This window comes from Micromonospora inaquosa, assembly GCF_003857055.1.
In the GTDB taxonomy this organism is placed as follows: Bacteria; Actinomycetota; Actinomycetes; order Mycobacteriales; family Micromonosporaceae; genus Micromonospora; species Micromonospora inaquosa.
In genome coordinates, this window is the sequence record NZ_QGSZ01000222.1 from 1 (window position 1) to 57,671 (window position 57,671).

At 72.1% G+C, this 57,671-nt stretch carries 50 protein-coding genes (1 of these 50 running past the window's edge); 31 read left to right on the forward strand and 19 right to left on the reverse strand.

What is annotated here, in order from left to right:
* Positions 1–3: 3 nt before the first annotated feature.
* Both DLJ59_RS17875 and DLJ59_RS17880 read right to left on the reverse strand, forming a co-directional pair.
* Positions 4–792: a class I SAM-dependent methyltransferase gene (locus DLJ59_RS17875; protein WP_124773783.1), complete on the reverse strand. Its 789-nt coding sequence runs from the start codon at positions 790–792 to the stop codon at positions 4–6.
* A gap of 1 nt (position 793) precedes the next feature.
* Positions 794–1,558: an SDR family oxidoreductase gene (locus DLJ59_RS17880; protein ID WP_124773784.1), complete on the reverse strand. Its 765-nt coding sequence runs from the start codon at positions 1,556–1,558 to the stop codon at positions 794–796.
* A 201-nt stretch (positions 1,559–1,759) separates the two neighbouring features.
* Between DLJ59_RS17880 and mshA the strand changes: the two genes are divergently transcribed.
* The 3 genes from mshA (at position 1,760) to DLJ59_RS38105 (ending at position 4,936) form a co-directional block, all read left to right on the forward strand.
* Positions 1,760–3,124, forward strand: coding sequence for a D-inositol-3-phosphate glycosyltransferase (mshA, locus tag DLJ59_RS17885; RefSeq protein ID WP_124773785.1), 1,365 nt, complete (start codon positions 1,760–1,762; stop codon positions 3,122–3,124).
* A gap of 57 nt (positions 3,125–3,181) precedes the next feature.
* Positions 3,182–3,697 (forward strand): type III secretion system chaperone family protein, encoded by a 516-nt coding sequence (locus tag DLJ59_RS17890; RefSeq protein ID WP_124773786.1) that lies wholly within the window; start codon positions 3,182–3,184, stop codon positions 3,695–3,697.
* 390 nt (positions 3,698–4,087) lie between these two features.
* Positions 4,088–4,936 (forward strand): hypothetical protein, encoded by an 849-nt coding sequence (locus DLJ59_RS38105; protein ID WP_482805358.1) that lies wholly within the window; start codon positions 4,088–4,090, stop codon positions 4,934–4,936.
* 372 nt (positions 4,937–5,308) lie between these two features.
* On the opposite strand, the gene DLJ59_RS17900 is transcribed toward DLJ59_RS38105, so the two are convergent.
* A complete protein-coding gene (locus DLJ59_RS17900) occupies positions 5,309–6,598 on the reverse strand; it encodes an MFS transporter (protein WP_124773788.1) in 1,290 nt (429 codons plus the stop codon).
* Between the two features lie 74 nt (positions 6,599–6,672).
* Positions 6,673–7,953, reverse strand: a complete 1,281-nt coding sequence (locus tag DLJ59_RS17905; RefSeq protein WP_124773789.1) for an MDR family MFS transporter — start codon at positions 7,951–7,953, stop codon at positions 6,673–6,675.
* A 152-nt stretch (positions 7,954–8,105) separates the two neighbouring features.
* Here DLJ59_RS17905 and DLJ59_RS17910 point away from each other — a divergent pair, with 152 nt between their 5' ends.
* Positions 8,106–8,873 carry a phosphoglyceromutase gene (locus DLJ59_RS17910; protein ID WP_124773790.1) on the forward strand — a complete coding sequence of 256 codons (768 nt, stop codon included), beginning with the start codon at positions 8,106–8,108 and terminating at the stop codon, positions 8,871–8,873.
* 66 nt (positions 8,874–8,939) lie between these two features.
* Here the strand turns inward: DLJ59_RS17910 and phoU are convergent, their stop codons facing one another.
* Positions 8,940–9,593: a phosphate signaling complex protein PhoU gene (gene phoU, locus DLJ59_RS17915; protein WP_124773791.1), complete on the reverse strand. Its 654-nt coding sequence runs from the start codon at positions 9,591–9,593 to the stop codon at positions 8,940–8,942.
* A 253-nt stretch (positions 9,594–9,846) separates the two neighbouring features.
* Between phoU and DLJ59_RS17920 the strand changes: the two genes are divergently transcribed.
* Positions 9,847–11,082: a sensor histidine kinase gene (locus DLJ59_RS17920; RefSeq protein WP_208648743.1), complete on the forward strand. Its 1,236-nt coding sequence runs from the start codon at positions 9,847–9,849 to the stop codon at positions 11,080–11,082.
* Positions 11,083–11,106: 24 nt separating this feature from the next.
* On the forward strand, positions 11,107–11,790 hold the full coding sequence (locus tag DLJ59_RS17925) for a response regulator transcription factor (protein ID WP_030329696.1): 684 nt from the start codon (positions 11,107–11,109) through the stop codon (positions 11,788–11,790).
* A gap of 232 nt (positions 11,791–12,022) precedes the next feature.
* Here the strand turns inward: DLJ59_RS17925 and DLJ59_RS17930 are convergent, their stop codons facing one another.
* Positions 12,023–12,820 carry a DUF3109 family protein gene (locus tag DLJ59_RS17930; protein ID WP_124773819.1) on the reverse strand — a complete coding sequence of 266 codons (798 nt, stop codon included), beginning with the start codon at positions 12,818–12,820 and terminating at the stop codon, positions 12,023–12,025.
* A gap of 80 nt (positions 12,821–12,900) precedes the next feature.
* Between DLJ59_RS17930 and DLJ59_RS17935 the strand changes: the two genes are divergently transcribed.
* Both DLJ59_RS17935 and DLJ59_RS17940 read left to right on the forward strand, forming a co-directional pair.
* The gene (locus DLJ59_RS17935; RefSeq protein ID WP_124773792.1) at positions 12,901–13,845 is read left to right on the forward strand and encodes a Ppx/GppA phosphatase family protein; all 945 of its coding nucleotides are present in this window, start codon (positions 12,901–12,903) and stop codon (positions 13,843–13,845) included.
* 75 nt (positions 13,846–13,920) lie between these two features.
* Positions 13,921–14,727, forward strand: coding sequence for a sugar phosphate isomerase/epimerase family protein (locus DLJ59_RS17940; protein WP_124773793.1), 807 nt, complete (start codon positions 13,921–13,923; stop codon positions 14,725–14,727).
* Positions 14,728–14,758: 31 nt separating this feature from the next.
* Here the strand turns inward: DLJ59_RS17940 and DLJ59_RS17945 are convergent, their stop codons facing one another.
* The 3 genes from DLJ59_RS17945 to DLJ59_RS17955 are packed head-to-tail and all read right to left on the reverse strand — an operon-like array spanning position 14,759 to position 16,806.
* Complete coding sequence (locus DLJ59_RS17945; RefSeq protein ID WP_124773794.1) at positions 14,759–15,346, reverse strand: CGNR zinc finger domain-containing protein; 588 nt, start codon at positions 15,344–15,346, stop codon at positions 14,759–14,761.
* 19 nt (positions 15,347–15,365) lie between these two features.
* On the reverse strand, positions 15,366–16,532 hold the full coding sequence (locus DLJ59_RS17950; RefSeq protein WP_124773795.1) for a glutathionylspermidine synthase family protein: 1,167 nt from the start codon (positions 16,530–16,532) through the stop codon (positions 15,366–15,368).
* A 1-nt stretch (position 16,533) separates the two neighbouring features.
* Positions 16,534–16,806: a hypothetical protein gene (locus tag DLJ59_RS17955; RefSeq protein WP_244236090.1), complete on the reverse strand. Its 273-nt coding sequence runs from the start codon at positions 16,804–16,806 to the stop codon at positions 16,534–16,536.
* A 106-nt stretch (positions 16,807–16,912) separates the two neighbouring features.
* Here DLJ59_RS17955 and DLJ59_RS17960 point away from each other — a divergent pair, with 106 nt between their 5' ends.
* From DLJ59_RS17960 to DLJ59_RS18010, 11 genes are all read left to right on the forward strand, one after another.
* The gene (locus DLJ59_RS17960) at positions 16,913–17,833 is read left to right on the forward strand and encodes a proline dehydrogenase family protein (protein WP_124773796.1); all 921 of its coding nucleotides are present in this window, start codon (positions 16,913–16,915) and stop codon (positions 17,831–17,833) included.
* 104 nt (positions 17,834–17,937) lie between these two features.
* The gene (locus DLJ59_RS17965) at positions 17,938–18,738 is read left to right on the forward strand and encodes an alpha/beta fold hydrolase (RefSeq protein ID WP_124773797.1); all 801 of its coding nucleotides are present in this window, start codon (positions 17,938–17,940) and stop codon (positions 18,736–18,738) included.
* Positions 18,731–19,306, forward strand: coding sequence for a TetR/AcrR family transcriptional regulator (locus tag DLJ59_RS17970; RefSeq protein WP_124773798.1), 576 nt, complete (start codon positions 18,731–18,733; stop codon positions 19,304–19,306). Before DLJ59_RS17965 ends, DLJ59_RS17970 begins: the two co-directional genes overlap by 8 nt.
* 69 nt (positions 19,307–19,375) lie before the next feature.
* Positions 19,376–20,665, forward strand: a complete 1,290-nt coding sequence (locus tag DLJ59_RS17975) for a hypothetical protein (RefSeq protein ID WP_124773799.1) — start codon at positions 19,376–19,378, stop codon at positions 20,663–20,665.
* A gap of 43 nt (positions 20,666–20,708) precedes the next feature.
* Positions 20,709–22,097 (forward strand): efflux RND transporter periplasmic adaptor subunit, encoded by a 1,389-nt coding sequence (locus DLJ59_RS17980; protein ID WP_124773800.1) that lies wholly within the window; start codon positions 20,709–20,711, stop codon positions 22,095–22,097.
* On the forward strand, positions 22,094–23,020 hold the full coding sequence (locus tag DLJ59_RS17985; RefSeq protein WP_124773801.1) for an ABC transporter ATP-binding protein: 927 nt from the start codon (positions 22,094–22,096) through the stop codon (positions 23,018–23,020). Before DLJ59_RS17980 ends, DLJ59_RS17985 begins: the two co-directional genes overlap by 4 nt.
* On the forward strand, positions 23,017–24,201 hold the full coding sequence (locus tag DLJ59_RS17990; protein WP_091402733.1) for an ABC transporter permease: 1,185 nt from the start codon (positions 23,017–23,019) through the stop codon (positions 24,199–24,201). The genes DLJ59_RS17985 and DLJ59_RS17990 overlap by 4 nt, the downstream gene beginning before the upstream one ends.
* A 212-nt stretch (positions 24,202–24,413) precedes the next feature.
* A complete protein-coding gene (locus tag DLJ59_RS17995) occupies positions 24,414–24,623 on the forward strand; it encodes a helix-turn-helix domain-containing protein (RefSeq protein WP_007465625.1) in 210 nt (69 codons plus the stop codon).
* Positions 24,624–24,894: 271 nt separating this feature from the next.
* On the forward strand, positions 24,895–24,996 hold the full coding sequence (locus tag DLJ59_RS18000) for a 30S ribosomal protein bS22 (protein ID WP_007465623.1): 102 nt from the start codon (positions 24,895–24,897) through the stop codon (positions 24,994–24,996).
* Positions 24,997–25,118: 122 nt separating this feature from the next.
* Positions 25,119–26,195 (forward strand): NAD-dependent epimerase/dehydratase family protein, encoded by a 1,077-nt coding sequence (locus DLJ59_RS18005; RefSeq protein WP_124773802.1) that lies wholly within the window; start codon positions 25,119–25,121, stop codon positions 26,193–26,195.
* Positions 26,192–27,259 carry a lysophospholipid acyltransferase family protein gene (locus tag DLJ59_RS18010; RefSeq protein ID WP_244236091.1) on the forward strand — a complete coding sequence of 356 codons (1,068 nt, stop codon included), beginning with the start codon at positions 26,192–26,194 and terminating at the stop codon, positions 27,257–27,259. The genes DLJ59_RS18005 and DLJ59_RS18010 overlap by 4 nt, the downstream gene beginning before the upstream one ends.
* 59 nt (positions 27,260–27,318) lie before the next feature.
* On the opposite strand, the gene DLJ59_RS18015 is transcribed toward DLJ59_RS18010, so the two are convergent.
* The 3 genes from DLJ59_RS18015 to DLJ59_RS18025 all read right to left on the reverse strand — a co-directional run bounded on the left by DLJ59_RS18015 (position 27,319) and on the right by DLJ59_RS18025 (position 30,429).
* Complete coding sequence (locus DLJ59_RS18015) at positions 27,319–28,188, reverse strand: HAD family hydrolase (RefSeq protein WP_124773803.1); 870 nt, start codon at positions 28,186–28,188, stop codon at positions 27,319–27,321.
* A gap of 125 nt (positions 28,189–28,313) precedes the next feature.
* Positions 28,314–29,192 (reverse strand): DUF5667 domain-containing protein, encoded by an 879-nt coding sequence (locus DLJ59_RS18020; protein ID WP_425271436.1) that lies wholly within the window; start codon positions 29,190–29,192, stop codon positions 28,314–28,316.
* A gap of 280 nt (positions 29,193–29,472) precedes the next feature.
* On the reverse strand, positions 29,473–30,429 hold the full coding sequence (locus tag DLJ59_RS18025) for an ECF subfamily RNA polymerase sigma factor, BldN family (RefSeq protein ID WP_124773805.1): 957 nt from the start codon (positions 30,427–30,429) through the stop codon (positions 29,473–29,475).
* A gap of 586 nt (positions 30,430–31,015) precedes the next feature.
* Here DLJ59_RS18025 and DLJ59_RS18030 point away from each other — a divergent pair.
* From DLJ59_RS18030 to DLJ59_RS18040, 3 genes are read left to right on the forward strand one after another with little or no spacing between them, the layout of a single operon-like run.
* Positions 31,016–32,623, forward strand: a complete 1,608-nt coding sequence (locus DLJ59_RS18030; RefSeq protein ID WP_244236092.1) for an AMP-binding protein — start codon at positions 31,016–31,018, stop codon at positions 32,621–32,623.
* Positions 32,613–32,867: a glutaredoxin family protein gene (locus tag DLJ59_RS18035; RefSeq protein WP_030329740.1), complete on the forward strand. Its 255-nt coding sequence runs from the start codon at positions 32,613–32,615 to the stop codon at positions 32,865–32,867. The genes DLJ59_RS18030 and DLJ59_RS18035 overlap by 11 nt, the downstream gene beginning before the upstream one ends.
* Before the next feature lie 20 nt (positions 32,868–32,887).
* Positions 32,888–33,550 carry an HAD family hydrolase gene (locus tag DLJ59_RS18040; RefSeq protein WP_124773806.1) on the forward strand — a complete coding sequence of 221 codons (663 nt, stop codon included), beginning with the start codon at positions 32,888–32,890 and terminating at the stop codon, positions 33,548–33,550.
* Here the strand turns inward: DLJ59_RS18040 and DLJ59_RS18045 are convergent.
* The gene (locus DLJ59_RS18045) at positions 33,531–34,184 is read right to left on the reverse strand and encodes a response regulator transcription factor (protein WP_030329744.1); all 654 of its coding nucleotides are present in this window, start codon (positions 34,182–34,184) and stop codon (positions 33,531–33,533) included. The two genes, DLJ59_RS18040 and DLJ59_RS18045, sit on opposite strands and share 20 nt — an antisense overlap.
* Before the next feature lie 58 nt (positions 34,185–34,242).
* Positions 34,243–35,547 carry a sensor histidine kinase gene (locus tag DLJ59_RS18050; protein ID WP_124773807.1) on the reverse strand — a complete coding sequence of 435 codons (1,305 nt, stop codon included), beginning with the start codon at positions 35,545–35,547 and terminating at the stop codon, positions 34,243–34,245.
* A gap of 371 nt (positions 35,548–35,918) precedes the next feature.
* On the opposite strand from DLJ59_RS18050, the gene DLJ59_RS18055 reads away from it, so the two are divergent.
* The 6 genes from DLJ59_RS18055 (at position 35,919) to DLJ59_RS18080 (ending at position 42,649) form a co-directional block, all read left to right on the forward strand.
* Complete coding sequence (locus tag DLJ59_RS18055; RefSeq protein WP_030329747.1) at positions 35,919–36,689, forward strand: redox-sensing transcriptional repressor Rex; 771 nt, start codon at positions 35,919–35,921, stop codon at positions 36,687–36,689.
* Positions 36,686–38,083 (forward strand): glutamyl-tRNA reductase, encoded by a 1,398-nt coding sequence (locus DLJ59_RS18060; RefSeq protein ID WP_124773808.1) that lies wholly within the window; start codon positions 36,686–36,688, stop codon positions 38,081–38,083. Before DLJ59_RS18055 ends, DLJ59_RS18060 begins: the two co-directional genes overlap by 4 nt.
* On the forward strand, positions 38,080–39,048 hold the full coding sequence (gene hemC / locus DLJ59_RS18065) for a hydroxymethylbilane synthase (RefSeq protein ID WP_124773809.1): 969 nt from the start codon (positions 38,080–38,082) through the stop codon (positions 39,046–39,048). The genes DLJ59_RS18060 and hemC overlap by 4 nt, the downstream gene beginning before the upstream one ends.
* Entirely contained in the window at positions 39,045–40,625 is a 1,581-nt protein-coding gene (locus DLJ59_RS18070; protein WP_124773810.1) for a bifunctional uroporphyrinogen-III C-methyltransferase/uroporphyrinogen-III synthase, read from the forward strand. Before hemC ends, DLJ59_RS18070 begins: the two co-directional genes overlap by 4 nt.
* 20 nt (positions 40,626–40,645) lie before the next feature.
* On the forward strand, positions 40,646–41,629 hold the full coding sequence (gene hemB, locus DLJ59_RS18075; protein ID WP_124773811.1) for a porphobilinogen synthase: 984 nt from the start codon (positions 40,646–40,648) through the stop codon (positions 41,627–41,629).
* Positions 41,630–42,100: 471 nt separating this feature from the next.
* Positions 42,101–42,649, forward strand: a complete 549-nt coding sequence (locus DLJ59_RS18080; RefSeq protein ID WP_124773812.1) for a helix-turn-helix transcriptional regulator — start codon at positions 42,101–42,103, stop codon at positions 42,647–42,649.
* 69 nt (positions 42,650–42,718) lie between these two features.
* On the opposite strand, the gene DLJ59_RS18085 is transcribed toward DLJ59_RS18080, so the two are convergent.
* The 3 genes from DLJ59_RS18085 to DLJ59_RS18095 all read right to left on the reverse strand — a co-directional run bounded on the left by DLJ59_RS18085 (position 42,719) and on the right by DLJ59_RS18095 (position 48,551).
* The gene (locus tag DLJ59_RS18085; RefSeq protein ID WP_124773813.1) at positions 42,719–45,997 is read right to left on the reverse strand and encodes a lamin tail domain-containing protein; all 3,279 of its coding nucleotides are present in this window, start codon (positions 45,995–45,997) and stop codon (positions 42,719–42,721) included.
* A gap of 91 nt (positions 45,998–46,088) precedes the next feature.
* On the reverse strand, positions 46,089–47,105 hold the full coding sequence (locus tag DLJ59_RS18090; RefSeq protein ID WP_124773823.1) for a GNAT family N-acetyltransferase: 1,017 nt from the start codon (positions 47,103–47,105) through the stop codon (positions 46,089–46,091).
* A 72-nt stretch (positions 47,106–47,177) separates the two neighbouring features.
* A complete protein-coding gene (locus tag DLJ59_RS18095) occupies positions 47,178–48,551 on the reverse strand; it encodes a lytic transglycosylase domain-containing protein (protein ID WP_124773824.1) in 1,374 nt (457 codons plus the stop codon).
* Positions 48,552–48,606: 55 nt separating this feature from the next.
* On the opposite strand from DLJ59_RS18095, the gene DLJ59_RS18100 reads away from it, so the two are divergent.
* Positions 48,607–48,816 (forward strand): FmdB family zinc ribbon protein, encoded by a 210-nt coding sequence (locus tag DLJ59_RS18100; protein ID WP_124773814.1) that lies wholly within the window; start codon positions 48,607–48,609, stop codon positions 48,814–48,816.
* A 16-nt stretch (positions 48,817–48,832) separates the two neighbouring features.
* On the opposite strand, the gene DLJ59_RS18105 is transcribed toward DLJ59_RS18100, so the two are convergent.
* Entirely contained in the window at positions 48,833–49,816 is a 984-nt protein-coding gene (locus DLJ59_RS18105; protein ID WP_124773815.1) for a helix-turn-helix transcriptional regulator, read from the reverse strand.
* On the reverse strand, positions 49,813–50,808 hold the full coding sequence (locus DLJ59_RS18110) for a helix-turn-helix transcriptional regulator (RefSeq protein ID WP_158630858.1): 996 nt from the start codon (positions 50,806–50,808) through the stop codon (positions 49,813–49,815). The genes DLJ59_RS18105 and DLJ59_RS18110 overlap by 4 nt, the downstream gene beginning before the upstream one ends.
* Before the next feature lie 330 nt (positions 50,809–51,138).
* Between DLJ59_RS18110 and DLJ59_RS18115 the strand changes: the two genes are divergently transcribed.
* Entirely contained in the window at positions 51,139–55,626 is a 4,488-nt protein-coding gene (locus DLJ59_RS18115; protein ID WP_124773817.1) for a S8 family serine peptidase, read from the forward strand.
* A gap of 256 nt (positions 55,627–55,882) precedes the next feature.
* Positions 55,883–57,671 carry part of the coding region annotated (locus tag DLJ59_RS37505) for an ATP-binding protein (protein WP_148096957.1) on the forward strand (this coding region is incomplete at its 3' end). The annotated region continues 1,015 nt past the right edge of the window, so 1,789 of the 2,804 annotated nt are shown.

A 57,671-nucleotide genomic window follows, 5' to 3' on the forward strand; every position in this document is an offset into this window, starting at 1 on the left:
CGGTTAGGGGAGGGGCCAGGGGAGGGTTAATTCGCCTCGGCGCCAGCGGGTGGGGTTGTCGAGGACGGGCCAACCTGTTTCGCGGAGCTGGGCCACCGCCCGCAGCCAGCGTTGGCGGGGGCCGAAGGTGGCGTACGGGGCGGCGGCCTGCCAGGCGTCGTCCAGGGCGCGGATGAGAGCGTGCACCGGCTCACCGGGGACGTTGCGGTGGATCAGCGCCTTGGGTAGCCGCTCGGCCAGTTCGGCGGGGCTGCCCAGTGTGGTGAGCTTCGCGGCCAGGGTCAGCGTCCGGGGGCCTTCGGCGTCGATCAGCAGCCAGCTGGCGAGCCGCCCCAACTCGTCACACGTGCCCTCGACGAGCACTCCACCGGGGGCGAGCGCGGCGGTCATCGTGTGCCAGGCTCCGGCCACCTCGCTCTCGTCGTACTGTCGCAGCACGTTGAACGCGCGGACCAGCACCGGCCGGAGCCCGGCCAACTCGAACCCACCTCGGGCGAACGTCAGCCCGGGTGGGTCGGCGGCCGGCGCGGCGGCCGCCACCCGGGCCGCGTCGATCTCCAACCCGACCAGCCGTACGTCCGGGCGTACCCCGGCCGCGAGTCGAGCACGCAGTTCCACCGCGGTCACCGGGGTAGCGCCGTAACCGAGGTCGACAACCAGCGGGTCGTCCGCTGCCAACAGCCGGTCGGCACAGCTGGCGACGATCCAGTTGTCCACCCGGCGGAGTCGGTTCGGGTTCGTCGTGCCGCGGGTGACCACGCCGAACGGCCGCCGCCGTGCCGCAGGGCTCATGTCAAGAGACTCGGTGCACCTTGTGCTGGGCGGCCTGCGCCCGTGGCCGGACCACCAGCCGGTCGACGTTGACGTGCTCCGGTCGGGTGGCGCACCAGGCGATGCAGTCGGCGACGTCCTCGGCGACCAGTGGCCCCGGCACCCCGGCGTAGACGGCTGCCGCCCGTTCCGCGTCGCCCTCGAAGCGGACCAGCCCGAACTCGTCGGTCTTCACCATGCCCGGGTCGATCTCGATGACCCGCAGCGGCCGGCCGCACAGCTCCAGGCGGAGCGTGCCGGCGATGGCGGTCTGCGCGTGCTTCGCGGCCGTGTAGCCGCCCCCGCCCTCGTACACGGTCAGGCCGGCGGTGGAGGAGACCACCACGATGGTGCCGGAACCGGAGGCTTCCAGTGCCGGCAGCAGCGCCTGGGTGACCCGGAGGGTGCCGAGCACGTTCACGTCGTACATCCACTGCCAGTCGGCGACCGAGCCGGACTCCACCGGGTCCAGCCCTCGCGCTCCGCCAGCGTTGTTGACCAGGAGGGTGACCGGCCCGGGTGCCTGGGCGGCAGCCTCGGCCAGCCGGGCCACCGACTCGTCCGAGGTGATGTCGCAGGTCACCGCGGTCGCCTGCCCGCCGGCGGCGGTGATCTCAGCGACCAGGTCGGTGAGCCGTTCCGCGCGGCGGGCGGCGGCGAGCACGTGGAAGCCCTCGGCGGCGAGCCGGCGGGCGGTTGCCGCGCCGATCCCGCTGGACGCTCCGGTGACGATGGCGACTGAGGTCATCCCGACATTGTCACAGTGGGCGTGCCAGCCGCCCCGACGGGGCGTGGGCCAGCCATTCGCGTCGTTCCGTGATGAGGTCCGTCACCCCGGGGGGCCGCGCCGGGGAATTTCCGAAGCCCGATGGGGAAGATGGCACCTGGCGTACAGGTTGACCGAGAAGCGCCGGTCGTGCGCGGCATCAACCGTGACGAAGGAGCGGATGTGGCGGAAATGCACACCGGTGTCGGGCGTCAGCGAGGTGCCCAGCCGTGGCCCCGGCCTCGCCGCATCGCCACCCTGTCGGTGCACACCTCGCCTCTGCATCAGCCCGGCACGGGTGATGCCGGCGGCATGAACGTCTACATCCTCGAAGTGGCCCGGCGTCTCGCCGAGGCCAATGTGGAGGTGGAGATCTTCACCCGGGCGACCTCCGGTGACCTTCCCCCGGTGGTCGAGATGGCACCCGGCGTGCAGGTCCGACACATCACCTCCGGCCCCCTGGAGGGGCTCACCAAGGAGGAGCTGCCCGGTCAGCTCTGCGCCTTCACGGCGGGGGTGTTGCGCGCTGAGGCCTCCCGCCCGCCCGGCCACTACGACCTGATCCACTCGCACTACTGGCTCTCCGGCCAGGTCGGCTGGCTGGCCAAGGAGCGCTGGGGGGTGCCGCTGGTGCACACCGCGCACACCCTTGCCAAGGTCAAGAACGCCCAGCTCGCGGCCGGTGACCGGCCGGAGCCAAAGGCCCGGGTCATCGGCGAGGAGCAGGTCGTCGCCGAGGCGGACCGGCTGGTCGCCAACACCCGGTTCGAGGCCAGTGACCTACTCGACCGGTACGACGCCGACCCGACCCGGGTGTCCGTCGTGCAGCCCGGCGTCGACCTGGCCCGGTTCCGGCCCGCGTCGGGCGACCGGGCCGCGGCCGCCCGCCAGGCCCGTCGCCGACTGGGGCTTCCGGTCGACGGGTACGTGGTTGCCTTCGTCGGTCGGATCCAGCCGCTCAAGGCCCCCGACGTGCTGATCCGCGCGGTCGCCGCGTTGCGGGAGCGCGATCCGGCCCTGGCTGACCAGGTGACCGTGGTGATCTGTGGCGGGCCCAGCGGCAGTGGGCTGGACCGCCCGACCGCTCTGATCGAGTTGGCCGCCAAGCTCGGGGTCAGCGACGGGGTGCGGTTCCTGCCACCGCTCACCGGGGACGACCTTCCGGCCCTGTACCGGGCGGCGGATCTGGTCGCGGTGCCGTCGCACAACGAATCGTTCGGGCTGGTCGCCCTGGAGGCGCAGGCCTGCGGTACGCCGGTGCTGGCCGCCGCCGTCGGAGGGCTGGTCACCGCCGTACGGGATCAGGTCAGCGGGGTGCTGATCGACGGGCACGACCCGGTCGACTGGGCCCGCACGCTGGGCAGCCTGCTGCCGAACCGGGCCCTCCGGTCGGTGCTGGCCCGAGGTGCCGAGCAGCACGCCCGGCATTTCTCCTGGGACCGTACGGTCGCCGGTCTGCTCGGGGTGTACGGCGAGGCGATCGCCGGGCACCGTGCGCGGCTCGCGGCCGACCTGGCGGGCGACGCGGCACTCTCCTGTTCCTGGTGACCGGGGGCGTCGGTCGTCACCCGGTGCGCGAGCCGGGTCGGTCGTAGAGTGGGTCCGGTGAGCCCGAAGAGCGATCTTGCGACCCTGATCGAGTCGGTCTGCGCCGAGCGGGACCTGGCCTGCGAGTCGACCGGCCCTGGCTCGTACGCGGTGACGCTGCCGGGCACCCACAAGCTCAAGACGGTCTGCAACCTGATCGTCGGCGAGCACGCGCTGCGGATCGAGGCGTTCGTGATGCGCCAGCCGGACGAGCGCCGTGAGGAGCTGTGGGCCTGGCTGTTGCAGCGCAACGCCCGGATGTACGGCGTCTCCTTCTCCACCGACGCGGTCGGCGACGTGTACCTGACCGGTCGGGTCAATCCGGCTGGCGTGGACGCCGACGAGTTGGACCGGCTGTTCGGCGCTGTTCTCACGTACGCCGACGAGTCGTTCGACACGATGCTGGAGATCGGCTTCGGCAGTTCGATCCGGCGCGAGTACGAGTGGCGGGTCAAGCGGGGCGAGTCGACCGTCAACCTGGCCGCCTTCGCCCACCTTTTCGAGCCCTCCGGCTCGGGCCCCGACGCAACCTGACGCGACCGCCCGCGCTCGTGCCCCCGCAGCGTGATGGTGCTTGAACCAGGAAGTGCGTGCTGGATCCAGCACGGCGGACTGGCGGTGGTTCGGAGTGCTCCTGACGGGTATGCCGCACCGCGCGGTGCGGCAAGGGACCCCCGCGCGCCGATGACGGAGTGCCAAGGAGCGGAGCGTCCCATGGCTCAGCGGAACAGCTCAGGTCGCGGCGCGACTGCGACCAGGACGAAGCGACAGGCCGGCAACCAGACGCCGGGTACACCCGGAGTCTCCGAATCGGAGATCTCCCGGATGCGGGTGGACGACATCCGCGGGCAACTGCGCAAACGCGGGGTCTCCGGGATCTCCGCTCTGCGCAAGCCAGAACTGGTGAAACAGTTGGTGCGCTCGATGCGGGCTGGCGCGGGTCGGAGCAGCACCGGCCCGTCGGGCCGGGCCACCGGCACCCGGGCGTCGGCGGGTCGTGCTGCCGCCACCAAGAAGTCGGCGGCCAGGCCGGCAGCGAGCCGCGCGAAGGCCGCGCCGGCCAACAAGAGCGCGCCGGCGAAGCGGGCCGCCGGGAAGAAGACGACAGCCGCCCGTAAGTCGACGGCTGCCAAGCAGACGGCGGCGGCGAAGAAGACGACAGCCGCCAAGAAGACGGCGGCGAAGAAGACGACAGCGGCGACGTCGACTGCGGCGCGCAGGACAGCGACCGCCCGTACGGCGCCCGCCCGCAAGGCGCCGGCGAAGAAGGCGCCAGCGAAGAAGGCACCGGCGCGGACGGCGGCGAAGCGCGCGGCACCGGCCCGGAGCGCGGCGGCGAAGCGCGCGGCACCGGCTAGGCGCACGTTGACGGCGTCGACCGGGGGTGGGACCACGGCCGGTGGGATCCGGACCGGACGGGGCACCGGCCGGTCGGTCCGCAGTTCGCAGGTGATCTCGTCGACCATGGACCGACCGGAGCGGCCGGGGCGGAGTCTGATCACGGCGAACCACGAGGTGATCAAGCGCTGGGCCCGGGACCGCGGGGCGAAGCCGGCGACCATCGCCGGCACCGAGCGGGATGGCCGGGCGGGGGTGTTGACCTTCAACATTCCCGGATACCGGGAAAGCAGCCGGATCCGCGAGATCACCTGGGATGAGTGGTTCTACACCTTTGACCTGCGGCGGCTGAACCTGATTTATCAGGAACAGTTGCGCGACGGTCGGCAGAGCAACTTCTTCCGGACCGAGTCACCCGATCGGGAAGACGGTTGAGGTGTTTGCGGGAATGGGCGACGGGTAACCGGCTGTTGCCAACGGACGAGGCCGGAGCAGCGGATACTCGCCAGTTGTGACCGGCGAGACAGCGTTCTGGGTTGAATCCAGAATCCGGGCGAACTAGCTTTATTGCACCGCGCCACGTTTGGAAACGTTCGGGGGAGCGGCGGATCGATCAGATCCGCGCACCAGACGAGGCGCGAGGGGACGGGTGGATTAACCGTTGGGGGACGGTTCCCACCTGTTTGGACCGGCGGCGTGAGCGGGCGATGCTTACGGGGGTGAGTGTTGCCCGCCGCCGCCGGCCCCACCGGCGGGCGCCCACTATGACCTTCGGGTCATGGTGGGCGCTTTGCCGTGCAACGCCAATTACGCAGTCGGCACGCGGTCTGCGATTGTTGTCGGCTCCTGCCGGGCGGCCGCACGCAGTGCGGCGACGTGTCGTTCGCGGGGTGGCCCGGCCAGCAGATGCCCGAGCGCGGCCAGCAGACCCAACCCACCCACGATCAGCCAGTGCCGGTCGCCGAGGTGCTGGAGGCTCACCCCGCCGAGGGTGGGCGCGACGAACGCCGCGGCCGGGAAGGTCAGGTAGAAGACCGACTGGTAGCGCGCTCGTAGCTGTGGTGGTGCCAGGTCGGCGTTGATCTGCGCGTTGGGCGGGGCGGCGAGCATCGAGCCGACCGTCCAGACGACTGCGGCACCCAGGTAGATGGCCAGTTCGTCGGCGATGGCGAGCGCCCCGAAGCCGAGCGCCAGTAGCGCGGTGGAGGCGGCCAGCACGACGTCCTTGCGGTGCCGGTCGATCAGCCGGGGCACGAACAGTTGCCCGACCACGATCAGCGCGCCGCCGAGCGCCACCACCAGCCCGTACGCCGATGGGCCCAGGCCGTCCGCGCGCATGGCCAGCGGCATGATCGTCGACGTCTGCATGGTGAGTACGGCCAGCACGAAGGTGAGCCCGACGAAGATCAGGAAGGTGCGGTCGGTGAGCGCGGTGTGCAGTCCCGGCCGGCGGGCCCGAACGGGTGCCGCGCGGGTGGCGGGCGGCAGGTCGACCGCCGGCTGGGTCAGCCGCAGGGTTTCCGGCACCTTCCAGCCGATCACGGCGGCTGCGGTCAGGGTGGCACCCGCGTCGACCAGGAACAGCGCCGTGAAGCTCGCCTCGGCCAGGATGCCGGCGAGCAGCGAGGCGACCGCCATGCCCAGGTTGAACGCCCAGAACTGAAGGTTGAACGCGCGCGAGCGGCGCTCGGCGGGCACCACGTCGACGATCGCCGCCACGAAGGCCGGGCTGGGCATCGAGTGCACCACGCCGATCAGCGCGGAGAGCACCGCGATCAGCAGCAGCGGTCGAGTGAAGGCGAGCGCCACCATCAGGCCGACGGTGGCCAGGTGCGCGGCGAGCAGGGTGGCCCGGCGTCCCCACTGGTCGGCGAGCACCCCGCCGAGCAGTACGCCGGCCGCCCCACCGGCCCCGTACGCGCCGACCACGGTGCCGGCCAGGCCTTCGCTCGCGCCGCGTACGTCGGTGAGGTAGAGCGAGAGGAACAGCATGGCGAACGCGCCGGCCCGGTTGATCAACAGGCCGGCCCAGAGGTACCAGAAGGTGGCGGGGAGGCCGCCTGCGGTGTCGTGCCACCAGCGCCGCAGGGCGTACACCCGACCTCCCGACAGTTCAGATTGTTAACTGTTTCCACTGCACAGTAGAAACTCCCGCACCGTCGCGCCAGTCCTTACGCCTCGACGGGCTCCGGCGCACGAGAGGCGGTGGCCGGTGCCAGCGCTTCGCCTGCCCGGCGCAGCGCGACTGCCCGCCGCTCCCGGGCCGGCCCCGACACCAGGTGGGCGACCGCGGTCAGGAGGCCGAGCGCGGCGCAGCCGTACCAGAGCGCGTCATTGCCGACGTGCTCTCGCACCAGGCCACCGAGGATCGGCGCGCTGGCCCCGGCTATCTGCCACGAGAGGGAGAACACGCCCTGGTAGCGACCGCGTAGCTCGGCCGGCGAGAGCTCGGCGATCAGGGTGGAGTTGGAGGGCGAGTTGAGCATCTCGCCGACCGTCCAGATCAGCACGGTCAGCCCGTAGAACCAGGCGGTGCCGGCGAACGCGGTCAGCCCGAACCCCACGCCCATCACCACTGATGCCAGCGCGAGCACGTGCGAACGGCTGCGCCCCCGGATCAGTCGGGGTACGAAGAGTTGGCCGACCACGATGAGGATGCCGTTGAGCGCGATCACCGAGCCGTAGGTGGCCGGGCTCAGGCCGTCGTCTCCCATCGCGATCGGCAGCATCGAGATGTGCTGGAGGAACACCAGCGCGGCGAACAGGTTGAGGGCCACGAAGCCGAGGTAGACCCGGTCGGTGAGGATCGTGCGCAGGGCACCGCGCGGGGCGGTCTTCGTCGTGACGGCGGTGGTGGACCCGGCCTGTCGGGTCTCCGGCACCTTGATGAAGATGATCAGCGCGGTGATCAACATGGTGGCCGCGTCGACAACGAACAGCAGCAGGTAGTCGGCCTGTGCGGCGAGACCGGCGAGGACGGCGGCGCAGGCGAAGCCCAGGTTGATCGCCCAGTAGTTGAGCGAGAAGGCGCGCAGCCGGTCCTTCGCCGGCACCACGTCGATCATCATCGCCCCGAACGCCGGCCGGGCCGCCTCGGCGAACATGCCGAGCAGCAGCGCGCCCAGCGCCACCGCCCAGAGGTCCCGGGCCAGCCCGAGCGCGAGCATCATGGCCGCCGCGCCGACGTGCGCGGTCAGCAACGTCGGTCGGCGGCCCCACCGGTCCGCGAGGGTGCCGCCGGCGGTCGTGCCGAACGCCCCGCCGACGCCCCAGAGGCCGATCACCAGGCCGGCCTGCGAGGCCGAGAAGCCACGTTCCTGGGTCAGGTAGATGGCGAGGAAGACCAGGACGAACGAGCCGAGCCGGTTGATCAGGGTGCCCGACCACAGGTACCAGAAGGTGGTCGGTAGGCCGCCGGTGGTGTCCCGGAACCAACTCCGCATCGTCCGCATATGGCGCCCCGCTTGCAAGTAATGACCGATGTGACTGACGTGCCTTACAACCCTAGTGTTGGGCGGATCCGCTGGTCACCAGCTTTTTCACGTGGTGGTCGTCACGACGGCTGCCCGCGTGTCCCCGCAGCGGTTGAGGCAGGATGATCCGCATGACTGCGAGCGAAGGGCCCACCGTCGGGACGCTGGTCCTGCTGCGGCACGGTGAGAGCGACTGGAATGCCAAGAACCTCTTCACCGGCTGGGTGGACGTCGACCTGACCGAGAAGGGCGAGGGCGAGGCGCGACGCGGTGGCGAACTGCTGCGCGAGCACAGCCTGCTGCCGGACGTCGTGCACACCAGCGTGATGCGCCGTGCGATCCGCACCGCCGAGCTGGCGCTCAACGCCGCCGACCGGCACTGGATCGCGGTGCGCCGGTCGTGGCGGCTCAACGAGCGGCACTACGGCGCCCTGCAGGGCAAGAACAAGAAGCAGACCCTCGACGAGTACGGCGAGGAGCAGTTCATGCTCTGGCGCCGGTCGTACGACACGCCACCGCCGCCGATCGACGACAACGACGAGTGGTCGCAGGTGGGTGACCCGCGCTACGCGCTGTTGCCGACCGAGCTGATGCCGCGCACCGAGTGCCTCAAGGACGTCGTCGACCGGATGCTGCCCTACTGGTACGACTCGATCGTCCCGGACATCCTGGCCGGCCGGACGGTGCTGGTGGCCGCGCACGGCAACTCGCTGCGCGCCCTCGTCAAGCACCTCGACCAGATCTCCGACGAGGCGATCGCGAAGCTGAACATCCCGACCGGCATTCCGCTGCGCTACGACCTCGACCCGCAGCTGCGCCCGCTCACCCTGGGCGGCACCTACCTCGACCCGACCGCTGCGAAGGCAGCCGCCGCGGCGGTAGCCAACCAGGGGCGCTGAGCCACCAAGGAGAGGGCCCCTCGTTCATCGCGAAGAGCGGTGAACGAGGGGCCCTCTTTTCGTGGGTCAGTTGCTGCCGGGCGCGTTCTCCCCGGTGATCAGGTAGATCACGTGCTCACCCGCGTTGACCGCGTGGTCGGCGAAGCGCTCGTAGAAGCGCCCCAGCAGGGTGGCGTCGATCGCCGTCTCCACCCCGTACGGCCAGTCGTCGCCGAGCAGCACCGCGAACAGGTTCTTGTGCAGCTCGTCCATGGCGTCGTCGTCGCGGTCCAGTTCGCCCGCGAGGTCGGCGTCGGGCTTCGCCAGCACCGAACCGATCTTCACAGCCATCCGGTCGGCGATCTCGGACATCTCGGTGAAGACGGTCCGCAGCTCGGCTGGGACGGCCGGCGAGGGGTGCCGGCGCAGCGCGGTCTTCGCCACGTGCTCGGCCAGGTCGCCCATCCGTTCCAGATCAGCGGCCACGTGCAGCGCGGTGATCATCGCCCGGAGGTCGGAGGCGACCGGCGCCTGTCGGGCGAGCAGGTCACAGACCCGCTCCTCGACGTGCCGGTAGAGGTCGTCGATCTCGGCGTCCCGCTCGATGACCGTCTCGGCGGCCTGCCGGTCGGCGGTGAGCAGGGCCCGGGTGGCCTGGCGCATGGCGGCGCGGACGCCCTCCGCCATGTCCACCAGCAGTTGGCTGACGATCTGGAGGTCGGCCCGGAACTCGTCGCGCATCATCACGTCCTGTGGTCGGTCGCCGCCGACGGGTGCCGGCGCAGGGGGATTGAGCAGGTGCGACGCCAACGGTAGGGCGCGCGGACGGACCCCGGATGAACCACGGTGAACGACGCCAGACGTAGGGGTGAACACTTCCGTAAGTGAGGGTAGTTCGTCCCGGTCTGTGTGGTAGCCAGGTTAACAATGACCCTACGATCGCCGGGTGGAGCGGGCGGTGGCGGTCGTGGTGGCCCTGGCGTTGGTGGCCGGGATGGCCGCCGGTCTCGTGCTGCCCCGGTTCCTGCGAAGGCGGGACGGTCGCGCCACGTCGACGGGGAGCGTCAGCTTCCGCTGGAGCAAGGGGAGGCCCGCGATAGCCGACGAGCAGCAGGCCGGGCTCGGCCGCCGGACGATCAACTCGCTCCGGGCCGGTGTCGTGGTACTGGACAACGACGACGTTCCCATGTTGATCAATCCGGCCGCCCGCGCGATGGGGCTGCTGCGTACCGGGAGCACCCCCGGCTCAATCGCCGCGCACCCACTGATCCGCACCCTTGCCGGCCAGGTGCGCCGCACCGGAGTGCGGCGCGAGATCGAGCTGGACCTGCCGCGCGGCCGCGACAGCGCGGGCGAGAATCCGCTCGGCGTGCACCTGCGGGCGATGGGTCTCGGCAACGGCTTCATCGCGGTCGAGGCGGTCGACGTGACCGAGTCGCACCGGCTGACCCGGGTACGACGCGACTTCGTGGCCAACGTGAGCCACGAGCTCAAGACCCCGATCGGCGCCCTGCAACTGCTCGCCGAGGCGTTGCTGGACGCGACCGAGCCGGCCGACCCGGCAGCCCCCGACCTCTCCGAGGACCTGGTGGCCGCCCGCCGGTTCGCCGAACGGATCCAGCACGAGTCGACCCGGCTCGGCCGGCTCGTGCAGGAGTTGCTGGAGCTGACCCGGTTGCAGGGGGCTGAGCCGCAGCCGCCACCGGAGCCGGTCGCGCTGGACTGGGTGATCGCCGAGGTGGTCGACCGGACCCGCACCACGGCCTCCGCTCGGGGCGTCTCGGTGGCCGTGGACGGTGAGCGTGGTCTCACCGCGTACGGCAGCGACTCCCAACTCGCCACGGCGGTGGCGAACCTGGTGGAGAACGCCATCAACTACTCGGGCGAGGACACCACGGTCCGGGTCACCCTGCGGGGCGACGGCGAACACGTCGAGGTCGCCGTCGCCGACCAGGGCATCGGTATCGCCCCCACCGACGTCGACCGGATCTTCGAGCGGTTCTACCGGGCCGACCAGGCCCGCTCGCGTGCCACCGGCGGCACCGGGCTCGGCCTGGCGATCGTGAAACACATTGCGAGCAACCATGGCGGACGGGTCGAGGTGTCGAGCACTCTTGGTGGTGGATCGACGTTCACCCTCCGGCTGCCCGCAAGCCCACCGGACGACCTCCTGGCGACACTGCCGCCGGTTGGGATCGAACCCGGTCCGACTGGGCTACGGCAGGTCTGACAGCAAATGGAAAGGAAATCCCCGTTGAGCCGCGTTCTCGTGGTCGAGGACGAGGAGTCGTTTTCCGACGCCTTGTCGTACATGCTCCGTAAGGAGGGCTTTGAGGTTTCGGTCGCCGCGACCGGCACCGACGCCCTCACCGAGTTCGACCGGACCGGCGCCGACATCGTGCTGCTCGACCTGATGCTGCCCGAGATGTCGGGCACCGAGGTCTGCCGACAGTTGCGGCAGCGCTCGGCCGTGCCGATCATCATGGTCACCGCCCGGGACAGCGAGATCGACAAGGTGGTCGGGCTGGAGATCGGTGCCGACGACTACGTGACGAAGCCGTACTCGCCGCGGGAGTTGGTCGCCCGGATCCGCGCGGTGCTGCGCCGGCAGAGCCCGGAGGTGGCTGAGGCGGGTGCGCCGACGCTGGCCGCCGGGCCGGTGCGGATGGACATCGAACGGCACGTGGTGACCGTCGACGGCGGGGCGGTGCAGCTGCCGCTGAAGGAATTCGAACTGCTGGAGCTGCTGCTGCGCAACGCGGGTCGGGTGCTCACCCGAGGCCAGCTCATCGACCGGGTCTGGGGTGCCGACTACGTCGGTGACACCAAGACGCTCGACGTGCACGTCAAGCGGCTGCGCTCCAAGATCGAGCCGGAGCCGTCCGCGCCGCGATTCATCGTGACCGTGCGGGGTCTGGGCTACAAGTTCGAGCCGTGATCGGCGTACCCGAAGGGGGTCTGCGCTCGGCGCGGGCCCCCTTCGGCCTGTCCGCGCTCGCGCCGCGCGCCAATTCCGAGAGCTGAACCACCTGCGCGTCGGGGGATGCGAGTCCGTTGGTGTGGCCCTTTGGAGCTGATGTCGCAGACGATTCACCCACCGGCGTCGTCGTCGGATTGGCGTCGTGGGGCGAGCAGTGTGGCGTGTGCCGTCCAATGATCTACCGAAACGGCTAGGCCTCGTCGGCGGGGTGCGGGGCGACCATGCCCTGCCTTGTCCTGGCCGCGCAGAGCTCGGCCAGCCGCTCGTACGCGGGCGCGCCGATCAGGGCGGTCAGCTCCGGGGAGTACGACAGGTACATCGGCTCGGTGCCGACGTGCGCGTCCGTCGAGGAGGTGCACCACCAGTCCAGGTCGTGCCCGCCGGCTCCCCAGCCCCGCCGGTCGAACTCGGACAGCGTGGAGACCAGCACCTTGCTGTTGTCCGGTCGATTCACCCAGTCCTGATCCCGGCGGATCGGCAGCTGCCAACAGACGTCCGGCTTGTATTCCAACGGGTGCACCCCGTCGCGCAGCGCCTGGGCGTGCAGCGCACAACCGCCCCCGCCGGCGAAGTCGGCGTCGTTGAGGAACACGCACGGGCCGTCGGCGCCCTGGGTGGCGGTGCGACGGGCCGGGTTCTTGCCGTCGATGGTGTCCTCGTCGGTCCAGTTCTTGAACCCGCGCCGGAAATGCTGCCAGGTCGACGGGGTGAGCCGCCGGACCGCGTTGCGAACCCGCTTCTCGTCGTCCGAGTCGGTGAAGAACGCCCCGTGCGAGCAGCAACCGTCCGCGGCCCGGCCGGCGATGATGCCGTGGCAGCCCTTGCCGAAGATGCAGGTCCAGCGGGAGAGCAACCAGGTCAGGTCGGCCCGGATCAGGTGCGTCTCGTCGGCCGGGTCGGTGAACTCGATCCACTCCCGAGGGAAGTCCAGGGGCACCTCGCGGCTGCGCGGGTCACCCGGGTCGTCCACCAGCACACGGAGCTCCATCGTCACTCGGCCCAGCGTACGCGCGGTGTCGCCCGCAGGCCGGTGAGCCGCGCAAACGTGTTGCGCCTAGGGTCTTCACCATGCGACTGGGTGTCCTCGACGTCGGATCCAACACGGTGCACCTGCTGGTGGTGGACGCGCACCACGGGGCGCACCCGTGGCCGGCGCACTCCGAGAAGGTGGTGCTCCGGCTGGCCGAGCAGATCGGCCCGGACGGCGCGTTGACCGAGGCGGGCGCGGATGGCCTGGTCAAGGCGGTGGGTATGGCCAAGGCTGCGGCCACCGGGCTGGCGGCGGACGACCTGATCGCGTTCGCCACGTCCGCGGTGCGCGACGCCACCAACGCGGCCGAGGTGCTGGCCCGGGTCCGCGACGAGACCGGCGTACGCCTGGCGGTGCTCTCCGGGGCGGACGAGGCGCGGATGACGTTCCTGGCCGTACGGCGGTGGTTCGGTTGGTCGGCGGGCCGACTGCTGGTGCTGGACATCGGTGGTGGCTCGTTGGAGATCGCCGCCGGCATCGACGAGGACCCGGACGTCGCGGTCTCTCTTCCGCTCGGGGCCGGTCGGCTGACCCGGGAGCGGCTGCGGGTCGATCCGGCCACCGCGGCCCCGCCGTCGGCGGAGGCTGTCGACAAGCTCCGGGAGTACGTGGACGGCCGGCTGGACAAGGTCGTCGACCAGATGACGGAGGTGGGCTGGGGTCGGGCGGTGGCCACCTCGAAGACGTTCCGGACCCTGGCCCGACTGGCCGGGGCGGCTCCGTCCGGCGGCGGGCTGTGGGTGCGACGCAGCCTGACCCGGGCCGGCCTGCGGCAGGTCATCGGCTTCATCCGGCACATCCCACCGGCGCAGTTGATGGAGCTGGAGGGGGTCAGCGCGGGGCGGGCCCACCAGTTGCTGGCCGGTGCCGTGGTCGCCGAGGCGGTGATGCGCCGCCTGGATCTGGACTCGTTGGACATCTGCCCGTGGGCGCTGCGGGAGGGCGTCATCCTCCGCCGGCTAGATCAACTCGAACCGATCTGACCCGGCGACCGTTTTCAGTCGATTTGCCGGCGCTCGTCACGATGCCCCGGGTGGTGCCGGGCTACGCTGGCTGATGTGACTTCCCGCGTTCCCGTGCTCCTGTCCAGCTCGTCGGTCTTTCCCGAGCCGACCGCGGCGGCGTTCCAACTGGCCGCGGCGCTCGGCTACGACGGCGTCGAGGTGATGGTCTGGACCGACGTGGTCAGCCAGGACGCGGGCGCGCTGCGCGGCCTCTCCACGCACTACGGCGTCCCGGTGCTCTCGGTGCACGCGCCCTGCCTGCTGGTCACCCAGCGGGTGTGGAGCCCGGACCCGTGGGAGCGCCTGCGCAAGGCCGCCGAGCTGGCCGAGACGCTTGGCGCGCCGACCGTGGTGGTGCACCCACCGTTCACCTGGCAGCGGGACTACGCGCGCAACTTCGCCGAGGGCCTGGCTGCCGTCTCGGACCGGTTCACCGGGTTGCGCTTCGCTGTGGAGAACATGTACCCGGTGCGGATGGCGGGCCGGCAGTTCGTCCCGTACGTGCCCGGCTGGGACCCGACCGACGCCGGCTACCCGTCGTACACGCTGGACCTGTCGCACTGCGCGGCCTCGCACAGCGACCCCCTGGAGATGGCCGACCGGATGGGCGCCGGGCTGGCGCATGTGCACCTCGGTGACGGCACCGGTGAGGGCCGCGACGAGCACCTGGTGCCCGGGCGCGGCACCCAGCCCTGCGGGCAGCTGCTCTCCTCGCTGGCCGGCCGGGGTTTCACCGGCGCGGTGGCGGTGGAGGTCGCCACCCGGGGCGCGAAGAGCCGCGCGGTGCGCGAGGCGGACCTGCGCGCCGCGCTGGAGTTCGCCCGCCAGCACCTGCCGGCGTCGTCACCTGTCGACGCCTGACCCGTCCGCCCGAGATCGGGCGGTGGCGGCGTCAGCTGACCGGTGAGAGGGAGTCGGCGGCGGAGGTCGGCTGGGGGGCGACCGTCACCTGCTCGCCGACCGCGGCCCGCTTACGGGCCCGGTGCGCGGCGACGTGCGAGCGGGTGGCGCAGCGCTCCGAGCAGAACCGCCGGCAGCAGTTGGACGACGTGTCCAGGTAGACGTTGCCGCACCGCTCGTCGGCGCAGACCCCGAACCGGGCGCTGCCGTACTCGCAGAGCCAGACGGACAGCCCCCAGACCGCGCCGGCCAGGTATTCGGCGCTGACCGAGGCACCCCGACTGGTCACGTGCATGTGCCAGTCGCTGGAGTCGTGCCCGGAGATGCGCGGCTGCACCGGGAACGCCTCAAGCAGCGCGTTCAGCTCGGTGACCGCCTGGGCGTCCCGCCCCGAGGTGCCGTACTCGAAGACGTCGCGCAACCGTTTCTGTGCCCGGCGGAAAATCGCCACGTCCCGGTCGGCGACCTCGTCGCGCATCCAGGCGTTGTCGTCGGGGAAGAGGGCCCGCAGGTCGTCGAGGTCGTCCAGGCGGGCGTTGACCAGGTCAACGCCGGTCCGGGCGTACGCGTCGAAGTTCACGCCCCCAACGGTAGACGACTCATGGGGTGCGCGGCGCGTCGATGTAGTGCGGCAGGAACCGCGCGTAGCCGTCGGTGATCAGACTCGCGCTCTCCCGTACCCCCACGCCGGCCGACTCGCCGTCGACGATCCAGCTGCCCAGCACCATCCGGTTGCCGGCGAACTGCGGCAACGCCCGGAACTCCTGGTAGCACCAGCCCTCGTCGCCGTAGATCCCCGGGTTGGTGATCTCCTCAGCGGCGGTGACGATGCGCACCGAGCCGCCCTCGCGGCCGAGCAGCGGCTTGGCCACGTACTCCGGCATGTCGCGCGGCGAGTCGAGGTATGCCGGGAGCAGGTACTCGTGGCCGGGGTACAGCTCCCAGAGGACCGCGAGCAGCGCCTTGTTGGAGAGCAGCAGTTTCCAGGCCGGTTCGATCCAGGTGGTCGGGGTGCCCGGGGCGAGGGCCGCCGGCCCGTACGGCTCGGCCAGCATCCACTCCCACGGGTAGAGCTTGAAGCAGGTGGTGACCGGGCGGTCGTCGGCGTCGACGAAGCGCCGGCCGTCCCAGCCGATCTCCTGGATGGGCTGCAGCTCGACGCTCAGCCCGGCCTGGCGCGCGGTCTCGGCGAGGTAGCCGGCGGTCATGTGGTCCTCGCCGGACTCCTCCTCGTTCGACCAGAGCACGTGCACCCGCGGGTCGTGCAGCCCGGCCCCGATCTTGGCCCAGGCGCCGACCAGCCGCTCGTGCAGGCTGTTCCACTGGTCCAGGTCCGGCCGGGTCTGCTCCAGCCAGTACCACTGGATGATGCTCGCCTCGACCAACGCGGTGGGGGTGTCCGCGTTGTACTCCAACATCTTCGGGGGCCAGGTGCCGTCGTACGCCAGGTCGAAGCGCCCGTAGAGGGTCGGTGGCGCCTCCCGCAGCGACCGGGCCACCGCCTCGGCCGCCCACTCCGGGATGCCGAACTCGGCGTACCGGTGCCGCTCCACCACGTGCTCGGCGGCGGCCACCGACATCCGGTGCAGTTCCTCGGTCGCCTCCTCCAGCCGCAGCACCTCGTCCAGGTCGAAGGCGTACGCGGCGGTCTCGTCCCAGTAGGACATGATCCCGCCGTCGGGCAGCTCGGTGTCGACGTAGACCAGCCCCTGCGACCGGATGGTGGCGTCCCAGTCGGTGCGCGGGGTGACCGTCTCGCGGCGCACCTCAGCCGCCGCAGGAGGCGAGGTGGGTGCCGAACCCGCCGCGGTCGGGCAGCGCCGCGGTGGTCGGCTCCGGGGCGGTGCGGCCGGCGGCCGGGTCGCTGACCCGCATCGCCAGCGCGACGGTGTCGCCGCCGCCGACCGGCCCGAGGGCGCAGTCGTCGTCATCGTCGTCGTCCGAGGTCATGTTGCAGCCGGAGAGGGCGAGCGCGAGGGCGGTGAGCGCGCCGAGCTGCACGGAGGCCGATCGGAGTCGGCGGCGGGGGCGTTGGTCCACGGCATCGTTGTAGCCGATCGACGCCACCGCCGCCGCCCCGCCCCCGGGTCGAGGTGGCCCCGCCGCCCCTCGGCGCGGCCCCTGGCAGGGGCGTTACGCTCGGCTCATGCTCCGTTCCGTCATCCTCGCCGCCTCCCGGTCATCCCAGGTCGAGCGGCTCGTCGCGACCGCCCCGTACACCCGGGACGTCGTCCGCCGGTTCGTCGCCGGCGCCGCCACCGACGACGCGTTGCGCGCGACCCGCGGGCTCGTCGACGACGGTCTCGCGGTCACCCTCGACCACCTCGGTGAGGACACCGTCACCCCCGAGCAGGCCACCGCCACCCGGGACGAATACCTCAGGCTGCTGAAGATGCTCGCCGCCGCGGGGCTCACCCCGGCCGCCGAGGTGAGCGTGAAGCTCTCCGCCCTCGGCCAGATGTTCGACGAGCAGTCGGCGTACGACAACGCGCGGGCGATCTGCGCGGCGGCCGACGCGGCGGGCACCACTGTCACCCTGGACATGGAGGACCACACCACCACCGACTCGACGTTGGAGGTGCTGAGCCGGCTGCGCAAGGATTTCCCGTCGACCGGCGCGGTGCTCCAGGCGTACCTGCGCCGGACCGAGTCGGACTGCCGGGAGCTCTCCTCGGCCGGGTCGCGGGTGCGGCTGTGCAAGGGCGCCTACAAGGAGCCGGAGTCGGTGGCGTACCAGTCGGCCCGTGAGGTGGACAGGTCGTACGTCCGCTGCATGAACATCCTGATGTCCGGCGACGGGTACCCGATGCTGGCCACCCACGACCCCCGGATGATCGCCATCGGCGAGGACCGGGCCCGGTGGTTCGACCGGGGGCCGGAGCGCTTCGAGTTCCAGATGCTCTACGGCATCCGCCCCGAGGAGCAGGCTCGGCTGGCCGGCGAGGGCTACACCGTGCGCACCTACGTCCCGTACGGCGACGAGTGGTACGGCTACCTGATGCGTCGGCTCGCTGAGCGCCCCGCCAACCTGGTCTTCTTCGGCCGTGCCCTGATCTCCAAGAAGTAGTTTCTCCGGTTCGGCCGACGGGCCGGCGGCGACCCTCGGGTCACCGCCGGCCCGTTTGGGTATCCGACTTGCCAATCTTGGCTAAGTGCCTTAGCTTTAAGGCTATGACTACTAGCCAGGTGCGACGGAACGGCGGACACATCGCGTACGAGGCGCGGGGCGAGGGGCCGTTGGTCGTCCTCGCGCACGGCATGGGCGAGAACCGGGCGAGCTTCCGGCACCTCGTGCCCCTGCTGGTGGCCGCCGGTCACCGGGTCGCCTCGGTCGACGTCCGGGGGCACGGGGAGTCCAGCGCCGGCTGGCCCACGTACGCCCCGGCGGAGGTCGGCGCGGACCTGCTGGCCGTGGTCCGCGACCTCGACGCCGGCCCGGCCGTCCTGGTCGGCAGCTCGTCCGCCGCGGCGGCGGTCGTCTTCGCCGCCACCGACGCGCCCGAGCTGGTCACCGGCATCGTCCAGATCGGCGCGTTCGTCGGTCAACCGAAGCTCAACCCGCTGCTGCGGATGGCGATGTGGTCGGTGCTGCACAGCCCCAGACTCTTCGGGATGTTCCACAACACCCTGTTCCCGGTGCACCGACCCGCCGACGACGCGGCCTACCGCCGCTCGATGGTGGCCAACCTGCGCGAGCCCGGCCGGATGGCCGCGACCCGCGGTGTGATCGCACCGGCCGAGCCACACTGGACCGCCCGCGCCCCACAGGTGCGGCAACCGGTGTTGGTGCTGATGGGGTCCAAGGACCCGGACTTCCCCGACCCGGGAGCCGAGGCGCGGGCCGCCCGGCGGCTCTACGGCACCGCCGAGGCCCGGATGATCGAGGAGTCCGGCCACTACCCGCACGCCGACCAGCCGCAGCGCACCGCCGACGAGCTGCTCGGTTTCCTGGCGGTGTGTGCCGGTGCCTAGGGTCGGCCTCAACCAGCAGACCGTCGTACGGGAGGCGGCCCGGCTGGCCGACGAGGTCGGCTTCCAGCAGCTCACCCTCGCCGCGCTCGCCAGCCGGCTCGGGGTCGCGTTGCCCAGCCTCTACAAGCACGTGCGGGGGGCGGACGCGCTGGCCCAGAAGCTTGCCGCCCTGGCCACCGCGGAGCTGGCCACCGAGATGACCACCGCCGCCGTCGGCCGCTCCGGTGGCGACGCGCTCCGGGCGATGGCGGACGCCTACCGTGACTACGCCCACCGGCACCCGGGCCGCTACCCGGCGACGCAGCGGGTGCCCGACCCGGCCGACCCGGAGCACGTCGAGGCGGGCGAACGCGCCGTCGGTGCCGTCGCCGCCGTACTACGCGGGTACGGGCTCACCGGTGACGACGTGGTGGACGCGACCCGCGCGCTGCGCAGCGCCCTGCACGGCTTCGTGACCCTGGAGGCCGCTGGCGGTTTCGGCCTGCCCCAGGACGTCGACCGCTCGTACCACCAGTTGATCGCGAGCATGGACATCTCGTTCCGCTCCTGGCCGGGCACCGGCCGGTGAGCGGGTGGCCGGGCCGATCGGCCCGGGGCGGCCTCACCGCGTCCAGGTATTGGTCGTACCCTTCGGCGGGTGACTGACGAGGTGCAGCGGCCAGCACCACGGCGGCTCTGGCCGCTGTGGACGGTGCTCGTGGTGGTCTTCCTGCTGCTGGGCTGTGGCCTGCCGGCCGCGCTCGTCGTCGGAGTGATCCGGGAGACAGGCGCGCGAACCACTGTCAGTCGGGTCGGTTCCTCGGCGGCCGACGACCCGGCCACCGCCGTGGCGCGCGGGTTGTCCGACCGGATCACCGCCCAACTCCACCGGCAGTCCGCGGCACTCCTCGCCGGCGATCGCACAGGATTCCTCGCCGTCGCCGACCCCGTCGCCCACAACGACCTGGGCCGACGCTTCAACGCACTACGCGAGCTCAAGGTGACCGGTTGGCGAGCCGAGCCGACCGGGCTGCCCGTGCCGATCATCGGCAAGCCCGGTGAGTGGCGGCTGCTGGTGCGCTTCCAGTACTGCTTCGTCACGCCGAACTGCCGGCCCAGCCCGGTGCTGATCGGCACCCGGTGGCGGGAGAACGGTGACCAGCCCCGGATGGTCGCCATGGAGGAATCCAAGTCGGTGGAGACCGGCACCCGACCGTGGGAGATCAGCGACCTGGCGGTCGCCGTCGGCGCGCGGACCATCGTCGCCACCACCCCGGCGCTGCGCGGCAAACTGCCCGGCCTGCTCGCGCAGGCCGAGGCGGCGGCGAAGGTCGCCGACGGGTACGCGGTGACCGGATCACCGCCGGACCGGTACCGGATCTTCTACGCCGGGCGCACCGAGTGGCAGCGCTGGTACGGCGGGGAACGCCCAGAATGGACCGGCGGTTACGCGGTCACCGTGGGCGGCGGTCACCACGAGGTGGTGCTCAACGCCGAAGGGCTCCCCAACAGCGGCACCGACGACCTGCTCCGCCACGAGCTGACCCACGCGGCGTCGTTGCCGGAGCGGGGCTACCCGGGCAAGCTCACCTGGTGGTTGGTGGAGGGGCTGGCCGAGTTCGCCGGTTCCGGCGGCCAGGCGGTCGACAGGTACGAGGGGATCGCCGACGTGCGCAAGATGGTCCGGGGCGGCTGGGATGGCAAGTTGGAGGGCATCAACCCCGCTGACGACGCCTCGGCCGAACGGGTCGCCGGCAGCTACGGCATCGGCTATCTGGCCGTTCGGCACCTCGTCGACCGGTACGGGCCACTGCCGCTGCTCACCTTCTTCAAGACCGTGGTGCACGACGGCGGGACCATCGACGCGGCCTCCGAGAAGGCGTTCGGCGAGCAGTGGTCGACGCTGCACGACGAGTGCGTGGCCTACGTCCGGGCCACCGCCGGCTGACGCAGCTCAGAGGTGGTGCGGTGGTGCGCCGTACCATCGATGGGTGCGCCGCCTCCAGCCGTCACGGCCCGCCAGCACCAGCCGGCCCCGCCTGCTCGTCGCCCTGACCGCCGTCGTCGTCCTCACCGCCACCACCGCCGCGTCCTGCAGCGACGAAGACCTCGACCTCACGCTGGCGTCGGCCGCCCGCAACCCGGTCACCGAGGTGATCGACGCCCCGGCCACGGTGACCGCTCGTGCCGCCGCGACCCTCACCGCCCCCGCCGACGGCACCCTGTCCAGCCTGCGCGTCCAGTTCGGACAGCAGGTCAAGCGCGGCCAGGTGCTGGCCGTGGTCGACTCACCGAACGCGCAGCAGCGCCTCCGGCAGGCGAAGGAGGCGCTGACCGCCGCGAAGCGGGCCGGCCGAGGCGTGGGAACGGGCAGTCTGACCAGCAGCCGACGCGGCACCGACAAGGCCGCCGATGAGGCGTTCGACGCGGCCCGCAAGGCCGCCGACAAGATCGCCGACCCGCAGTTGCGGAACGCGCTGCTGACCCAGGTGACGTCCGCGCAACACCAGTACGCGGCCGCCGCGCGCAGCGCCGACCAGGCGGTCCGGGCGGTGCAGCGGGGGATCAACGGGTTGAGCTCCGCCGTCGGCGCGCTCTCCGCGGCGCAGCGGTTGCAGGCCCAGCAGGCGTACGACCTGGCGAAGGCGACTGTCGACGCGCTCACCCTGCGCGCCCCGATCGCCGGCGTTGTGCAGCCGGGCGGCAGCCGGGCCGGCGGTGGCGCGAACGCCGGGCTGGCCGGGCTGTTGGAGCAGGCCGGTGGCGCGCAGGCCGCCGGCCTCGACCCGTCCGTGCTGGCCCCCAAGGGTGGGCCGCCCGCCGGGGTGGACGACGCGGTCGCGGTCGGCGGCCAGGTCACCGCCGGCACGCCGGTGCTGACCGTGGTGGACACCGGGCAGTTGGGTCTGCTCGCCGAGGTGGACGAGACCGATGTGCTGCTGGTCAAGACCGGCGTGGCCGCCACCGTCGAGTTGGACGCCGTCACCGGCGCCAGCTACGACGCCACCGTCCGGTCGGTCGACGTGCTGCCCACCAGCTCTGCGCAGGGCGGGGTCACCTACCGGGTACGCCTCGCGCTGGGCGCCGGAAAGCTGGCCGAGGACGAGCCCGCCCCGACGCCCCGCCCCGGCATGAACGCGATCGTGCACCTGCGGGTACGCGAAGCCGTCGACGCGGTCACCGTCCCCGCGTCGGCGGTGTTCTCGGCCGACGGCCGCGACGCGGTCTGGGTGGTCCGGAACGGCAAGGCGGACCGGGCGTCGGTGACCGTGGGCGTCCAGGGGGCCGACCTGGTGCAGATCCTCAACGGCGTGCAGCCCGGCGACCGGATCGTGGTGCGCGGCGCCGACCAGGTCCGCGACGGCCAGGAAGTCCGGTGACCGAACCCGTCGCGGCGGGTTCGCGCGGCGACCCGTCGACAGGGGAGCGCGTCGCGGCCATCGAGGCGGTGGACGTGTCCCGGACGTACCAGCTCGACGGGGTGTCGGTGGCGGCGCTGCGAGGGGTGTCGCTGACCGTGCAGCCGGGGGACTACGTGGCCCTGGTCGGGCCGTCCGGGTCGGGCAAGTCCACCCTCATGCACCTCCTCGGTGGGCTGGACCGACCCACCGGCGGCCGCCTGGTGATCGGCGGGCGGGACGTCAACACCCTCGCCCCACCGGAGATGGCGACCCTGCGCAACGAGACGATCGGCTTCGTCTTCCAGGCGTTCTACCTCCTACCGCGTACCTCGGCGGTGGAGAACGTGGCGTTGCCCCTGGTCTATCGGGGGGTGTCGGCCCGGCAGCGCCGGGAGCGGGCGGCGGCGATGCTCGGCCGGGTCGGCCTCGGGCACCGGCTCGACCACCGGCCCAACCAGATGTCCGGCGGTGAGCAGCAGCGGGTGGCGATCGCCCGCGCGTTGGTCACCGAGCCGACGGTGCTGTTGGCCGACGAACCCACCGGCAACCTGGACAGTGTCACCGGCGCCGCAGTGCTGGAGCTGTTGGAGCAGTTGAACGCGGAGTCCGGGGTGGCGCTGGTGATGGTCACCCACGACCAGGAGGTGGCGGCCCGCGCCCATCGTCGGATCACCATGCGCGACGGAGTGGTCGTGGCGGACAGCGCACACCCGCACTCCGTTCATGATCGACCGCCGTCCGTTGATCACGGTCGACCTGCGACACTGATCTCCGCTCCCAGCGCGGAGCCCCGGTCCGCGTCCGGAAGCGGCCCGGGGCACCCGTCCGGTGGCTCCGGTGGCGCCGCCGGAGCCACCGGGCGCCTTCCGCGCGAGGTCGAGCGGCCCGGAGGTGCGGCGTGAGGGTCGCCGAAGCGTGGCGGGTGGCGCTGGACGCCCTACGGGCCAACCGGCTGCGCAGTGCGCTGACGATGCTCGGGGTGATCATCGGGGTGGCCTCGGTGGTCCTGCTGGTGGCCATCGGCACCGGCACCAAACAGAAGGTCGAGCAACAGGTCGAGGGCCTCGGCTCCAACCTGCTGCTGGTCGTCCCCGGCCGGATCGAGGTCGGCAACGCGCCGGTCGTCTCGCCGTTGACCCTCAAGGACGTGGATGCCGTCACCCGGGTGGTCGGTGACCCAGATCGGGTGGCGGTCACCGTCGCCTCCGGTGCGACCGCGCGGGCCGGCGCCCGTTCCGACTTCACCACCGTGCAGGGCGTCCTGGAGACGACCCCGGCGGTGTTCACCAGGTCGCTGGCGCGGGGACGCTACCTCACCGGCACCGACGTGGACACCAGCCGACGGGTGGCGGTGCTCGGCGACTCGGTCGCCCGTGCGCTCTTCCCCGACCGGGACCCGCTCGGCCAGCAGGTGGCGCTGGCCGGGGTGCGGTTCCGGGTGATCGGTGTCTTCGCGCCCCTCGGGCAGAGCCTCGGCGTCGACCGGGACGACGAGGTGCACGTGCCGGTGACCGCCGCGCAGCGACTCTGGGGCACCCAGCGGGTCGACGGCATCGCGGTGAAGGCGCCGGACCGGGAGCGGATCGACGAGCTGGGCGAACGGATCGTCGCCGAGCTGAACCGCCGCCACCCGGACACCGAGTTCAGCGCTGTCACCCAGCAGCAGATCCTCGGTGTGCTCGGCGACATCCTCGGTGTCCTCACCGGCGTACTGGCCGCCATCGCCGGCATCTCGCTGCTCGTCGGCGGCGTCGGCGTCTCCAACATCATGCTGGTCAGCGTCCGGGAGCGGACCCGGGAGATCGGGCTGCGCAAAGCCGTCGGCGCGCGTCCCCGCGACATCGGCGTGCAGTTCCTGCTGGAAGCGGTGCTGCTCACCACGATCGGCGGGCTCACCGGAATGGCGCTGGGTGTGGGCACCGCCCTGCTGGTCGACGCGCTGTCGCCCATCCCGGCCGCGATCACCTGGTGGTCGTTGGCGCTCGCCTTCGGCGTGTCGGCGGTGGTGGGCATCGTCTTCGGGGTGGTTCCCGCGCAGCGCGCCGGCCGGCTCGACCCGGTGGTCGCGCTGCGCACCGAGTGAGCAGCGCCGGAACAACCGGACGGTGCACGCGGACGGGCGGATACCGGGAGCACGGATCGGGTGAACCGGCCACCGAAACATGATCAGTTGCAGGAAGGGATCGCGCCGGTCACAACCGCCCCGCTACCGTACTGGTAACACGCGCGTCGTCGGCCCGGCCCGGAGCATCCGTCGGGTTGGCACGCGCCGGGCATGGGATGGGTCGGTGAGCCATGGCCGGGTCACAGTCCGACGGACGGCTGTCGGAGGTCAAGTTCCTGACCGTCGCAGAGGTGGCGACGGTCATGCGGGTGTCGAAGATGACGGTCTATCGCCTGGTGCACAGCGGTGAGCTCACCGCCGTCCGGGTCGGCCGGTCATTCCGGGTGCCCGAGCATGCGGTGCACGAATATCTCCGGGGTGCTTTTCAGGAAACCGCCTGAGCCACCACTCCACCCGTCATCGCCAGGCTGACCGGCATCGGTGAGCGTACCGAGTGAGCTTTGCGAGCCCCGCTGTCGCGGACCGGAGACGGTCGCGACGGGGGCGCGTTGGTCCGGCTGACGCCCTCCGGCTACCCTGGAGCCCGACCGAGACCCCACCGGCGCGCCCCGCCGCCCAGACTGGTCCGGTCCGTTGTCCGCAAGCGGTCGCCGTCGCCACCTGCGTGGTGTCATCCGGTCCGCCCCGCACGTTGTATCGAAAGGCTGTCGTATGGGCTCGGTGGTCAAGAAGCGCCGTAAGCGCATGGCTAAGAAGAAGCACCGCAAGCTGCTGCGCAAGACCCGCGTCCAGCGTCGCCGTCTCGGCAAGTGATCGCCGCCGGGCTCACGGCCCGGCGTTCGGCGTCACTTGCCAAACTGTCGACCTCCGGAGGCTCAGGTGATCAGGCCGTGGTCGTCCCGGCTCGGTCCATCCTGCCGGGGTAGGTGTGTCAGATGACCCCCGGTGGCACCTCAGGTGCTCCGGGGGTCGTCGTCGTCACCGGAGTGGGCCGTTACCTGGGTGCCCACGTGGCGGCCCGACTGGCCGCCGACCCGCGCATCGAACGGGTCATCGGAGTCGACGCACCGGACTCCGGCACTGAGTTCACCGACCTGCTGGACCGGGTCGAACGGATCCGCGTCGACAGCGGTTCGCTCGGTGGCCTCCTCGCCGACCTGGACGTCGACGCGGTGGTGCACCTCGCGCTGGTCACCTCACCCGACCCGCAGCATGGTGGCCGGTCCGCGATGAAGGACCAGAACGTCATCGGCAGCATGCAGCTCCTCGCCGCCTGTCAGCGGGCGCCCCGGCTGCGGAAACTCGTGGTCCGTTCGTCGACCGCCGCGTACGGGGTGTCGTTCCGGGATCCGGCGGTCTTCACCGAGGAGACCGAGCCCCGCGAGGTGCCGCGCGGCGGTTTCGGCCGCGACATCCTCGACCTTGAGGGGTACGTCCGTGGGTTCCGGCGCCGCCGCTCCGACGTCACCGCCACGGTGCTGCGCTTCGCCCCGTTCATCGGGTCGACCGCCGACACCACGTTGACCCGCTACTTCTCGCAGCCCTTCGTGCCGACCGTTTTCGGCCGCGACCCCCGTCTGCAGTTCCTGCACTTCGACGACGCGTTGGAGGTGCTGCACCGGTCGATCGTGGAGGACCATCCGGGCACGTACAACGTCGCCGGTCCCGGGGTGCTGTCGCTGTCCCAGGCGATCCGGCGCGCCGGCCGAGTCGCAGTGCCGGTGCTGGAGCCGGGTCTCTCCGGGGCCGCCGCGCTGGCCCGCACCATGGGCTTCGGCCGTTACGGCCTGGACCAGGTCGACCTCTTCGTGCACGGCCGGGTGGTCGACACCAGCCAGCTTGAGCAGGAGTACGGCTTCACGCCCCGGTCGACGGTCGAGGCGTTCGAGGACTTCATCCGCGCCCATCACGGTGGGGTGGTGGTCACCCGGGATCAGCTGGCCGCTGCCGAGAAGCTCGTCCTGGACGGCATCCGGCAGGTCCGGTCAGCGGTGCGGGACCGGTCATCATGAGCGCACCGGAGGAGGGGCGCGACCCGCAGTCGGTCGGGCGTTTCGACGTACCCCAGCAGGTGCCCCCGCCGGACGCGGAGCCGGCGCGGCGCAACGGACACCGATCGGCCGCGCAGGCCGCGTCGACCCCGACCCCGACCCCGGCTGCGACACCGACCCCGGCCGCCGAGGTCGACGCCGGACTTTCCGGGGGCACCGAGCCGGCGGTGGTGGACCGGCCCGGGGACCACTGGGACCGCAAGGTCGCGAACGGGTTGGCGTTCCTGCGCCGGCGGCTCTCCGGTGACTACGAGGTCGACGAGTTCGGCTTCGACTCGGAGTTGACCGACGCGGTCTTCCACCCGTTGCTGCGGCTGCTCTACCGGGACTGGTTCCGTACCGAGGTCAGCGGGGTGGCGCACGTTCCCGTGGACGGGCCCGCCCTGGTGGTCGGCAACCACTCCGGGACGGTGGCACTGGACGCCCTGATCCTCTCCGCGGCGCTGCACGACAAGCATCCCGCCCACCGCTACCTGCGGCTGCTCGGCGCCGACCTGGTCTTCCGGATGCCGGTCGTCTCCGAGCTGGCCCGCAAGACCGGCGGCACGGTGGCCTGCAACCCAGACGCCGAGCGGCTGCTCGGCAACGGCGATCTGGTCGGGGTGTTCCCAGAGGGCTTCAAGGGCATCGGCAAGCTCTACGCCGACCGGTACAAGCTGCAACGCTTCGGGCGGGGCGGGTTCGTCTCGGCGGCGCTGCGCACCGGCACCCCGATCGTGCCCGTCGCCATCGTCGGCGGCGAGGAGATCTACCCGATGCTCGCCGACATCAAGCCCCTGGCGCGGCTGCTCAAGCTGCCGTACTTCCCGGTCACGCCGACGTTCCCGCTGCTCGGCCCGCTGGGCATGGTGCCGCTGCCCAGCAAGTGGCTGATCGAGTTCTGCCCGCCGATCCCCACCGCGCACCTGACCGACTCGGCGGACGACCCGCTGGTGGTCTTCAACCTCGCCGACCAGGTGCGGGAGACCATCCAGCAGACCCTGCACACGCTGCTGGAGCGACGGCCCGACCCGTTCGGCCCTTAGCGCCTGCGGCAACCCGCTGGGCCGGCCTGCGGCGGAGCCCAGACGCGCGAGCGGACGGCTCAGCCGGCGCGTCTGCGGCGCTGTAGGGCCAGGCCGGCGGTGACCGCGCCGGCCACCAGCCCGGCCGCCGCCGTCGACGGTACGGCGATCTTGACCGCTCGCCGGCCGGTGCGGAAGTCCCGTACCTCCCAGCCGTGCTGGCGGGCCTGCCGCAGCAGAGTGCCGTCCGGGTTGACGGCCACCGCCCGGCCCACCGCGCTGAGCAGCGGTAGGTCGTTCGCCGAGTCGCTGTAGGCCGCGCAGCGGGTCAGGTCGAGCCCTTCCACCGCGGCGAGTTGGGTGACCGCCTCGGCCTTGGCCGGCCCGTGCATCAGGTCACCCACCAACCGCCCGGTGTACGCCCCGTCGACCACCTCGGCCACCGTGCCGATGGCGCCGGTCAGGCCGAGCCGGGCAGCGATCACCCGGCCGATCTCGACGGGAGCGGCGCTGACCAGCCAGACCCGCTGACCGGCGTCCAGGTGACGCTGCGCGAGCTGGTGGGTGCCGGCCCAGATCCGGGGGGCCATCAGCTCGTCGAAGATCTCCTCCGCGAGGTGCTCGACGTCGTTGACCCGCCAGCCCGCGACGAAGGCCAGTGCCGCCTCCTTGGCCAGGGACATGTCACCGGCGTGCTCCCGGGCCAGCAGCCGGAAGCGGAGCTGCTGCCAGGCGAATCGGGCCAGGTCGGCGGTGGTCACGTAGTTCCGGGAGGCGAGCCCACGGGCGAACCAGTAGATCGACGCGCCCTGCATCATCGTGTTGTCCACGTCGAAGAACGCCGCGGCGGTCGGGTCGGGTGCGCTGACCGGGGCCAGGTCGGTTTCCGCCCAGCCGGCGGTGTGCCCCTCGGCGTCGGTGCTGACCGTCACCTTACGGCTACGCGCCACGCGTTTCCCTTCCTCGCCGGTACGACGGATGTTCCCTGGCGAGGGTATCCGCCGCAGACGGTCGACCGGCCGGGCACAGAGCGAACTGTGGCGCGGCCGGTCGGGCGTGCGGTATAGGGGCGCGGTCAGCGATCCCCGGGGCAGGCGCTCGGGGCCGGGCCGAGGGCGTCGCTGGCGGTCGGGGCCGGCAGGCCGCAGGTGATCGCAGCGCGCAGCTCGTCCGAGCGTTCCCGGATGCTGTCCAGCAGCAGCAGCGACCGGTGGGTCCGGTCCCGGTCGACGCGGGTGCTCCCGTCCAGGAGACCGCGTACCGCCCGGCGCTGGCTCGACACGAAGGTGTTGAGGGTGTCCAGGCTGCCCGACTCGGCCCGTTGCACCGCGGCCGAGGTCAGCAGGCGAACGCCCTGCCGGGTGTCGGCGTCCATGTCGTCGAGGACCGCGCTGTAGCCGATCCGGTCGCCGCGCAGCTTGGCGGCTTCGCCGAGTCTGGTCCGGGCGAAGTCCAGGAAGAGTTGGCCCCGGCTGATGTCCGAGCTGGCCAGGGCGAGCTGTGCCCGTTCGGTGGAGCGCTTCATGCCGTACAGCGCGTCGCCGGGCACCGCGTTCTCGCTGGCGGCCGAGATCCCGGAGACGGCGATCGCCCCGGCGGCGATGCCGACCAGGATCGCGCCCCGGGCTCGGGCCCGTCGGGCGGTGACCGCCGGCAACAGCCGCCCACGAGCGGTCGTCGCGGTCGGTTCGCTGGCCACCGCCGGTGTGCTGCCCAGCCCTTCCCGCTCGGCCGTCGCGAGCAGCATCGCCCGCAGGCCGGTGCGGAAGTCCTGGTCCACCTCGACAGCCGGGGGGTCGACGCTGAGCCGCTGACCCACTGCGACGAGCGGCGCGAGTTGCCCGTCCACCCGGGATCGCACGTGGTGTCGCCGAGCGCCGTTGGCCTCGTCGAGAAGCTGCGCGAAGCGCTCCGCGCGCCGGCGGGAGAAGATGGTGTTGTCCACCGCTGGCACCTCCTCTCGCTGGTCACGGCCGGTCGGCCGCCGTCGTTGCCAGCGACCGGGCGGCAGTGTGACACCACGGAGGTGAGGTGCCGCCGGCGTGCCGGTCGGACCTCGGTGCCCCGGGCCTGCCGGGACATCCACCGGTCGCACCCGGAGAAACGCGGCGGGCCGTGCACGGGTTACGGGCCGGACGGAGCGGAAATTACAGAAAGTGATGGTCATCACCGGGCGGGACCGACTTTGAGCTGCGCGGACGTTGATCGACGCCCGTCGGTCCCGCCGTAACAAACTACGGCTGGAAGCCGTCGGGCAGCAGTCGGGCCAGGGCGCGGACGGCGCGGTACTGGAGGGCCTTGATGGCTCCCTCGTTCTTGCCCATCGCGCGGGCCGTCTCGGCGACCGAGAAGCCCTGGAGGAAGCGGAGCACGATGCACTCCTGCTGCTCCGGGTTGAGCTGCTTCACGGCGGTGAGGAGCGCGACATTGGTGATGTGCTCCACCACGGCAGCTTCCGGGCTGCCCTCCGGGCCCCGGTCCTCCCGGTCGGCGTCGAGCACGTCGCCGGTGGTGACCTCCAGCCGGTACCGGCCCGACTTGAAGTGGTCCGCGACCAGGTTGCGGGCGATAGTCACCAGCCAGGCGCCAAGGTCGCGGCCCTGCCAGGTGAAGCTGCCGATCCGCTTGAGCGCGCGCAGGAAGGTGTCCGAGGTGAGATCCTCGGCGAGTTGCCGGTTGCCGACCCGGAAGTAGACGAACCGGAAGACCGTGTCGACGTACCGGTCGTAGATCAGACCGAACGCCTCGGACTCGCCGGCCTGGGCCCGCTCGATCAGCGTCCAGACCTCGGTTGCCGGGTCGGACGGATCCGGGCGGCTCGGAAAACCGGTCGGGGTGGTGGCGGTGGTGGCCGGCACCGCCGGGATCACCGCTGTCTCACCCGCCGCCGGGTCGGTGGTGACCGCCGGTGTGTCGCTTATCCGACGGCCCTGCACGGGCATGGTGGGTCGGGCGGGTACGGCCACCCGGCCGCCGGCCGGCTTCGCGTTTCCACCGGGCACCGCGGGCCGCGGCGGTGGCTCGTTGTGGTGCGGCCGGCTCCGGATCCGATGCGCAGCGCTGTCACCCCGCACGACGCCTCCGGGCTGCTCGTCCAGTGGGGCGCGGGCCGCTGGTCGCTCGTTGACGTGGGAGCGGGCCGGCTGACCGGTCAGGCCGACCGGGCGTTCCGCGTAACCGAAGGTGGTCATCGTGTTGCCCCCGTCCCGTCGGCTGCCGGGCGGGCCGGTCTGGGTCTCGTCGGGGCGGACCGACCGGGTGACCGGTCGGGCAGGACGGTCACGGGAATTGCCGACTGGCGGCAATTCCCCTGGAGGTGCTGGTCCAATGCGCTCACAGGCACGGGGGCCTCCTCGGGCTGAGGGGTGTCGACTCACGGCAAATGGGGTGACCCGACCCGAGTGATGATAGGGCCAACGTCACCCGCGCGTGGCAAGTCCGTTACACAAGGCGGAAGTATTTCCCGCTCCGTCGCACCGGTGGCGGACCGGTTGTCCGTCGTGTGCGATTGACTTTCCGTCGGCACGGTGATCCAGGATGGATGCCCAGGTCGGAGGCGTGCCGCCCGTTCGGCTGACCCGGCGGGCCGGCCGGTCGGGCGGGGGCTACCGAACTGCCCATGATCGGCGTCGCTCGTCCCATCGGCAGGACCTGACCGGAGCGCCGATGGCACACCGGACAGTCCCGTACATGGGACTGTCGTGTCGTCGCCCTCCGGGCCCGCCCCCGACCGTCGGGCGTGGCCCGTCGTCGTGCGCTGTGCCAGACTCGATCACCGTGCAGGACGCCTCGGAAAGCCCCGCGCCGAACCTCGCCGACCGGGTCCGCCGGGCGGCTCTCGACCGCGCCGACCGGCCCGCGCTGCACTGGCATGGGCACACCCTCAGCTGGTCCGAACTGGACACCGCGGTGGACGCCGCCGCCCGCGGCCTGTCCGCCGCCGCGCCGCCCACCGGCTCCGGTGCCACGCCCCCGCGCGTCGCCATCGCGCTGCCCAACACACCGGACTTCGTGATCTCCTGGCTCGGCGCACTCCGCGCCGGGCTGGTCACCGTGCCGGTCAACCCCGGCCTCACCGCCCCGGAGCTCCGGCACGTGCTGGCCGACTCCGGCGCGTCGGTGCTCATCGCCACCGACCGCGTCCGCGACCTGGTCGTCGACGTGGCCGCCGAACTGCCCGCGCTCATCTCCGTGCACGGCACGCCACCGACCGCCGAGGCACCCGGGCCGGCGCCCCGCCCTCGACGAGGCGGCGCGGACCTGGCCGTACTGCTCTACACCTCCGGCACCGAGGGGCGACCCAAGGGAGTGATGCTCTCGCACCAGGCGCTGGTCGCCAACCACGAGCAGGTCGCGGAGATCGAGCCGCCGGTGATCGGGCCGACGGACACCGTTCTCCTCGCGTTGCCGCTGTTCCACGCGTACGGGCTCAACTCGGGGCTCGGCGCGGTCGTGCACCACGGCGCTACCGGCGTGCTCCTCGACGAGCCGGGCCCGACGGCCGGCCTCGACGAGATCGCGCGGCACCGGGTCAGCGTGCTGGTCGGCGTACCGTCGATGTTCCTGACCTGGGCCGGTATGGCCGAGGCCCGCGCGGCGACCGCGTCGGTGCGGGTGGCGGTCTGCGGCGCGGCCCCGCTCGAACCCGCGGTCGCGGCGCGCTTCACCGAGGTCACCGGGCATCAGGTGCACATCGGGTACGGCCTCACCGAGACCGCGCCGGTGCTCACCTCCACCCTGGTCGGCGGCGTGGCCAAACCGGGTTCGATCGGCCGGCCGCTGCCCGGGGTGCGGCTGCGCCTCGTCGACGCGGACGGGATGGACCTGTGGCGCGACGGGCTGGCCGTCCCCGACGACGACCCGGATGAGCTGGACATCTCCGACGTGGCGCCGGGCACCGACCCGGGGCAGATCGTGGTGTGCGGCGCCAACCTCTTCACCGGCTACTGGCCCGACGGTCGGGGCGGCCCGGACGCCGACGGTTGGTGGGGCACCGGCGACATCGCGTACGCCGACGAGGACGGCGACCTCTTCCTGGTCGACCGGCTCGGCGAGTTGATCCTCGTCAACGGGTTCAACGTCTATCCGCACGAGGTCGAGCTGGTGCTCGCCGGGTATCCCGGGGTGGCCGAGTCGGCGGTACTGGGTGTGCCGCACCCGCGAACCGGCGAGACTGTGCGGGCGTACGTGGTGCCGGCGCCGGGACGACCGGTGACCAGCGAGGAGTTGCTCGCCCACTGCGCACGGAACCTGGCCCGGTTCAAGTGCCCGACCGCCGTCGAGTTCGTCGACGCCCTGCCGCACTCGGCGATCGGCAAGGTACGCAAGACCCAGCTCCGGTCGGCGACGCCGACCGACCGCACGGAGGTAACCGATGGCAACTGACGCCCGACTCGCCCTGATCACCCGACCCGGCTGCCACCTCTGCGACGACGCCAAGGCGGCGCTCGACCGGGTGGTCGCGGTCACCGGCGACAAGTGGGTCGAGTGGGACGTCACCGGCGACGAGGGGCTGGAGCGGGAGTACGGGGACCGGCTGCCGGTGGTGATGCTCGACGGCAAGGAGCACGGCTACTGGCGGGTCGAGGAGGACCGGCTGCTGCGGGACCTGACCACGCCGCAGCTCTGAGGAGTGCCTATGGTGCTCAGATGACCCCTGCGCCCCCGCACCTCGTCTGGGACTGGAACGGCACCCTGCTCAACGACCTCAGCCTGGTGGTGTCCGCCACCAACGTCGTGTTCGCGAGCCTGGGCGGGCCGACGGTCACCCCGGACGAGCACCGGGTGCGGTTCCGCAGGCCGATCGCCGAGTACTACGCCGAGGTGCTCGGGCAGGCCGTGGACGACGACGAGTTCGGCCGACTCGACAAGATCTTCCACGAGGCGTACCGCACCGGTTTGACCACCTGTGAGCTGGCCGCCGACGCGCGCGCCGCGATGGCCGCCTGGCCCGGCAGCCAGAGTCTGCTGTCCATGTGGTTCCACGAGGAGCTGGTCCCGACCGTGCACACGTACGGGTTGACCGGCCACTTCGCCCGCGTCGACGGGCTGCGGGCCACCGTCGGCGGCGGCCGCAAGGCCGAACCGCTACAGCAGCACCTGGCCGAGCTGGGCGTGGACGGCGCCTCGGTGGTGCTGATCGGCGACTCCATCGACGACGCGGACGCGGCGCTCGCGGTGGGCGGCCGTGCCGTGCTCTACACCGGCGGGTTCACCGACCCGGCCCGGCTGCGCGCCTCGGGTCACCCGGTGGCCGACACGCTCACCGACGCGGTGGCCCTGGCCCGGGAGGTCAGTTCCGCAGGTAGGTGAGGACGGCCAACACCCGCCGGTGCTGTTCGGTGTCCGGCGGCAGGGTCAACTTGGTGAAGATGTTGCGCACGTGCTTCTCCACCGCGCCGTCGCTGACCACGAGGGCGCGCGCGATGGCGGTGTTCGAGCGCCCCTCGGCCATCAGGGCGAGCACCTCGCGCTCACGGGGGGTCAGCTCGCGCAGCGGGTCGTCGCGGCGACGCCTGGCGAAGAGCTGACCGACCACCTCCGGGTCGAGCACCGTGCCGCCGCCCGCCACCCGGCGCAACGCGTCCAGGAACTCGTCGATCGCGGCCACCCGGTCCTTGAGCAGGTAGCCGATCCCGCCGCCGGCGCCACCGGTGGTGGCGAGCAGATCATCGGCGTACGAGACCTCGACGTACTGGGAGAGCACCAGGATCGGGGTACGCGGCACCAGCCGACGTGCCTCCACGGCGGCCCGCAGCCCCTCGTCGGTGTGCGACGGCGGCATCCGGACGTCGACGATCGACACGTCGGGCCGGTGCTCGACCACCGCCTCGACCAGGGCGTCACCGTCCCCGACAGCGGCCACCACCTGGTGCCCACTCTCGGTCAGCAGCCGGACCAGCCCCTCTCGGAGCAGGACCGCGTCGTCGGCGATCACGATGCGCATGGCTGTGTTGTCTACCACGTCCGGCCCGTCGTCCGGGCTCGGCGCGGTGGCTGACCGCTCACAGCGGCAGCTCGGCGCGGATCTCGGTGGGGCCGCCGGTCGGGCTGACCACCACCAGTTCGCCACCGGCGGCCCGGACCCGGTCGGCGATGCCGGCCAGCCCGTGCCCCTTCGCCAGGTGCGCACCGCCCTGCCCGTCGTCGCCCACCCGTACCTGCAGGCGGTGGCCCTGCCGGGCCACGGTAACCGTGGCCTCGGTGGCCCGGCTGTGCTTGGCGACGTTGGTCAGCGCCTCGGACACCACGAAGTACGCGGTGTTCTCCACCGCCGGGTCGAGCCGCCCGGCGGGGGTGCCGAGCTGCGGGTCCACCTGGAGCTCGATCGGGATCAGCCCGCGGCCGGCGATCGCCGCCAGGGCGCTGGGCAGACCCCGGTCGACCAGGATCGGCGGCGCGATGCCCCGGGACAGGGCTCGCAGCTCGGCCAGCGTGTCCCGGGTCTGGGCGACCGCCTCGTCGATGGTGCGGCCGGCCGCCTCCGGGTCCGAGGCGAGCTGCATCCGGGCCCGGCTGAGGTCCATCGCCAGCCGGACCAGGCGCTGCTGGGGGCCGTCGTGGATGTCACGTTCCAACCGGCGTAGCGCGGAGGCCTCGGCGGACACGGCGGCCCGCTTCTGCTCCTCCAGCACGGTGATCCGGTCGCGCATCTCGGCCACCCCGGTCAGCATGGCCTTGGCGAAGCTGGCCTGTAGCAGTGCGCAGCCCCGTACCACGATCGGCAGGGTGATCAGGAAGAACACTCCGAGCGCCGTGTACAGGCCGATCCGGGCGGTGGTGGAGTCGCCCAGGCCGAGAAGCTGCGCCAGGTCCTGGTCACCCTCGCCGTCGGCCCGGGGCAGGGCCCAGTCGTAGGCCCAGTAGAGCGAGCCGGTGATCGCCGCGGCCCACCAGGCCACCGTCACCACGAAGGTGCCCAACGCCGCGATCAGCCGCAGGATGCCGTGCGCCAGATCGAGCCAGGACTGGGCGTCCCGGATCGGCACGAAGATCCGCCGCCAGGCGTTCGCGCCCGCCTCGGGCAGCCGGTAGTGCGGCCGGATCCGGGGCTGGTGGAGCACCGCGGGCAACCGCAGTCGCTCGATGTCGGCCAGCCCTCGGGCGGCGTACAGGGTGCCGCTGAGGATCGGCAGGCCGATCACCGTGACCACCAGGCCGATGCCGACCGCGAGGCCGACGATGAGAAGGACGAAGCTGGCCACCGCCAGGGGCAGGCCGAGCACCACGTACCCGGAGTCGACGAAGAGCTGGCGGGGGATGCTCGGTGCCAGCGTCGGTCGGTCGCTGGTGGCGGCAACGGCGGTCATACCCAAAGGCTAGGCAGCTGGGCTCGGTGTCCCCATCCCGAAACCCCGCCTCTTCTGCGTAGTGCTGCCCCTACCACCGCCGCGAGGACCCCGGGGGAGGGTCGGCGCGGGATTGGTCAGAGAAGTCGGGATTGAGCAATAATCGCCCGGGCGGTCAGCGGACCAGGCCGTTTAATCGATCTTGTGGGATGGAGGTGCTGGTGAGGTCGCGCCACGCAGCGGCAAGATCGCGATTTGTGCACGTCTTCACAAGCGCCTACGCTGTGACTCCGACGCGCCCTGCTAGCACAGCCGGCAATCTCGGTCGCCAGCGGGAGTCCACAAACGGCCGACCAGCGGAGTTGGCCGAGGATCGCACCGCACGGAGTCTCATGAGTCAGCACCGTCACCCAGGCGCGCCCGGCCGCGCCGGTGCCGTACCGGCGCTCCCGGATCTGCCCGAGGCAACCGTCGCTCGGCTCCCGGAGTACCTGCGCGCGCTGCACAACCTCGCCGACACCGGGCACGAAACGGTCTCCAGCGAGGGTCTCTCCGCCGCCGCCGGAGTCAACTCCGCCAAGCTCCGCAAGGACCTCTCCCACCTCGGCTCGTACGGCACCCGGGGCGTCGGCTACGACGTCGCGCTGCTGATCGAGCAGATCGAGTATGTGCTCGGGCTCACCCAACGCCGGGCGGTCGCCCTGGTCGGCGTGGGTAATCTCGGTCACGCTCTGGCCGGCTACGACGGCTTCGCCAGCCGAGGCTTCCGGATCGCCGCACTGCTCGACGCCGATCCCTCCCGGGTCGGTGAGGAGATCAACGGCCTGGTGGTCCGGCATGTCGACGACCTGCCGACGGTCGCCGCGGAGGAATCCCTCGCGATCGGCGTGATCGCCACCCCGGCCGCCGCCGCCCAGCAGGTCGCCGACCAACTGGTCGCCGTCGGCGTGACGAGCATCCTCAACTTCGCGCCGTGCGTACTCTCGGTTCCGGAGGGGGTCGACGTGCGCAAGGTCGACCTCGCCATCGAGCTGCAGATTTTGTCCTTCCACGAGCACCGCAAGGCGTCGCTGACCGCGTTGCCCGCCACCGGCGGGTCCGCTCTCACCGCCCTGCCGGGCGGGTTCGCGGCCACCGACACCCAGGAGGCGATCGGCACGTGAAACTGCTCGTCGTCGGCGCGTCCTACCGGACCGCCCCGGTCGCCACGCTGGAGCAGCTGGCCGTGCCCCCCGCCGACCTGACCCGCACCCTGGACCGCCTGGTCGCCCAGCCGTACGTGACCGAGGCGGTGATGGTCTCCACCTGCAACCGGGTGGAGGTCTACGCCGCCGTGTCCGGTTTCCACGGTGGGCTCGGCGACGTCTGCGCCGTGCTGGCCGAGCAGGCCGGCAGCTCGCCGACCGCGCTCGCCAGCCACCTGTACGTGCACTACGACAACGCTGCCGTCGACCACGTCTTCCGGGTCGCCACCGGTCTGGACTCGATGGTGGTGGGCGAGGCGCAGATCCTCGGCCAGCTGCGTGACGCGTACCACTGGGCCACCGGCGCCGACTCGGCCGGCCGGCTGCTGCACGAGCTCATGCAGCAGGCGTTGCGGGTCGGCAAGCGGGCGCACGCCGAGACCGGCATCGACCGGGCCGGCCAGAGCGTCGTCACCGCCGCGCTGGAGCTGGCCGCCGGGCACCTCGACGGCGACCTCGTCGGCCACCCGGCCCTGGTGGTCGGCGCCGGCGCGATGGGTTCGCTCGGGGTGGCCACGCTGTCCCGGCAGGGCGCCGGGCCGCTCACCGTGAGCAACCGGGGCGCCGACCGGGCCGTCCGCCTCGCCGAGTCGTACGGGGCGACCGCCGCGCCGATGACCGAACTGGCCGACACCATCGCCACAGTGGACATCGTAGTGGCCGCCACCGCGTCCACCGAACCGGTCCTCACCCGGGCGGTGGTCACCGCGGCGCTGGCCGAACGCGACCCGGCCCGGGGCCCGCTGGTCCTGCTCGACCTGGCCGTCCCGCGCGACGTCGAGGAGGGCGTCGCCGAGCTGCCCGGCGTCGAGGTGATCGACATCGACCGGATGGCGGCGCTGCTCGCCGACGGTCCGGCGGCTGCCGACGCCGCAGCCGTCGAACGGATCGTGCTCGGCGAGGTGGAGGGCTTCCTCACCTGGTTGCGCGGTGCCGACGTGGCTCCCACCGTGGCCGCGCTACGTGGCCGGGCCGACGACGTGGTCAGCGCCGAGCTGCGCCGGCTGGCCCAGCGTCGCCCCGACCTCGGCGACGATCTGCGGGCCGAGGTGGCCCGCACGGTGCACCGGGTCGTGCAGCGGCTGCTGCACCAGCCCACCGTCAAGGTCCGCCAGTTGGCCGCGGAGCCCGGCGGCGACCAGTACGCGGCACTGCTGCGCGAGCTGTTCGACCTCGAGGTGCCGCAGACCTCGCCGGTCGACACCGTTCCGGACGTGCTGACCCCCGACCTCGGCATGGCGCTCCCCGGCACCGACCCGGTGTCCGGAGCCGACGCCGCCGAACCGATCCCACCAACCGGAGGTGCGCGATGACCGCCCCCCTGCGCCTCGGCACCCGGGGCAGCGCCCTGGCGATGGCCCAGTCCGGCCAGGTCGCCGAGGCGCTGACCGCAGCCACCGGCCGCCCGGTCGAGCTGGTCGAGGTGGTCACCGCGGGTGACCGCTCCAGCGCGCCGGTGCACCGGCTGGGCGTCGGGGTGTTCGTCTCCGCCCTGCGCGACGCGCTGACCGCCGGAACGATCGACTTCGCCGTGCACTCGTACAAGGATCTGCCCACGGCTGCCGCCGGCGGGCTGCACATCGCGGCGGTGCCGGCCCGGCAGGACCCGCGCGACGCGTTGGTGGCCCGCGCCGGCCGGACGCTCGCCGAGCTGCCGCCCGGGGCCACCGTGGGCACCGGCGCGCTGCGCCGGATCGCCCAGTTGCACGCCCTCGGCCTGCAACTGGAGGTCACCCCGGTCCGGGGCAACATCGACACCCGCCTGGGGCGGGTGCTCGGTCCGGACGCCGACCTCGACGCGATCGTCCTGGCCCGGGCGGGATTGGCCCGCATCGGCCGGACCGACGCGATCACCGAGACGTTGGACCCGATGCTGATGCTGCCCGCCCCCGCTCAGGGTGCGCTGGCCGTGGAGTGCCGGGTCGACGACCAGGATCTGGTCGAGCTGCTCGCGGTGCTCGACCACGCACCGTCGCGTGCCGCGGTCACCGCGGAACGCGCGTTTCTGGCAACCCTGGAGGCCGGGTGCAGCGCACCCGTCGCCGCCTATGCCGAACTCGCCGAAGGTGAGACCGGCGATGAGATCTACCTGCGCGGGGCGGTGATCAGCCCGGACGGCACTCGTGACCTCCGGCTGTCCCGCACCGGAACGCCCGCCGACGCGGCGGAGATCGGTAAGGCACTCGCCGCCGAACTCCTCGACCTCGGCGCCGACTCGATCCTCGGCCACGAAGGACACACCGGCCCGGGGACCCAGCAATTTGGGAGCACAGAATGACCCGCACCCGTAAGCCCGTCGGCCGTATCGCGTTCGTCGGGGCTGGCCCCGGTGACCCGGGCCTGCTGACCCGTCGGGCCCACGACGCCCTGGTCGACGCCGACCAGGTGATCTACGACCGGGGAGTCCCGGAGTCGTTGCTCACCGTCGTGCGCGCCGAGGCCAGGGACGATGCCGAGTTCACTCCGGCCGAGGGCGCGCCGGGGGACGTGGCGAAGGTGCTGATCTCCGCGGCCCGCTCCGGGCTGAACGCGGTGCACCTGGTCGCCGGCGACCCGTTCGGGCACGACTCGGTGGTCAAGGAGGTGCAGGCGGTGGCCCGCACCGCCGCCCACTTCGAGGTGGTGCCCGGCGTCGGCCAGGCCGAGGGTGTGGCCACCTACGCCGGCGTCCCGCTGCCGGGGGTGCGTACGGCCGCCGACGTCGAGGACGTCAGCGCACTGGACTTCGAGGCGCTGGCCACGGCGGTCGGTCGGGGCTCGCTCGCGCTCGCGGTGGATGCCGGTGACCTCGCCGCCGTCCGGGACGGGCTGCTCGCCGCCGGGGTCGACGGCACCACCGGCGTCGGGGTGACCGGCGACGGCACCGGCGAGACCCAGTACACGACCACGTCGACCGTGGACAGCTTCGTGGCCGCCGCGCTCGGCTTCACCGGCCGGGTGGTGCTCACCGTCGGTGTCGGGGTGGGGCAGCGCGACAAGCTGAGCTGGTGGGAGAACCGCCCGCTGTACGGCTGGAAGGTGCTCGTACCCCGCACCAAGGAGCAGGCTGGCGTGATGAGCGCCCGGCTGCGCGCGTACGGGGCGATCCCGTGCGAGGTGCCGACCATCGCGGTCGAGCCGCCGCGCACCCCGGCGCAGATGGAGCGGGCGGTCAAGGGCCTGGTCGACGGCCGGTACGCCTGGGTGATCTTCACATCGGTGAACGCGGTCCGCGCGGTCTGGGAGAAGTTCGCCGAGCACGGCCTCGACGCCCGGCACTTCGGCGGCGTCAAGATCGCCTGCATCGGTGAGGCCACGGCGGACGCGGTCCGCGCGTTCGGCATCCAGCCGGAGCTGATCCCCGCCGGGGAGCAGTCCTCCGACGGGCTGCTGGCCGAGTTCTCGCCACACGACGAGATCCTCGACCCGGTGGGCCGGGTGCTGCTGCCGCGTGCCGACATCGCCACCGAGACGCTCGCCGCCGGGCTCACCGAGCGCGGCTGGGAGGTCGACGACGTGACCGCGTACCGGACGGTGCGGGCCGCGCCGCCGCCCGCCGAGATCCGCGACGCGATCAAGTCGGGCGGCTTCGACGCGGTGCTCTTCACCTCGTCCTCCACCGTGCGCAACCTGGTCGGCATCGCCGGGAAGCCGCACGCCCGGACCGTTGTTGCCGTCATTGGGCCCAAGACGGCGGAGACCGCGACGGAGTTCGGTCTGCGGGTCGACGTCCAGCCGCCGCACGCCTCGGTGCCCGACCTGGTGGAGGCGCTCGCCGCCTACGCCGTCGAGTTGCGCGAGAAGCTGGCCGCCATGCCGGCCAAGCAGCGCCGTGGCTCGAAGGTTCAGGGCCCGACCGCCCTGCGCTTCCGGTAGTCGTTCGAGGAGGCCCTTCCATGTCGTACCCCGAGATCCGGCCCCGCCGGCTGCGCCGCAACCCGGCGGTCCGCCGGCTAGTGTCCGAGACCCGGGTCGACCCGGCCGAGCTGGTCGTGCCGATGTTCGTCAAGGAAGGGCTCACCGAGCCCCGGGCCATCTCGTCGCTCCCGGGGGTGCTCCAGCACTCCCGGGACTCGCTGCGCAAGGCGGCGGTAGAGGCGGTCCAGGCCGGTGTCGGCGGGATCATGCTCTTCGGCGTGCCGGAACAGCGGGACCCGACCGGTTCCGGCGGCATCGACCCGAACGGCATCCTCAACGTCGCCATCCGGGACGTGGTGGCCGAGGTGGGCGACGCCACTGTCGTGATGAGCGACCTGTGCCTCGACGAGTTCACCTCGCACGGGCACTGTGGGCTGCTCACCCCCGACGGTGAGGTCGACAACGACACCACCCTGGCCGCGTACGCCGAAATGGCGGTGGCCCAGGCCGCCGCGGGGGTCGGCATGGTCGGGCCGTCCGGGATGATGGACGGCCAGGTCGGCGTGGTACGCCGGGCGCTCGACGCTGCCGGGTATCAGGACGTCTCCGTGCTGGCGTACGCCGTGAAGTACGCCTCCGCCTTCTACGGCCCGTTCCGTGAGGCGGTGGAGTCGGCGCTGGAGGGCGACCGGCGCACCTACCAGCAGGACCCGGCCAATCTGCGTGAGTCGCTGCGCGAGGTCGCGTTGGATGTCGCCGAGGGCGCCGACCTGGTGATGGTCAAGCCGGCGCTGCCCTACCTCGACGTGGTGTCGGCGGTGCGGGCCGCGGTGGACGTCCCGGTCGCCGCCTACCAGGTCTCCGGCGAGTACGCGATGGTCGAGGCGGCCGCCGCGAACGGCTGGATCGACCGGGAGCGGGTGATGCTGGAGACGCTCACCTCGATCAAGCGGGCCGGCGCGCAGGTCATCCTCACCTACTGGGCCGTCGAGGCCGCCAACCTGCTCCGCCAGCGCTACTGACCGGCCCGCCTACGATCATTGGCTCATCCTCCCGCGCACCGATCGCGGCACGCCCGATGGGGCGGGCACCGGGCGTGGCCCCGACTGCCGGTCGGGTATTGGTCGGTTCGGCGATCCGCTGCTCCGTCGCGGCCGTGTCCCCCCTTTGCTCTGCACCCGCGGATGCGACGGCTACGACGGCGGCGGCTATGACGACGACGACGGCGGCGGCTACTACGGCTACGGTCCGCTACCGGTGCCTATTGGGGTGCAGAGCAAAGGGGGAGGACTGGGGTTGGATGGTCGTCCTCCCGTTCCCCCCTTGCGGCACTGCGGCGAGGACGCGCTGTGCCGACGCACCCGCTTTCGCCGGCCGGGGCGGGAGCCATCCCCCAGGGGTGACAGGCAGCCGGTTATCCACAGGTCCTTCCGTTGTCCACAGGTCGGCCGGAGGGGACTGCGCGGAACGGAGCGAGCCGGGACGGTGACGGTATGGGCAATTCACCGACACCCCCGGATGCAGGAGCACTCAACATCGACAGTTGGACCCCCGACGGTCCGAGCCCCAGCGAGCCCTCCGACACCCCATGGCCGGTCGTTGGCATCGTCCGGGCGGTCCGTCGGCAGGCCGACCTGAGCCAACGTGAGCTGGCCCGGTGGGCGAGGGTGCACCACGCGACCATTGGCCGTATCGAGGCCGGTCGGACTGTGCCGAGCCTTGAGCTGCTCCGCCGGATCGTCGGGGCCGTCGGATGCCGGCTGGCCGTCGTCGACGAGTCCGGCCGGGTGCTCCGGCCGATGCAGGACTGGGAAGACACCCGCGACGGCGCGGGGCGCCGCTACCCGTCGCACCTGGACACCATCCTCGACCCCGAGCCGGGGGAGTGGTGGGCGGACATCTACGGGCTGGCCCGCCCGCCCGAGACGTTCTACCGCGATCGGGAGGTCCGGGACGCGATGCGTCGGCGCAGCCGGTGGGAGGTGCGGGTGGCCAGGCACCGCGGCGATCCGCCGCCGCCACAGCTCTGGCGGTACCGCTGACGCAGGACGGACGACGGCCCGCCGAACCCCACTCGGGGGCGGCGGGCCGTCGTCGACCACGTTCCGCGATCAGTCGTCGTTGGTGATCGTTCCAGTCGCGAGCGGGTCGGCCAGCCGCAGGCCGGGCACGCCCGCCACCAACAGCGTCAACTTCTCGTCCGCCTCCCGTCTGCGGTCGCCGCGCACCGTCACCGGGAACGCCACGGACGTCTGCCCGGCGGTCAACACCTTGCAGCCGGCGTACAGGTCGAAATCCGAACCCGCCTGCGCCGTGAGGCCGACGGTGGCGGCGCAGAGCAGCACCGACTGGGACAGCGGCCGGGACACGGTGGCGCTGAAGGTGAGCTGCCGGGTGCCCTGGTCGCCCTCGGCCACCGCAGCGTCGGCCACCGTCAACGACGCACGGGACCGGAACCGGGCCACCTGCGGGTCGTGGTCACTGGAACCCCGCGACCCGTCACCGGCGAACTCCGCCGGCCAGTCGGCGTTGATGTGCGCGGCCCGCACCTGCACCAGGTCGCCGTGGAACGCGTCGTTGACGAACAGGTGGTCCAGCGTCTGCGCCTGCCCCTCGAAACTGTACGAGTAGGCCGACGCCGGCACGTCCGCGACGAGGTTGTCCCACAGGTTGTGCAGACCGGCCTCGTAGAGCGGGGCGAGCTGGTCTGACGGCGTGGGCTGGTCGCCGGTGGCGATGGGGTCGTCAGGACGGGGGAAGACGTTCAGGTCCCCGCCGTAGACCACCCGGGCGGTCTGGTCGGCTGCCTCGATCGCGGTGACGATCGCCGCACCGTAGCGCGCCTGCTCCCGCCGCTGCCCGATCCGACCGTCCGGGCCGGAGGAGTAGTGGTTGCTGAGCGCGTACAGGGTGAACCGCTCGGTCGAGCCGGGTGACGCGGCCACGCTGAACTTGCCCAGCTGCGGAGCACGGGTGAAGACGTTGTTCCCATCCCGACCGGTCGACGTGTCCACATCCGCTGGCAACACCGCGTTGAGGGCCTTCGGGTTCTGCACGTCGGCGTTGGCCGGCAAGCCCGGAGCCCGGTACTGAACGGTCGGTGCCGAGCCCAGCAGCGGGTCGTTCGCCGTCGCGGCCGCCAGCGACACCCGGTCCGTGCGGTACAGGAAGGCGGCGGTGATACCGCGGGCGTCCGCGCCGGTCCGGTCATAAGCAGCGGTGTACGCGGGACCACCCGCCGCCGCCACCGTGAGCGCCAACTCCTGGATGCTGTCCGGAGCGCCATCGGCGTTGTTGGTGTCGCCGCAGCTCAACGCAGCCCCGGAGACCGTGCAGATGTCCTGGTCCTCAGCCTCCTGCACCAGGATCAGGTCCGGTGCGTGCAGATCCTTGACGATCTGGTCGGCGAGGGCGGCTAACTGCTCGCGGTATTCCGCCTCGCTGGCCGGCACGTAGTCGAACGGCGGGCTGACCCCGGTGCAGCCGGCGTTACCGGCGAAGTCACAGCCGTCGAACGGGTCGTCGCGGTAGTCGTACAGGTTCTCCACGTTGTAGGTGGCCACGGCCACCTCCTGCGACCGGTCGGCCGGCCTGGGCGGGTTGTTCTTCGACGGGTCGGCCCCGGCGGCGAACTCCGCCCGCTCGACCTGAACGCCGTACTTCTCGAACGAGTAGTAGACCCCGCCCACCGCGTCCGCCCGCAACGTGTCGAAGGTGTGTGCCGGCGGAAGCAGCGCGGCGCTGTCCCCGGCGGTGGCCTTCACGCCCATGCTGCCGAGCAGCGTCCGCTGACCGTTGCCGTCGTCGAAACGGCGGGTCGGGTCGTTGTCCAACGGGTGCGAATCACGGAAGACCCGCCGCGAGTACGGGTCGGCCCGGTCCAGCAGCGGGTCGTCGCGGTCGACCACCCACAGCTCCGCGTCGGCGGTGGAGGAGAAGACGTCCCGGCCGCTCACCGCGCCGCTGCCCGCGCGAACCCGCATCCGGGAGCCCTCGTGCCGCTCCCAGAATCGCTGCGCGTCGGTCAGCGCGGCCGGCGGGACCGCGTCGGTCACCGCGACGGCGGTGTCCACGGCCAGCCCAACGCCGATCCGGCGCACCAGCGACGCACCGGAGAGCTGGGTGAAGTTGTAGTACTCCGACACCCGGGCCCGCAGCACGACCTCATCGCCGACCGTCGGCACGTAACCGCCGATCAGCGAGGTGAACGCGCCCATGAACACGAAGATCCCGTCGGAACTGGTCGGGTCGCCGTCGGTGTCACCAACGCGGCTCTGCAGGAAGAACCCGTGCTGATCCGCCCCGGCCGAGGTGCGGGCCACTGTCAACTGGGTGATCACGCCGCGTACGTCGTACAACGTGCTGCTCGTGCCGTTGCCGCTCGCCGGTGCGAGCGGTGACCGGTCGGTCGGACCGGACTCGGTGTCGGTGGTCGGGCCCTGAACCTCGCCGACGGTGAGCTCCCGGGTCACCTGCACGGCCAGCGCGCAGCTGGCGGTGCCGCCGCCCGCGTCGGTGGCGGTCAGGGTGACGGTGTACGCCCCGGCGGCGAGGTCGGCGCTCACGCCGACCGTGGCGCGGGCGGTGCCGCCCACCCCGTCGGCCGGGGTGAACGCGGTACGGGTGATCGAGCCGGCGGTCGGGCTCGGGCTGATCGCGGTCACCGTCAGGTCGACGATCGTGTCGTCGGGGTCGGCGGCGGTCACCTCGCGGCTCGCGGCCGTGCCGGCGGCGGTGACCAGCGGCCCACCACAGGTCAGCGTGGCCGGCACGTCGACGGGGCCGCCCCCATCCACGGTGTGCGCGCCCAGCCCGTCAAACGTGTCGACGGGGAAGCCGGCCCACTGAGTGGCGGGGTCGAACGCGTCCGACGGGTCGGTGTCACCGGCGGCCACGCTCGCCAGCCGGCGCAGGGTGTTGTCCGCGGTGCTGGTGACGCCGGCACCCCACTCGCTGCCCGGATCGACACCTACCTGCCCGATCGAGTCGAGCACTGTGGTGCCCCGGCGCAGCACGATCGCGTCGTCACCGTTGAAGAGGCTCGCCCCGGTCGTCTGGTCGGCCTGGGCGAGGATGGCGGCCCCGGCCGAGGCGCTGGCGAACACGAACGCGTCGCCGGCCGCCACGCTGCCGGTCAGGGCGATCGTGGTCGCCGTGGTGGAGCCGTTGAAGTAGAGCTGCAACTGGTAGCCGCCGGCCGTCAGGTCCACGGCGGCACCGGTGCCGTTGAACAGCTCGATCGCCTTGTTGTTCGACGAACCCTCGACGTACTCCGAGATGAACAGGTCGGTGGGCGCGGCGCTGGCCGCGATGGGTGCGACGCCGAGCGCCGTGACTGTCACGGCGGCGGTGGCGGTCGCGAGCGCGGCGATTGAGCGGCGCGGGCGCATAGGGCCTCCACGATGGGTGGATGGGGTCAACGCACGTTAAGGTGCGCCACTGTCCACCGTCCATCCCCTAATGGACAGTTTCGTGAATTTCTCAGCGCGGCGGATCGAGGCGATGCACCAGCTCAGCGACGTCGACGCTGTATTCGCACCAGTCCCGGTCGGGGCGGTAACCCAACTCCGCGTTGACCTTCAGCATCGCCTCGTTGGCCTGCGCGTTCCAGGTCTGCACCTCGATCAGCTCCGGCTCGGCGGAGCGTAGCTCCAGCAGCATCCGGGCCTTGATCGCCCGATCGATGCCGTAGCCCCGGTGATCCTGCGCCACGATCGTGTCGTACTGGTCGGCGCGGGTCGGGTGCTGCGCCGGCACCACCACCTCGGTCAGGCCGGCCACCTCACCGCTCTGCTCGTGCTGGGCGAGCACGATGTACGGCTTCATGCCCCGCCGGTGCAGCGTGTCGAGGCTGTCGCGCAGCCGCTCCGGGTCGTAGGAGCTGGGGCGCAACTCACCGTCGTCGACGTCGCGCACCTCGGCCTTGGCCCGCGCGTACGCCTCGATCAGGTCGTCCGGCGGCCCGCCCGGGAAGAACTCCAGCTGGTAGCCCGAACCGATGCCGGTGGCCATCTCGGCCAGCTCGGCCCAGTCCACCGCGGTCAGGTCGAGCACGCTGCGTGTCTCCACGTACTCCCGGTTGAAACCGAGCGACTCGTAGAACCCGATGGCCGGCGTGTCGCCGACAACCTCGACCCCGATCGACCGGAAGCCCTCCTGGTAGACCCGGCGGGCGGCACGCAACACCAGGTCACGGCCGAGGCCGCTGCGCCGCGCGGACGGGTGCACCAGCACCTCGAGCACACCGATGTCACCCAGAAGGAGCACGTGCACCTGGCCGAGCACCGCACCGGTGTCGCCCGTGTCGCCCGGCTCAGCCTGGGCGATCCACGAGATCCGCCGCTCGCCGGGCATCACCTCGGCGAGGTATTCCCGCAGCGAAGTCTCCCGCCAGGGCGGGTCCTGCGGCAGATCAGCCGCCAGGACCGCGTTCAGCGTGGCCAACAGCGACGCGATCTCGGCGGACGACGCGGTCCTGGGGTCCCACTCGCGCACCATCACCCGTCTAGCTTGCCGGTAACAGAGGCTCGGGGGAAGTGTCCAGTTCTCCAAGGTATCGAGACGATCACTTCACGACCGACTAGCCCGTCCGTACCGGTTCGCGGTGTCGTAGACGTCCTGGGCGTACCGCCGTACATCGTTGTAGGAGAGAATCGCGTTCCACCAGTCGCCCGGGATGCTCAGGTTTCGGCCGCCCTTGCAGAGGTAATTTCCCGCTGCCAGGGCGGCGTCGTCCAGATCGTGTGGGTCCTTGCTGCCGTCGTTGTCGGCGTCCGCGCCGATCTCCTGCCAGGTGGTCGGGATGAACTGCATCGGCCCGATGGCGCGGTCGAAGGTGCTGTCCTCGTCGAGCGCCCCACGGTCGGTGTCGATGATCCGCATCCGCCCGTCCTTCCCGTCCAGCGGCAGCCCGATGATGGGGGGCAGCGCCTTGCCGTCCTGCCCCAGCCGCGCACGGTTGGCCGAGCCGTGTCCCGATTCGACCTGACCGATAGCGGCCAGCGTGGTCCAGCTCAGCGCACAGCTGCGGTTGGTCTGGGCGAGCACCAGCTCGGCGTAGCCGTACGCCTGCATGGCGATCGCGGGGACGCCGACCTTGGCACCGACCTGCTCCGCCCATCCGGCCAGAGCGTCCGACGGTCGGCCACCGGTCACCGACCCGGTCGGCAGCCCGTTGCCGGGCACCCCGCTGCTGGGCAGTGGGACGGTGGGCAGGGGCTCGGTGGGCAGCGGGCCGGTGGGCAGGCCGGACGGTACCGCCGGCGGTGCGCCCACGGTCGGCGCGGCCGAGGCGTCGACAGCTACCGGACGCGGTGCGCGGATCGCGGCCGGTACGAGCAGCCCTCCCGCCGCGGCGGTCGTGGCCACCAGCGCCAGCAGGAAGACACCGGGCAGGGTCAGCCGACCACTCGGCCGGCGGGCCCAGGCCCGCGTGGCCCGGGCCGCGGAGGCTGCTGCCTGGCGCGGCGGTAGCCGTACCGCGTGCGCGAACTGCACCCGCCGCCGACGGGCCGGGTCGGACGCCGGCACGACCGGGATCTCGTCCACAGAGGTCTTCGCCAGGTCCGTCGCACCAGCCACAGCGACCGTCTTCGCGGTCTCGGCCTCGGGCGTCTCGGCCTCGGGCGTCTCGGCCTTCGCGGTCTCGGCCTTCGCGGTCTCGGTCTTGGGGGCCTCGGCTTCGGGGGCCTTGGCTGCGGTGGGCTTGGCCGCTGGCGGGGCCGGCACAGTGGCCGCTGGCGGGGCCGGCACAGTGGCCGGTGGCGGGGCCGGCGCGGTGGTCGGGGCCTTCGCGCCCTTCGGACGCCCGCTCAGCCAGGGACGGCGCGGGCGGGGCACCTTGGGTGCCGGATCGGGCGCGGCCCCCGAGCCTTCGAGCGGCCCGTCCAGCGGCGCGGCCGGTCGTAACGGTTGCACACGCGTGTCGTCCTCGCCGTCCACCACCTGTCGAGTATCACCCATGCTCCGCCAATCGTCAGGTCCACGTACCCTGGGAGGCATGCCCCGGTACGAGTTCCGCTGCCGCGCCTGCGGCGACACCTTCGAGGTCAACCGCCCGATGGCGCAGGCCGGCGAGTCGGCCACCTGCCCGCAGGGTCACCTGGACACCGTGAAGCTGCTCTCCGCCGTCGCGGTCACCGGCCGTGGCGCAGCCGGTGCGCCGGCCCCCACCGGGGGCGGCTGCTGCGGAGGTGCGTGCGGCTGCTGACGGGCCCGGCCACCCGCTACGGCAGGTGCTGTTCCCGGCGCGCGGCCTGCACGCCGGCCTGAAAGCGGGTGCGCGCGCCGAGGGTCGCCATCAGCGCCGCGATGTGGCGTTGCGCGGTGCGGTAGCCGACGCCGAGTTGACGGGCGATCGCCTGGTCGGTGAGCCCGGAGAGTAGGAGCGCGACGAGCCGCCCGTCCTCGACCATCGGGCGGTTGCTCGCCGGGGAGGCCGTGGCGGGTTGCAGCGGCAGGGCGGATCGCCACAGCCCTTCGAAGAGGTAACCCAGCGCGTCGAGGAGGGCACAGGGGCGCAGCAGTACGGCGTTCTCGCCCTCGTCGCCGGGTCGTACGAGCAGGCCATGGCGGCCGTCGGCGAGGTAGAGCTTGACCGGCAGGGTCGGCAGGACCCTGGCCTGCTGGCCGGCGGCGACGAGCTGTTCGAGCCCGTTCAGGGCACCGGGCTGCTCCAGGGACGACCGCTCGTAGATGGTGCGCGAGCGGACTCCACGTCGGAGCAGTTCGACGCTGGCGCTTGTCGTCGACGGATTCAGGTACGGCGGCTTGTCCAGGCAGCGGATCTCGACCCGCGCGGCGCGCTGCAGGAAGGTCAGCCGGTCCAGCACCGCGGCCCGCCCGCTGACCACCTCCAGTACGGTGGCCGGGTCGAACAGGCTGTCGTGTGCGCGGTGCACCGCCGCCAGGCGCTGCAGGTGCTCGCGGGCGACCTGCAACTGCCGCTCGTACTCGCGGATCGGCGCGTCGAGGGCCACCGCCGGGTCGACGGCGGTGTACGTCGGCGGGTCGTCGTCGCCGGCCAGCACCAGCCCTTTGGTGCGGAGCGCGGCGAGCACCCCGCGCAGTGGTTCGGGGCGGAGCCAGGAGCGGTCCAGGTCGGCGGCTGTCTTGCCGGGCTCGGCGACGACCAGTTCGTACGCCGAGGATTCGGCCCCGGTCAGGCCGGCGGCGGCGAGGTTGCCGTCGGGGTGCTCCGGCATCGTCACGCCACGTCTGTGGAAGTGGTGATCCACCCACGCCGAATTGCCTGGTAACCGGCCTGGAAGCGACTCGCCGCGCCCAGCCGCCGCATCATCGCGCTGATCCGGCGACGCACAGTGCGCTCGGTGCAGCCCTGCTGCGCGGCGATCGCCGCGTCGGTCAACCCGGCGGCGAGCAGCGGGAGCAGGTCGCTCTCGGCCGGCGACGGCGCGTCCCCGACTTTGACGAGCTGGGGATGGCCGTCGCGTACCTGTAGGGGCACCCCCTGGTCCCAGGAGACTTCGAACAGCGCACCGAGCACCTCGATCAGGGCCGGGTCTCGGATGAGCATGGCGGACTCGACGTTTTCGAGTTGGACGGGGATCAGGGCCAGGGGGTGGTCGCTGAGCACCAGCTTGATCGGCACGCTGGAGACGCGAATCTCCTCGCCGACGGAGAGGCCCAGTGTGAAATCGGCGAGCCGGTCGGGGTCGTCGAGGCCCCGCCGGTCGTAGATCACCCGATAACGGATCCCCTGCCGGAGCAGCGCCGGCTCCACCGGGTCGACCAGGGGTGGCCCGTGAACATAGGGCGGGGCGTCGACGATCCGTACCTCCTGCACGGCGCTGAGCTGGACGTCGTTGAAGGCCTTCCTGATCGCCTCCTTGCCGCGCAGGATCTCGACGAGTTCGTCAGTGGCGCTCGGGCGTACGGCGGGGTGGAAGACCGCCGACAGTCGGGCACGGCGGGCCTTGGCCCGGGACACTGCGGCTTCACCGCCGGTCGTCAGCACGTCGGTGACCGCGTCGGAGGCGACGGCCTGGAAGCGCGCGGGGGATCCGGGTAGCCGCCAGACGAGCCCCATCTCCTCGAGACGGCTGAGGAGCGGGCGGACCGGCTCCGACCACGGCTGGTCGACGGCGAGTTGGTCGAGCGCGTCGAGTGCCACGGCCGGGTGTGCGAGTAGCCACTCGTAGAGAGCCTGCTCAGAGGCCGAGATTCCCAAGATCCGCAGCACCGATTCATCGTGCGGCAACCCCGGGTTCTTGTCCAACCGCATCACGCCGCTGGCGCGAACCGGACGTCACGGGTGGCTTCTGCCATCTCAGCGGTGGTGGCATCGTCGGCAAGCGCGCTCGCCAGCAAACCTGTGTCGGTGCCGGATGCGCCTGCGGACGTGGTCCATCGGCTCTGCCGGCGAGCGCGGTCGTCGGTCGATTCGCCGAAGGAGAGTGCGCAGCGTGACATCCAGAGCAGGATTCGCGAGCCCGGAACGGCACCTCGTCATGCCGCCCGAACCACATCGCTCGCGCGCCGACGCGTACGGCTTCGACCTGGCGGGTGGCCGGTGAGCGCCGCCGCTACCGCGCGAGGCGCGCGCTGGGCTCAGCTCGTCGGCCTCGTCGCGGTGCTCGCGCTGGTCGCCGGCGTCACCGCGGTAACCGGCGGGTCCGCCCGGCCCGCCGTCGCAGCGCCCGAGAAGATCCAGCCCGAGCTGCGGGCCAGCATGAAGACCCTGCCGGTGCAACCCTTCTGGGTACGTCTGAACGCCCGCGCCGACCTCAGCGCGGCGTCGGCCGTCAAGGACTGGAACAAGCGGGGCGCGGCGGTAGTCGAGGCGCTGCGGAAGACCGCCGAGAGCAGCCAGGCCGACGTCGTCGGCCAGTTGCGGGCGGCGGGCGTGGAGTACACCGCCTTCTACGCCTCGAACGCGATCTACGTGGCGCAGGGCACCATGGACCTGGCCGAGAACCTGGCCAAGGAGGGCGAGGTCACCGCCGTCCAAGCCCAGCGGACGTACCAGTTGCCGGAGCCGATCACGGCGAAGCGGGTCGCCGACGTCGACTCGGTGGAGTGGGGCGTGCACGCGATCGGCGCCGACCGGCTCTGGGCGGACGGCACCCGCGGCGAGGGCATCGTGGTGGGGAGCATCGACAGCGGGGTGCAGTTCGACCACCCGGCGCTCGCCGCGTCGTACCGAGGTGCCCGGGGCGACGCCGGTGTCGTACACGACTACAACTGGTACGACCCGTCCCAGGTCTGCGGCGCGCCGTCGCTCGCGCCCTGCGACAACCAGGGGCACGGCACACACACCGTGGGCACGATGGTCGGTGACGGTGGACCGGGCAACCGGGTCGGTGTGGCCCCCGGCGCCCGGTGGATCGCGGCAAAGGGTTGTGAGGAGCGCAGCTGCTCCGATTTCGCCCTGCTCTCCTCGGCGCAGTGGATGCTGGCTCCGACGAACCTGGCCGGCGCGGACCCACGGCCGGACCTGCGGCCGCACATCGTGAACAACTCGTGGGGGACCGACAACGGTCCCGCCGTCGACCCGTGGTTCGCCGACATCGTCGAGGACTGGCGGGCCGCCGGCATGTTCCCGATGTTCGCCAACGGCAACGACGGCGAGCACGGTTGTGACACCGCGGGCAGCCCTGGTGACTACGCGTCCACCTACAGCACCGGCGCGTACGACGTGGATGGCAAGATCGCTTACTTCTCCAGTCGTGGCCCGGGCGCGGGCGGCATCAGCAAGCCCAACATCGCGGCTCCCGGCGTGAGCGTGCGCTCCACCATCCCGGGCGGCGGCTACAGCGCGATCAGTGGTACGTCGATGGCGAGCCCGCACGTGGCTGGCGCGGTCGCCCTGCTCTGGTCGGCCACGCCCAACCTGATCGGCGACGTCCCGGGCACCATCGAACTGCTCGACCAGGTCGCGGTCGACGTCGACGACACGAGCTGCGGCGGCACGCCGAGGAACAACAACGTGTGGGGTCAGGGCAAGCTCGACGTGTACGCCGCACTCGCGGCGGCCCCGCGCGGCGAGACCGGCCGGTTGACCGGCAAGGTCGTCGACGCGAAGACCGGTGAGCCGGTCGACGGCGCCGAGGTCCGGATCGACGGCGCGGTCCACCGTACGGTCATCACCGGCGCGGACGGCGGCTACGCCGCCACCCTGTCGGCCGGTGGGTACACCGTCACCGTCTCCTCCTACGGCTACCGAACCGGCACCGAGTCGGTCACCGTCACCGCCAACACCACCCTCACGCGGGAAGTCCGGCTCCAGCGCAGCGCCGAGGCCACGGTGAGCGGAGTGGTCACCGACGGCTCCGGACACGGCTGGCCGCTCTACGCGATGATCACCGCACCCGGCCTTCCGGCCGGTCCGTGGTTCACCAACCCGAAGACCGGTCGGTACGAGCTGACCGTCCCGGTCAACTCCACCTACCACCTCACGGTGAGCCCGCTCTATCCCGGCTACCGGGCCAGCCCGCTCGATGTGTCGGTGGACGAGCGGGCCGTGGTCCGCAACGTGCAGGCGCAGATCGACGAGGTGTCGTGCCTGGCGCCCGGCTACGCGTACGCCCTCCGGGCCGACTTCGAAGGCTGGACCGACCCGGCCAGACGGGCGGGCTGGACAGTCGTCGACAACCTCGGCGACGGCCACGCCTGGCAGTTCGACGCACCCGGCGGTCTGGACAACGTCACCGGCGGCACCGGCGACTTCGCCACCGCCAACTCCTGGCACAACGACATGGTGCAGGAGGACACCGACCTCGTCTCACCGGTGATCGACCTTTCCCGGGAGAGTTCGCCACGGCTGGGCTTCAACGCGCTCTACCTCGGGGAGAGTGAGACCGCGCGGGTCGGCATCGACCTGAGCATCGACGCCGGCCGGAGCTGGTCCAACGTCTGGCAGAAGAGCACCGAGAACGTGCTCGGGCCGGTGGAGGTCGCGCTGCCGCAGGCCGCCGGCCGGTCGCAGGTCCAGCTGCGCTTCCACTACGCGGGCAGCGGCATCGCGCTGTGGCAGGTGGACGACGTCACCGTCGGGACGTGCGGCCCGACCCCCGGTGGGCTTCTCACCGGAGTGGTGCGGGACGACAACACCGATGACCCGATCAACGGCGCGAAGGTGGTCGACAAGGCGCGGCACATGGAGCTGGCGGTCAGCGCCGCCACGCCAAACGACCCGAACCTGCCGGACGGCTACTACTGGCTCTTCTCCACCGAGGCGGAGCCGACGTTGACGGTCAGCTACCCCCGGTACGCCGACCGCGAGGCGCCTACCGTCGTGGCGCCGAACCGGGTCACCACGAAGGACTGGCGGCTGCACGCCGGGCAGTTGACGGTTGACCGGAAGGGCCTCGACGTCACGACGCGGTTGGGGAAGTCGGCCACCCGCACCCTCACCTTCACCAACAACGGCACCAAACCGGTCCACGTCAAGTTGGGCGAGCAGGTCGTGGGCGGCACCGACCAGCGGCTCACCGAGCAGAGCGGCGCGCCGCTGCGACGCGTCGAGGTGGGGCCGCCGAGGTCGGGGCCGCCGAGGTCGGGGCCGCCGAGGTCGGGGCCGCTGCCGAAGGCGTCGGCGGCCCAACCGGCGGAGCCCACCAACCAGGGCAAGGCCGCCGCGGACGTGGGGCCGTGGACCAGGATCGCCGACTACCCGACCCCGATCATGTACAACGTCGCCGGCTACCACGAGGGCAAGCTCTATTCGGTGGGCGGGAGCGTCAACGGGTTCCTGGAGGGGATGACCCGACAGGGGTACGTCTACGACCCGGTGACTCTCCAGTGGAGCCCGATCGCCGACTCCCCACAGGCGGTCGCGACCGCAGCGGGCCTCTTCCTCGGCGACAAGATGTACGTCGTCGGTGGCACCAGTGTCGAGGGTGAACCGCTCAGGACGGTGTACGTCTACGACCCGGCCCGGGACTCCTGGGCTCGGGTGGCGGACCTTCCCCAGCCTGCCAGCGGCGCCGCGGTCGCGACCCTCGGCGGCCGTATCTACCTCGTCGGCGGCTGCATCGACACCTGCCCGGCAAAGGGGATCACGGTCTACCGGTACGACCCGGGCACCGACGCCTGGACCCGCCTCGCCGACTACCCGGTCCGGGTCGACGCTCAGGGCTGTGCCGGGGTCGCCGAGCAGGTCATCTGCGCCGGCGGGTTCGACGGCGAGCACAGTGGGGCGGTCGCCGCCACGTTCCGCTTCGACCCTGCCACCGGTGCCTGGACCCAGGGCGCGGACGCGCCCTACCCGGTCGCCGCCATGGGCGCCACCGGCGCCAACGACAAGTTGCAGCTCTTCAGCGGGTTGCGCGACGGCCACCAGCTGACCAACGAGGCGGTGGAGTACGACCCGATCTCGAACACCTGGGGTCGGCTACCCAACATGAACCACCCGACGTACGACGGCGCCACGGCCTGCGGCGTGTTCCGGGTCGGTGGCTCGGTCAGCCTGTGGACCCCGCAGAACACCGCCGAGATGCTGCCGGGGTACGACTACTGCGCCGGTACCACGGAAGTGCCGTGGCTCTCGGTGGACAAGCCGGAGTTCAAGGTGGCCCCGGGCCGGTCGGTGCAGGTGGTCGTCCGGGTCGACGGCGACGCGGTCACCCACCCCGGTGACCAGGCCGCGCGGCTGGTGGTGCTCACCGACGCGCCGTCTCCGGTGCACACGGTGGCGGTCAACGGCCACTTCGAGACGCCGCCGAACTGGGCGACGCTGAGCGGCACGGTGACGGCCGTCGGCACCGGCGGCCCAGTCGCCGGTGCGACGGTCACCGTCTGCGGGGCGTACCGGGCTGACCAGAGCGCCCCGGCTGACGATGCCGATCAGGCGGTCCGGGCTGGGCGGCCGGTCCAGACGGGCTGCGGTTCGGTCAGCTACACGGCGGTGACCGACGCCAACGGCCGCTACGAGCTGCGGTTGGCGAAGAACCAACAGGTCCAGGTCACCGTGGCCGCCCCCGGGTTCCGGTCGACGTCGACGGTGACGACCATCCGGGGGGCGAAGAACACCGTGGACGTGGCCCTGCCGACGGGCTGAGGGTCAGAGCGCCACCGGGCCAGCCCCGTCGGAACCGGTCACCCGGTCTCCGGCGGGGCTGGCCCCTTCGTGAAGGACCATCCGGCCTTGGTGGTTGATTCCGGAACATCCTGGACGACCCGCCGAGCGACGCTCCGTCTTGCCCCGGGAGGGGCCGAGTGGCACCTTGAGTCCGAGTCCGGCGGCCGTTCTCACGATGCGTGATCGCGCGGATTCAGGCAGCATGAATCCGACGTCAGGGGTGGAGGTTCCGCGCATGTCGCCACGGATCCAGCTCCCGAGCGGTTGGGTGACCTTCGTTTTCACCGATATCGAGGGCTCGACCCGGCTGGCCCAGCTGCTGGGCCCGGACTACCGCCCGGTGCTCGCCGAGCATCGACGGTTGCTGCGCCGCACCCTGGCCAGCACCGGTGGCGCGGAGCTGTTGACCGAGGGCGATTCGTTCTTCCTGGCCTTCGACGACGCGACAGCGGCGATGACCGCGTGCCTGACCGCCCAGCGGGCGTTGTCCAGCCACGACTGGCCCACCTCGGAAGCCGCGCCGCGGGTGCGGATGGGCCTGCACACCGGCTACGCCGAGCCGCGCGACGGCGAGTACGCCAGCCCCGAGGTGCACCGGGCCGCCCGGGTGGCCGCCGCCGCGCACGGCGGGCAGGTGCTCTGCACGGCGTCCACCGCACGTCGGGCCGAGCCGATGCCGCCGGGTGCGACCCTTCTCGACCTGGGCCTGCACCGCCTGCGCGGCTTCGACGACCGGGAACGACTGTTCCAACTGGTCGCCCCGGGTCTGGAGCGGCAGTTCCCCCGGCCCCGCACCGCCGACGCGGTGGCGCACAACCTGCCCACCCAGGTGACGTCGTTCGTCGGCCGGCAGGCCGAGCGCATCGAATTGGGCCTGCTGGTGCGACAGCACCGTCTGGTCACCGTGCTGGGCGCGGGCGGCGCGGGCAAGACCCGGCTCGCGGTGGAGTTGGCCAGCGGAGTTGTCGAGGCGTACCCGGATGGGGTCTGGTTCGTCGACATCGCCTCGGTGACCGACCCGGGGTTGGTCGCGTTCGCCGTCGCCGCCGTGCTCGGCCTGCGCCCCGAGCCGGGCCGGCCGATGCTGGACACCCTCGTCGAGTACGCGGCCGGCCGCCGGATGCTCGTCGTACTGGACACCTGCGACACCCAACCGGCGGCCTGCGCGGAGGTGATCGCGCGGTTGCTGTCCGGCGGGGGCGGCGTACGGGTGTTGGCGACCAGCCGTGAGTCGTTCAGCCTTCCCGGCGAGGTGGTGTGGCGGATTCCGCCGCTCTCGGTCGACCCGCGCGCCGACGGTGCGGAGAGCGACGCGGTGGCGCTGCTGCTGGACCGTACGGCGGCGGCGCGCGGTGGTCGGCAGCCGGACCCGGCCGAGTCCGCCGATCTGCGTCGGGTGGTGCAGCGGCTGGACGGCCTGCCGCTCGCCATCGAGTTGGCCGCCGCCCGGCTGCGGGTGCTCTCCGTTGGTCAGCTCGCCGAGCGGCTGGACGATGTTCTCAGCACCCTGGACGCCGGCCGGGAGGACCCGGACCCGCCGCCGGTGGAGCGGGGCTGGTCCGGCAACCAGCAGGACACAGTGGACCTGGTCGCGGCGGCGGCCGGGGCGTCGCCGCCCACCCCGGCGAGCCGGGCGGTGCAGCGCTCGGCCACCGAACGGCATCTGACCATGCAGGCGACCGTCACCTGGTCGTACCGGACGTTGGGGCCCCGGGCCGCCCGCCTGCTGCGGTGGCTGTCGGTCTTCGCCGGCCCGGTGGATCTGGAGACGGTGGAGTGGCTGCTGGGTGACGATCCGCTGGACCCGCTCTCGGTCCTGGTGGACAAGTCGATGGTGTTGGCCGAGCCGCGGGCCGCCGGCAGCACCTACCGGATGCTCGACCCCATCCGGGCGTACGCGGCGCGGCGACTGGCCGAGGCGGGTGAGGAGCAGGCCGCTCGGGACCGCCACGTGGCCTGGTCGGCGCACGCGTTGGATCGGGCCCACCTGGGTCAGGACGGCCGGCCGGTGACGCTGTCGTTGT

Bases quoted from the DNA above. Each gene is read 5' to 3' on its own strand.
- DLJ59_RS17875 (WP_124773783.1), bottom strand. From the start codon at position 792: ATGAGCCCTGCGGCACGGCGGCGGCCGTTCGGCGTGGTCACCCGCGGC.
- DLJ59_RS17880 (WP_124773784.1), bottom strand. From the start codon at position 1,558: ATGACCTCAGTCGCCATCGTCACCGGAGCGTCCAGCGGGATCGGCGCG.
- DLJ59_RS38105 (WP_482805358.1), top strand. From the start codon at position 4,088: ATGCGGGCTGGCGCGGGTCGGAGCAGCACCGGCCCGTCGGGCCGGGCC.
- DLJ59_RS17905 (WP_124773789.1), bottom strand. From the start codon at position 7,953: ATGCGGACGATGCGGAGTTGGTTCCGGGACACCACCGGCGGCCTACCG.
- DLJ59_RS17910 (WP_124773790.1), top strand. From the start codon at position 8,106: ATGACTGCGAGCGAAGGGCCCACCGTCGGGACGCTGGTCCTGCTGCGG.
- phoU (WP_124773791.1), bottom strand. From the start codon at position 9,593: ATGCGCGACGAGTTCCGGGCCGACCTCCAGATCGTCAGCCAACTGCTG.
- DLJ59_RS17920 (WP_208648743.1), top strand. From the start codon at position 9,847: ATGGCCGCCGGTCTCGTGCTGCCCCGGTTCCTGCGAAGGCGGGACGGT.
- DLJ59_RS17930 (WP_124773819.1), bottom strand. From the start codon at position 12,820: ATGGAGCTCCGTGTGCTGGTGGACGACCCGGGTGACCCGCGCAGCCGC.
- DLJ59_RS17935 (WP_124773792.1), top strand. From the start codon at position 12,901: ATGCGACTGGGTGTCCTCGACGTCGGATCCAACACGGTGCACCTGCTG.
- DLJ59_RS17960 (WP_124773796.1), top strand. From the start codon at position 16,913: ATGCTCCGTTCCGTCATCCTCGCCGCCTCCCGGTCATCCCAGGTCGAG.
- DLJ59_RS17965 (WP_124773797.1), top strand. From the start codon at position 17,938: ATGACTACTAGCCAGGTGCGACGGAACGGCGGACACATCGCGTACGAG.
- DLJ59_RS17995 (WP_007465625.1), top strand. From the start codon at position 24,414: ATGGCCGGGTCACAGTCCGACGGACGGCTGTCGGAGGTCAAGTTCCTG.
- DLJ59_RS18000 (WP_007465623.1), top strand. From the start codon at position 24,895: ATGGGCTCGGTGGTCAAGAAGCGCCGTAAGCGCATGGCTAAGAAGAAG.
- DLJ59_RS18005 (WP_124773802.1), top strand. From the start codon at position 25,119: ATGACCCCCGGTGGCACCTCAGGTGCTCCGGGGGTCGTCGTCGTCACC.
- DLJ59_RS18010 (WP_244236091.1), top strand. From the start codon at position 26,192: ATGAGCGCACCGGAGGAGGGGCGCGACCCGCAGTCGGTCGGGCGTTTC.
- DLJ59_RS18025 (WP_124773805.1), bottom strand. From the start codon at position 30,429: ATGACCACCTTCGGTTACGCGGAACGCCCGGTCGGCCTGACCGGTCAG.
- DLJ59_RS18035 (WP_030329740.1), top strand. From the start codon at position 32,613: ATGGCAACTGACGCCCGACTCGCCCTGATCACCCGACCCGGCTGCCAC.
- DLJ59_RS18040 (WP_124773806.1), top strand. From the start codon at position 32,888: ATGACCCCTGCGCCCCCGCACCTCGTCTGGGACTGGAACGGCACCCTG.
- DLJ59_RS18045 (WP_030329744.1), bottom strand. From the start codon at position 34,184: ATGCGCATCGTGATCGCCGACGACGCGGTCCTGCTCCGAGAGGGGCTG.
- DLJ59_RS18050 (WP_124773807.1), bottom strand. From the start codon at position 35,547: ATGACCGCCGTTGCCGCCACCAGCGACCGACCGACGCTGGCACCGAGC.
- DLJ59_RS18055 (WP_030329747.1), top strand. From the start codon at position 35,919: ATGAGTCAGCACCGTCACCCAGGCGCGCCCGGCCGCGCCGGTGCCGTA.
- hemC (WP_124773809.1), top strand. From the start codon at position 38,080: ATGACCGCCCCCCTGCGCCTCGGCACCCGGGGCAGCGCCCTGGCGATG.
- DLJ59_RS18070 (WP_124773810.1), top strand. From the start codon at position 39,045: ATGACCCGCACCCGTAAGCCCGTCGGCCGTATCGCGTTCGTCGGGGCT.
- hemB (WP_124773811.1), top strand. From the start codon at position 40,646: ATGTCGTACCCCGAGATCCGGCCCCGCCGGCTGCGCCGCAACCCGGCG.
- DLJ59_RS18080 (WP_124773812.1), top strand. From the start codon at position 42,101: ATGGGCAATTCACCGACACCCCCGGATGCAGGAGCACTCAACATCGAC.
- DLJ59_RS18085 (WP_124773813.1), bottom strand. From the start codon at position 45,997: ATGCGCCCGCGCCGCTCAATCGCCGCGCTCGCGACCGCCACCGCCGCC.
- DLJ59_RS18090 (WP_124773823.1), bottom strand. From the start codon at position 47,105: ATGGTGCGCGAGTGGGACCCCAGGACCGCGTCGTCCGCCGAGATCGCG.
- DLJ59_RS18100 (WP_124773814.1), top strand. From the start codon at position 48,607: ATGCCCCGGTACGAGTTCCGCTGCCGCGCCTGCGGCGACACCTTCGAG.